The sequence below is a fragment of the Nocardioides sp. JCM 18998 genome, assembly GCF_055391535.1.
Window position 1 is genome coordinate 3336764 of record NZ_AP043886.1, and the last position, 55574, is coordinate 3392337.

A 55574-nucleotide genomic window follows, 5' to 3' on the forward strand; every position below is an offset into this window, starting at 1 on the left:
CCGTCGTGACCACGGTCAGCAGCCCGGAGAAGGCCGCGCTCGCGGCCGCTGCCGGCGCGCATCACGTCATCGACTACCGCCGCGACCCGGCCGAGGCGACGATCCGCGCGATCGCCCCCGACGGCGTCGATCTGATCGTCGAGGTCGCGCCCGCCGTCAACAACGACCTCGACCGGGCCGTGATCCGCAATGGCGGCACGATCGCGATCTATGCCAACAACGGTGGCGACGAGCTCACCATGCCGTTGCGGGCGACCTTCTCGCTCAATCTCCGCTACCAGTTCGTGCTGCTCTACAACGTCGCGCCCGCCCTGCTCGCCGCCGCCGCCGAGGACCTGACGGCCGCACTCGCCGCCGGGGCACTGGGCGTGGGCGAGGAGCACGGCCTGCCGCTCACGCACTACCCGCTGGAGGAGGCCGCCGAGGCGCACGACGCCGTGGAGCGCGGGGCCATCGGCAAAGTGCTGCTCGACCTGTGACGGACCGCCGCCCCGACCCGCAGGCGCGGTTCGGGGCGGCAGGTTCGTGCGGGCAGCGTCAGAAGCACATCGCCTGCGCTCCGACCAGGTGGCCGGTGATGCTGGCACCTGCGCCTGCACCGGTGCCCGCGTTGGCCACCGTCATGGTGACGACCAGCTGCTGCATCGGGTCGCCGTCGACCGACAGCTTCGGCGCGTGCTGGCTCACGGCGAACGTCGCCGGGTCGGGCGACAGATCGGCGCCGTCGATCTCGATACCGAGCGTCACCTGGGAGGACGCGGGACCGTCGAACGAGAAGTCGTCGTACTGCACCGGCACGCAGCCGTTGCCGCCGAACGTCCAGGTGAGCGTGACCGAGTCCCCGACGGCGACCTTGCATCCGGGGTCGGCCGGCTTGGGCGGCATCGTCTGGGCAGGGGTGGCTGCCTTCGAGTTCAGCTTCAGGTCGACGCCGTTCGAGCCGGCGGCGATGCCCGCGGTGCAGCCGGCGGCGGTGTTGGTATGCGTGGCCACCGCGAGCCCGTTGCCGGCGGCCGCCGGCATGGTCAGGTTCTGCCAGACCACGGCTTCGGTTTGGCCGCTGAGCTTCCCGTCGCTCGAGGTGGCCCGATAGCTGATGATGCCGCGGGTGGCGCTGGAGTCGGTGAACGACGCCTCGCCCGCGCTGTCGGTGGTGTAGGTGCCTGCCGCGATCCACGTGGACGCTCCGGGGTTCTGGCGCTCCACCTTGATCTGGAGGCCGGCGATCGGCGCGCCATCGCCCTCGGCCGCCGCGACGCCGACGGTGTAGGAGGTGTTGACGAAGATGTCATCGGCGTTGGTGCTCACGTCCACGAACAGCGACGGCGCGGCCGGAGGCGGCGTCACGGTGCCCGATCCGCCGGGCTGGTTGGTGGCCTCGGTGATGGTCATCCGGTCGACCTTGGAGACGTGGCCGGCGACCTTGGTGCGATAGGCGACCCGGCCGCTGGTGCGCTCGACGCGGTGGAACAGGATCTTCCCGGAAGCATGGCGGGACTTCCGGTGGGCGACGGTCTTCCAGGGCCCCTTGTCAGCCTTGCGCTGCAGGAGGACGGTGCCCTTGCGGTGGGGCATGACGGTGACCGCGAAGTGCTGTCCGGCCTTGACGGTCTTGGGGACAGCGAGGGTGGGGCGAGGACTCTTGGCCTCGGCTGCGCCGGTGGTGGCGACGAGTCCGGCACCGGCAGTGAGAACGACGACAGCGACCCCGGCGATGAGCTTCTGGAACACTTTGCCTCCCAGGTAAAATCGATCCTGCGTGACACGAGCGGCAGCCCTCTTCCGTAGGGCTGCCGCTCGTTTGGGTATCAGCTGACGGTGACGTTGCGGGCCTTGAGGAACGACACGTAGCTGCCGCTCGGGTCCCAGGTGCGGAACACGACGTTCTTGACCGACGCGGTCCCGGCCTTCCAGTTGTAGCCGCCGGTGGGCCGACGGACGGGGATCATGATGATCTGCTCGTCGCCCGTGCACTCCACGGCGTTGAGCGAGACGACGCCACTGGTCGCGGACTGGATGCCGCCCGCGGCGTTGACCTGCTGGACGGTCGCCGAGACGGACGCCGAGGTGGTGTCGGGCGAGCACACCACGGTGGCCCTGACGTTCATGATCAGCCCGGTGGCCGATCGGGTTGCCGTCTTCTCGATGCTGACTGCGGTGTTGTCCGCGTGGGCCGCGATGGTGGTGGCGGCCATGAGACCGGTGCTCGACGCTACGGCGACGAGTCCAGTGGCAAGAGTTCTCCTGAGCATGCCGTGCCTCCTAGAGGCTGAGGTGGCGGTGTCTCCGCCTAGTTCGCCATGCTGCTCTGGAATTGAGGTTTGACCATCGCCTATTCGGGGTAGCGAGCGCGCATTACCAGATTTTTGCTTTGGCCGGAAAGTCCCAATTCACCCCGGTCCAGACCGGGACCCTCGCCCGTCCGGAGTCGCTATTTGCGGGGTCGGGGTGGCCCCCGGGTACGGTGAGGCCTGTTCGACATCCTTTAACGACCCGTCCTGTGAGGCGGAGAAGGAGGTCCGGCTCGTGACCGAGCCCACCGACAACGCAGCGCCCCCGTCCGTGCCCACCGGCGAGGCAGATGGCCGTGTCGTCCTCGACGACGCCGACGTCGCCCGGGCGCTGACGCGCATCTCGCACGAGATCCTGGAGCGCAACAAGGGCGCCGAGGACCTCGTCCTGCTCGGCCTGCACACGCGGGGCGTGCCGCTCGCCAAGAGGATCGCCGGCCGGATCGCCGACGTCGAGGGCACCCCGGTGCCGACCGGCAGCCTCGACGTCACCATGTACCGCGACGACCTGCGCAGCCACCCGACCCGCGCCCCGCACAAGACCGAGCTGCCGCACGGTGGCATCGACGGTCGCATCGTCGTGCTCGTGGACGACGTGCTCTACAGCGGGCGCACGATCCGCGCCGCACTCGACGCGCTCTCCGACCTGGGTCGCCCGTCGGCGGTACGGCTCGCGGTCCTCGTCGATCGCGGCCACCGCGAGCTGCCGATCCGTGCCGACCACGTCGGCAAGAACCTGCCGACCGCCCGCAGCGAGAAGGTCCGCGTCCGGCTGGCCGAGACCGACGGCCTCGACGCCGTCACCATCTTCGGCACCGTCACGGGAGGCAACGAGTGAAGAAGCACCTGCTCTCCATCGACGATGTGACCGCCGACGACATCGCGGCGCTCTTCGAGACCGCCGCCGAGATGCACGACGTCCAGCGCCGCGAGGTCAAGAAGCTGCCCGCACTGCGCGGGCGTACGGTCATCAACCTGTTCTTCGAGGACTCGACCCGCACCCGCTCCTCCTTCGAGATCGCCGGCAAGTGGCTCTCGGCCGACGTGATCAACCTGTCCGCCAAGGGCTCCTCGACCTCCAAGGGCGAGTCGCTGCGCGACACCGTGCTCACGGTCACCGCGATGGGCATCGACGGCCTGGTCATGCGCCACTCCGCCTCCGGCGCCGCCCACCAGGTCGCGCAGTGGCTGGACATCCCGGTCATCAACGCCGGCGACGGCACCCACGAGCACCCGACCCAGGCGCTGCTCGACGCGTACACCCTCACCCGCCACCTCGACACGCTCGAGGGCAAGCACGTCGCGATCATCGGCGACCTGACCCACTCGCGGGTCTTCCGCTCCAACATCAAGTCGTTGACCAAGCTCGGCGCGACGGTCACGGTGGTGGCGCCGCCGACACTCATGCCGAGCGGCGCGGGCACCTGGTCGCAGCAGGCCGGGTTCGCCACCTCGTACGACCTCGACGGGGTGCTCGCCGGTGACCACGGGCCGGTCGACGCGGTGATGATGCTGCGGGTCCAGAAGGAGCGGATGAGCGGCGGCTTCTTCCCGACCGCTCGGGAGTACACCGTCGGCTACGGCCTGACCCGCACCCGGCTGGCGATGCTCCGGCCCGGCACACCGATCCTGCACCCGGGCCCGATGAACCGCGGCCTGGAGATCTCCCCGGATGCCGCCGACGCGGCCGACAGCCTGATCCTCGACCAGGTCAGCGCCGGCGTCGCCGTCCGCATGGCCGTGCTCTACCACCTTCTTGCCGGAGAGGAGGCCTGATGGTCTCGACGAGCTCGACCGCAGGGTCGCTGCTGATCAAGGGCGCCCGCATCCTGGGTGCCGACGCCGCCGACGTGCTCGTCGCGGACGGTGTCATCCGCGCCGTCGGTCGTGGCGCGAGCGAGGCGAACCCCGAGACCACCGAGGTCGTCGAGGCCGACGGACTGGTGCTGCTGCCCGGCCTCGTCGACCTGCACACCCACCTGCGCGAGCCGGGCCGCGAGGACGCCGAGACCGTGCTGACCGGATCGCTGGCCGCGGCGGCGGGCGGCTACACCGCAGTGCTCGCGATGGCCAACACCAACCCGGTCACCGACACGGCCGAGGCCGCCGAGCGGGTCCACGACCTCGGTCGGGCCGCGGGGATCGTCGACGTGCAGCCGGTCGGCGCGGTCACCAAGGGCCTCGAGGGTCACGAGCTGGCCGAGCTCGGCCTGATGGCACGCTCGCGTGCCCGCGTGCGGGTGTTCTCCGACGACGGCAAGTGCGTCGGCGACGCCCGCGTGATGCGTCGCGCGCTGGAGTACGTCAAGGCGTTCGGCGGCGTGATCAGCCAGCACAGCCAGGACCCGTCGCTGGCACCGCACGCCTCCTGCTGCCACGAGGGCCCGATTTCCGGAGAGCTCGGCCTGCCGGGCTGGCCCGGCGTCGCGGAGGAGGTCATCGTCGCCCGCGACGTGATGCTCGCCCGCCACACCGGCTCCCGCGTCCACGTCGCACACGTCTCCACCGCCGGCTCGGTCGAGGTGGTGCGGTGGGCCAAGGCCCAGGCGGAGCGGGACGGAACCTGGGCCGTCACCGCCGAGGTGACCCCGCACCACCTGCTGCTGACCACCGACCTGCTGCGCGGCTACGACCCGGTCTTCAAGGTCAACCCGCCGCTGCGTCCGCAGGAGGACGTCGAGGCGCTGCGCGCCGCCCTCGCCGACGGCACCATCGACGCGGTCGCCACCGACCACGCCCCGCACGCGCGGCACGACAAGGAGCACGCCTTCGTCGACGCCGCCTTCGGCATGCTCGGCCTGGAGACGGCGCTCTCCGTGGTCGCCACCGTGATGGGCGAGCAGATGGACTGGTCCCGGATCGCCGAGGTCATGTCGACCAACCCGGCGCGGATCGCCGGCCTCGAGGGCCACGGTCGCACGATCGCGGCGGGGGAGCCGGCCAACCTCGCGCTGGTCGACCCGGGCGCCTCCTACGTCGTCGACCGCGACGACTCGCTCTCGCTGAGCCGCAACAACCCGTGGCACGGGCGTACGGTCACCGGCCGGATCGTCGGGACCTGGCTGCGGGGGCGGCGCACCTTCGGCTGAGGCTGCTGGCTCATCGAGGTATGCAGCCGAACCCGCGCTTCCCGTGCGGAACTCACCGTGGGAAGTGCGGGTTCACTTGCATACCTTGCTCGACCTGCCCCGGTTGCTCCGCGGCGTAGCCTCGGCTCATGAGTGCGGATCCGTACTCCCTGGAGCGCTTCGTCGAGGCGCAGTCCGGCGGGGTCTACGAGCAGGCGTTGGACGAGCTGGGTGCCGGCGGCAAGCGGAGCCACTGGATGTGGTTCGTCTTCCCGCAGGTCGCGGGGCTCGGCTACTCGGCGACCTCCCAGCGCTACGCGATCGGCTCGCTCGCGGAGGCCCGCGCCTATCTCGAGCACCCGACCCTCGGCCCCCGGCTGAGGGCGTGCGCGAGCGCCGCGCGTGACTTCGCCGGTACGGCCGAGCAGCTTCTCGGGCCGATCGACGAGGAGAAGCTGCGCTCCTCGATGACCCTCTTCGAGTCCGCCTCGCCCGATGAGCCGCTCTTCGGCGAGGTGCTCGATCGCCACTACGGCGGCCTGCGCTGCCAGCACACGTTGCGGTTCGTGGCCGAGCACCCGTGATGGCTCATCGAGGTATGCAGGCGAATCGACGCTTCCCACGGTGAGTTCCGCACGGGAAGCGCGGGTCGGGCTGCATACCTCGACGAACCGTCAGAGCCCGACCGCCACCAGCACGACCCCGATCAGCGGGACCAGCCCCTGCTTGAGCGCGGCGGAGCGCTTGTCCGGACTGCCCAGGAAGAGCACGGCGCTGGCCGCGACCATCGACCCGGCACCCGCCAGGACGAGTGCGCCGCCCGCGGCGCGCTGCGAGCAGCAGATCAGGATCGTGCCGACGGCGACGACGATCGCCAGGAACAGGTTGTAGAAGCCCTGGTTGAACGCCAGCTCCCGGGTGGCCGCCGCCTCGTCGGCGGAGGTGCCGAAGACCCTGCGGGCCGCGCCCGTCCAGGCGAGCGACTCCAGCCAGAAGATGTAGACGTGGACGAGGGCGGCGAGACCGGTGAGGACGAGTCCCGCGATCAGCACGCGCTCACCCCGCCATCTTCTTCAGGATCCGGGCGAGGGTCAGCGGAGTGCGGGTGGTGAGCTCCTTGGAGTACGTCCGCTCGAGCCACTGCATCGCGTCGGGCGTGCCGGTGACGGTGGTGTCCGAGACTGTGCAGAGCGCACCGTCGACCACGCCGAGGACCTTGATCGCCATCCCCTCGGGCGGTTCCTCCGTGCGCTCGGCAGGATGCTTGAAGAACGACACCAGCTGATAGCTCTCCTTGCCGTGCGGCAGATCGCCGTACGGCAGCTTCTCCACCAGTGCTGCGAGCTGGGAGCGCGAGCGCACGATCGTGGTCGCCTTGAAGCCGCGCAGCTCCGGCCAGGCCGCCTCGATCCGGTCCCCGAGCGCGTCGGTGTCCTCGGCGTCCACGTCCGGATCGCCGGACGTGAAGACCACGTTGCCGCTGCTGATGACCGATCTCACGTCGCCGTACCCGAGCTCCTCCAGCACGCCTCGGAGTGACTCGTTCGACTTGCGCGGATCGCCCGGTCCGATGCCCCGGATCAGTGCCACGAAGGTGCCCATGCGGCCAACCTAGGGCACGGACAGGGATGCCGGACGGAGGTTGTCCGGCTGATAGGGTCGGGCTCGACCGAAAGTCCTTTAAAGAGCCGTCCCGTGAGGCGGAGAAGGAGGCCCGGGTGCCTGACATTTCTGCTGGCCGTGCCGCTGTTCCAGCCCTGCTCGTCCTCGAGGACGGGCGCACCTTCCATGGTGAGTCCTACGGCGCCGAGGGCGAGACCTTCGGCGAGGCCGTCTTCGCGACCGGCATGACCGGCTACCAGGAGACGCTGACCGATCCGTCCTACCACCGCCAGGTGGTCGTGCAGACGGCTCCCCACATCGGCAATACCGGTGTGAACGACGAGGACCCCGAGTCCCGCAGGATCTGGGTCGCCGGCTACGTCGTGCGCGACCCCGCCCGCGTCCCGAGCAACTGGCGCTCGCAGCGCAGCCTCGACGACGAGCTCGAGGCCCAGGGGATCGTCGGCATCTCCGGCATCGACACCCGCGCCCTGACCCGCCACCTGCGCGAGCGCGGCTCGATGCGGGTCGGCATCTCGACCACCACCCTCGACGCCGACGCGCTGCTGGCCAAGGTCACCGCGTCCGCCGAGATGGCCGGCGCGAACCTCTCCGAGGCCGTCTCCACCAGCGAGGCGTACGTCGTGCCCGCCCTCAACCTCAAGCCCGGCGAGAAGCCCCGCTTCGTGGTCGCGGCGCTCGACCTCGGCATCAAGGAGATGACCCCGCACCGGATGGCCGAGCGCGGCATCGAGGTGCACGTGCTGCCGGCCGACGCGACGATCGAGCAGGTCAACGCCGTCAGTGACAACGGGCCCGACGGCCTGTTCTTCTCCAACGGCCCCGGCGACCCGGCCGCGACGACCGGTCAGGTCGAGTTGCTCCAGGAGGCGCTGGCCCAGGGCACCCCCTACTTCGGGATCTGCTTCGGCAACCAGCTCTTCGGCCGCGCCCTCGGCTTCGGCACCTACAAGCTGAAGTACGGCCACCGCGGCATCAACCAGCCGGTCCAGGATCGCACCACCGGCAAGGTCGAGGTCACCGCCCACAACCACGGCTTCGCCGTGGACGCCCCGCTGGACCGCGACACCGAGACTCCGTACGGCATCGCCTCGGTCAGCCACGTCAACCTCAACGACGACTGCGTCGAGGGCCTCGAGCTGCGCGAGGGCGCGACCGGCTCGACCCCCGGCAGGCTCAAGGGCTTCTCCGTCCAGTACCACCCGGAGGCCGCGGCCGGCCCGCACGATGCCGCGTACCTCTTCGATCGTTTCGTTGCTCTGATGGACGGAGACCTCTGAGATGCCCAAGCGTGAAGACATCAAGTCGGTCCTCGTCATCGGCTCCGGCCCGATCGTCATCGGCCAGGCCTGCGAGTTCGACTACTCCGGCACCCAGGCGTGCCGGATCCTCAAGGAGGAGGGCCTCCGGGTCATCCTGATCAACTCCAACCCGGCCACGATCATGACCGACCCGGAGTTCGCCGACGCGACCTACGTCGAGCCGATCACCCCGGAGTTCGTCGAGAAGGTCATCGCCAAGGAGCGCCCCGACGCCATCCTGCCGACGCTCGGCGGCCAGACCGCGCTCAACGCGGCGATCGCCGCGCACGAGGGCGGCGTCCTGGAGAAGTACGGCGTCGAGATGATCGGCGCCTCCTTCGAGGCCATCCACCGCGGCGAGAATCGCGAGCTGTTCAACGACATCGTCCGCAAGGTCGGCGGCGAGGTCGCGCGGTCCTTCATCTGCCACTCGATGCCTGACGTCGAGGCTGCGGTCGAGTCCTTGGGCTTCCCGGTCGTCATCCGCCCCTCCTTCACCATGGGTGGCCTCGGCTCCGGGATCGCCTACGACCTCGAGGACCTGCACCGCATCGCCGGCGCCGGCCTCTCGGCCTCCCCGACCACCGAGGTCCTCATCGAGGAGTCCATCCTCGGCTGGAAGGAGTACGAGCTGGAGGTGATGCGCGACAAGAACGACAACGTCGTCATCATCTGCTCCATCGAGAACTTCGACCCGGTCGGCGTGCACACCGGTGACTCGATCACCGTCGCCCCGGCGATGACCCTGACCGACCGGGAGTACCAGCACCTGCGCGACCTGGCCATCGGCGTCATCCGCGAGGTCGGCGTCGACACCGGCGGCTGCAACATCCAGTACGCCGTCAACCCGGCCGACGGTCGCGTCATCGTGATCGAGATGAACCCCCGCGTGTCGCGCTCGAGCGCCCTCGCTTCCAAGGCGACCGGCTACCCGATCGCCAAGATCGCCGCGAAGGTCGCGATCGGCTACACCCTCGACGAGATCGAGAACGACATCACCGCCGGGCCGCAGGGCTCCACCGCGGCGAGCTTCGAGCCGACGCTCGACTACGTCGTGGTCAAGGTCCCGCGGTTCGCGTTCGAGAAGTTCCCGACCGCCGACTCGACGCTGACCACCCACATGAAGTCGGTCGGTGAGGCGATGTCGATCGGCCGCAACTTCACCGAGGCGCTCAACAAGGCGCTGCGCTCGATGGAGTCCAAGGGCTCGCAGTTCTCTTGGACCGGCGAGCCCGGCGGCCCCGCTGAGAAGGACGCGATCCTCGCCGACGTGAAGCGTCCGCACGACGGCCGCATCCAGAAGCTGATGCTCGCCATCCGCGCCGGCGCCACCCCCGAGGAGATCTTCAACGCCACCAAGATCGACCCCTGGTACGTCGACCAGCTCTTCCTGATCAACGAGGTGGCGCAGGAGGTCGCCGCGGCGGCCGAGCTCGATGCCGCGACGCTGCGGCTGGCCAAGCGTCACGGCCTGTCCGACGCCCAGATCGCCGCCATCCGCACTTCGACAAGCTCAGTGACCGTGACCGAGGCCGCGGTCCGCCAGGCCCGGTACGACCTGGGGATCCGGCCGGTCTACAAGACCGTCGACACCTGCGCCGCCGAGTTCGCGGCGAAGACGCCGTACTACTACTCCTCCTACGACGAGGAGACCGAGGTCGCCCCGCGCGAGCGCCCGGCGGTCATCATCCTCGGCTCCGGCCCGAACCGGATCGGGCAGGGCATCGAGTTCGACTACTCGTGCGTGCACGCCAGCCAGGAGCTGTCCAAGGCCGGCTACGACACGATCATGGTCAACTGCAACCCGGAGACGGTCTCGACCGACTACGACACCTCCGACCGGCTCTACTTCGAGCCGCTCACCCTCGAGGACGTCCTGGAGATCTACGAGGCGGAGAAGGCGGCCGGCCCGATCGCCGGCGTCATCGCCACCCTCGGCGGCCAGACCCCGCTGGGTCTCGCCCAGGGTCTGCAGGACGCCGGCGTCCCGATCGTCGGCACCTCGCCGGAGGCCATCGAGCTGGCCGAGGAGCGCGGCGCGTTCGGCAAGGTGCTCGCCGAGGCCGGCCTGGTCGCCCCGAAGCACGGCACCGCCGTCTCCTTCGAGGACGCCCGCGAGATCGCCCACGAGATCGGCTACCCGGTCCTGGTCCGCCCGTCGTACGTGCTGGGCGGTCGCGGCATGCAGATCGTCTACTCCGACGACGCGCTGGAGACCTACCTCGAGGCCGCGACCGAGCTGATCAGCGAGGACCGCCCGGTCCTCATCGACCGGTTCATCGACGATGCCGTCGAGATCGACGTCGACGCCCTGTACGACGGCACCGAGCTCTTCCTCGGCGGCGTCATGGAGCACATCGAGGAGGCCGGCATCCACTCCGGCGACTCCTCGTGCGCGCTGCCGCCGATCACGCTGGGGCGCGCCGAGATCAACCGGATCCGCACCGCCACCGAGGCGATCGCGAAGGGTGTCGGCGTCCGCGGCCTGATCAACATCCAGTTCGCGCTGGGCGCCGACGTGCTCTACGTCATCGAGGCCAACCCGCGCGCGTCCCGGACGGTCCCGTTCGTCTCCAAGGCGACCGGCACCTCCCTGGCCAAGGCCGCCTCCCGCGTGATGCTCGGCGAGTCCATCGCCTCGCTGCGGACGGCGGGCCTCCTGCCGGCCGAGGGCGACGGCGGCACCCTGCCGGCCGACGCCCCGATCGCGGTGAAGGAGGCCGTCCTCCCGTTCAACCGGTTCCGCACCAAGGAGGGTCAGTTCGTCGACACCGTGCTGGGCCCGGAGATGAAGTCGACCGGCGAGGTGATGGGCTTCGACGAGGACTTCGGCAAGGCCTTCGCCAAGGCGCAGGCGGGCTCGTTCGGGCCGCTGCCCACCTCCGGCAAGGTCTTCGTCTCGATCGCCAACCGTGACAAGCGGACGATGATCTTCCCGGCCCGTGTGCTGGCCGACTACGGCTTCGAGCTCCTGGCGACCCAGGGCACCGCCGAGGTGCTGCGTCGCAACGGCATCCCGTCGACCGTGGTCCGCAAGGCCTCCGACGGGATCGGGCCGGACGGGGAGAAGACCGTCGTCGGGATGATCCAGGACGGCGAGATCGACCTGATCGTCAACACGCCCAACGGCTCGGCGTCCGACGCCCGCCACGACGGCTACGACATCCGGGCCGCCGCGGTCCTCACCGGCACGCCGTGCATCACCACGGTCCAGGGCGCCGCTGCCGCGGTCCAGGGGATCGCGGCGCTGCGTGGAGAGGACATCGGCGTCCGGTCGCTGCAGGAGTGGGCGGCGATCACCCGCAAGGCGCGCTGATGGGCGCCTACCGGTTCCTCTTCGACCAGTTCCTGGTCAAGTCCGACCCGGAGCAGGCCCATCACCAGGCCTTCGCCGCCATCCGGGCGGCGGGGCCGGTGCTGGCGCGCCGGTCGTTCCCCGGCACGCCGGTGCAGGCGCTGGGGCTGACGTTCCCCAACGCGCTGGGTCTGGCCGCAGGCTTCGACAAGAACGGCGTCGGGATCGACGCCCTCGGCGGCCTGGGCTTCGGCCACGTCGAGATCGGCACGGTCACCGGCGAGGCCCAGTCCGGGAACCCACAGCCGCGCCTGTTCCGGCTGGTCAACGATCGCGCGGTCGTCAACCGGATGGGCTTCAACAACGACGGCGCCGAGGCGGTTGCTGCCCGGCTCAAGGCCCGCCTCGACAAGCGGGGATCGGGCGTCGGTGGTCGAGTAGCCGCCGCGGCACGAGGCGGCGTATCGAGCCCCGGACCGGTGCTCGGCATCAACATCGGCAAGACGAAGCTCGTCCCCGAGGGCGACCAGGCCGCGGTCGAGGCCGACTATGGCAAGTCGACCCGGCTGCTCGCGCCCTACGCCGACTACCTCGTGGTCAACGTCAGCTCGCCGAACACGCCCGGGCTGCGCACCCTGCAGGCGGTGGAGCGGCTGCGGCCGCTGCTGGAGCACGTACGGCGTACGGCCGACGAGGTCGCCACCCGGCGCGTCCCGCTCCTGGTGAAGATCGCCCCCGACCTCGCCGACGAGGACGTCCTCGCGGTGGCCGACATGGCCCTCGCGATGGGGCTCGACGGCATCGTCGCGACCAACACCACGATCTCGCGCGAGGGGCTGCGAGCCCACCCCGACGAGCTCGAGGAGATCGGCACGGGCGGCGTCTCCGGCGCACCGGTGAGGCCGCGGGCGCTGGAGGTCATCCGGATGCTGCGCGAGCGCGTCGGCTCCGAGCTGACCCTCATCGGAGTCGGCGGCATCAGCACGGTGGCGGACGCGGTCGAGCGGCTCGAGGCCGGTGCCGACCTGCTCCAGGGCTACACCGCCTTCATCTACGAGGGCCCGCTGTGGCCGCGCCGGATCGCCGCCGGGGTGTCCGCGTAGCGTCGGTGAGCGGTGTCACCGGACGTAGCGGTACCGCTCACCCAGCTGCTTGAGCTTCCGCTGCAGGTACGGCGCCAGCTCCGTGTCGATCAGCCGGCTGCGGTACGGGTCCAGGACGACGCCCGCCACGGACCGCTCGACGGACTCGACCAGTCGCAGCCGATCCACCGTCGGAGGATGACTCGCGTCGATGCTGCGGCGGTCGTTCTCAGCACGGCGCCGTGCGTTCGCGCGCTGCTCGGCGTCGTAGCCCGCCATCCGGGTCGCGATCGCCTCGCCGAGATCCGGCCGGGCCGGGTCGACGGCGGCACGATTGGCGACCACATCCACGGCCTCGCCCATCAGCGTCACCTCGAGGCAGCCGACCACCGCGTCGGTACCGGCCACGACGACCGAGGCGAGGTCGGCATAGAGCTCCTGGCGCCGCGACGCCGCAGAGTTCACCGCGTCCAGGAGACGGCTGTAGCCGATCACGAGGAGCCGCGGAGGCAGCATCAGCAGGCGCACCACGAACGGTGTGGAGTGCGCGAACACCTCGGAGCGGATCGGGTCCAGCAGCCCCTCCCAGCGGTGCAGGGTGAGGTACGCGCTCCCGACGTAGCGGACGTTGAGAAGGTCGCCGTGTGCGAGGTGCCCGAGCTCGTGGCCGAGCAGCGCCACACGCTCCTGCGGTCCGAGTGCCGTCCACAGCGGAGCGCCGAGGACGAGCTGGCGACCGCGCAACCCACGAGGCGCGACGAAGGCGTTGAGATCGGTGCACAGCCGGATCTCCTGGGGTGCGGGGGTGCCGAGCATCGTGGAGACCTCGCCGACCAGCGCGGTGAGGGCGGGTGCCTGGGCCGGAGTGACGAGGACGGTGCCCCGAGCCGCACGGCCCGAGAGGTGGGGCTTGGTCGTCCAGGCCACCGCGAGCAGGAACGCCGCCATCAGCCACTGCCACCAGCCCGCGCCCAGGAGCAGCAGCGCGACCCCGCCGAGAGCGAGCGCGATGCTGACCAGGTGGACCGGGGTGACCAGGAGCGCGGCGGCGACCTTCGCCAGCCACGTGCTTCGCCCGCTGCCGACCCGGGTCACCAGCCGCTTGTCCAGCGCCTCTGCGACGCGGGCGTCGAGGCGGCGGGTGAAGGAGTCGGGAACGCTCACGCGCCGATGCTAGGGAGGGCCCGCAGCGATGCCGAATCGATAGCGGCCACCGTCGCGGACCACCGGATGGGCCGGGCTGGACGGTGAGTGCGAACCGGTGCGGCGGAGGTCTCGGCTCGGTTCACGTCGGTAGCCGAGCCCCGCGGCGCCGGGTTGGCGGGAGAACGCGACCATCGGGGAGGATGACCCGCATGAGCACGTTCGGAGCACGCCTGCACGCCGCCGTCCAGGCCCGCGGCCCGCTGTGTGCGGGCATCGACCCGCATGCCTCGCTGTTGGCCGAGTGGGGACTCGACGACGACGTCGCCGGCTTGGAGCGCTTCGCGCTGACCGCCGTCGAGGGCCTCGCCCCGCACGTCTCGGTGATCAAGCCGCAGAGCGCGTTCTACGAGCGGTTCGGCTCGAAGGGCATCGCGGTGCTCGAGCGGGTCATCGCCGACGCCCGGGCCGCCGGTGCGCTGGTGCTGCTCGACGTGAAGCGCGGCGACATCGGCTCCACCTCGCAGGCCTACGCCGACGCCTACCTCGACCCCACCTCGCCCCTGGCCTCGGACGCCGTCACCGTCAGCCCGTACCTGGGCTTCGGCTCGCTGGCTCCGTTCATCGCCTCGGCGAGCCTGTACGACGCCGGCCTGTTCGTGCTCGGCCTCACCTCGAATGCCGAGGGCCCCGAGGTGCAGCGCTCGACCACCGACACCGGTGAGACGGTCGCGGAGCGGATGTTCGCCCACCTCGCCACCCTCAACGACGGCGCGCAGCCGTACGGCTCGTTCGGTGCGGTCGTGGGCGCGACCATCGGCGACGTGTCGAGGGACCTGCCCTCGGCGCTCGCCTCGGCGCTCGACTTCGGGGGCCCGATCCTGGCCCCCGGCTTCGGCGAGCAGGGTGGCACCGCGGCCGACGTCAAGCGCATCTTCGGTGATCTGCCGGTGCTGCCGTCGTCCTCGCGCGGCCTGCTGCGCCGGGGTCCGGACGTCGCGGCGCTGCGCGACGCAGCACTGGCCACCAACGCCGAGCTGCGCGGCTGAGCCGATGCTGGCTGGCAGGGTCCGGGTCGCCGCGACGGCCGCCATCCTGACCGCGGCGCTGTCCGCGTGCAGCGGGGCGGCGTCGGTCGACGACTACTGTGCCGCGGTCGCCTCGCACCGCGACGGCCTCTCGAAGGTCCTCGGTGACGGGGGAGCGCTGGCCCTGCTCGACGCGCTGCCGACGTTCCGCGACCTCCAGGCCACGGCGCCCTCCGACATCGCCGATGACTGGTCGACGGTGGTCGACCGGCTCGCCGCCCTGCAGGACGCGCTCAAGGCCGCCGGCGTCGACCCCGGCGACTACGACGCCGCCCATCCGCCGGCGTCGGTCACCGCCGCTCAGCGCCGGGCCATCAGCGACGCGGCCACGGCCGTCGGCAGCACGCGGACCGCGACCGCTCTCGACGCCGTGCAGCAGCAGTCCCGCGACGTCTGCCACACCCCGCTCACCCTCTGACCTCACGCCCCACCGGCATCGGGACGGACCTCCGTTGCCGCTCGCGCGCTGTTCTGACTAGATTGGCGCGGACTGCACCCGACAGTCGCGACCCACTCCCATCGAAGTAGGACTCTGTGGCACTTCCTCCGCTCACCCCCGAACAACGTCAGGCCGCGCTGGAGAAGGCCGCGGCCTCCCGTCGCGTCCGGGCCGAGGTGAAGAACCGGCTGAAGACCGGTGGGGCCGACATCATGGATGTCATCCAGGAGGGCCAGGTCAACGAGGTCGTCGGCCGGATGCGGGTCATCGACCTGCTCCAGGCGATGCCGGGTCTGGGCAAGGTGCGCGCGCACGCGATGATGGAGCGGGTCGGCATCGCCGAGAGCCGCCGCGTCGCGGGCCTCGGCACCAAGCAGATCACCGGTCTGGCCCAGGAGTTCGGCCGGCGTGTCTGAGCCCGCTCGACCGAGTCAGCAGCCCGGCTCCGCGCCCCAGCGACTGGTGGTCCTCGCCGGCCCCACCGCGGTCGGCAAGGGGACGGTGGCGGCGCAGATGCGTGCCGCGCATCCCGACGTGTGGATGTCGGTCTCCGCGACCACCCGCGCCCCGCGACCCGGTGAGGTCGACGGCGTGCACTACTGGTTCGTCTCCGACGAGGAGTTCGACCGGATGGTCGCCGAGGATGAGCTTCTCGAGTGGGCAACGGTGCACAAGGTCGCCCGCTACGGCACCCCGCGCAAGCCGGTGGAGGCCGCGCTCGCGTCGGGTCGCCCGGCGCTGCTCGAGATCGACCTCCAGGGCGCGCGCCAGGTGCGCGAGGCCGTCGAGCGCCAGCCCGGCCTCGACGCCGTCTTCGTCTTCCTCGCGCCCCCGTCGTGGGAGGAGCTCGTCCGGCGTCTCGTCGGCCGGGGGACCGAGACCGAGGCCGAGCGCGAGCGTCGATTGGAGACCGCGAAGGTCGAGCTGGCCGCCGAGGCCGAGTTCGATGTCACCATCGTCAACCGGGAAGTTCGTGAGGCTGCCGCCGAGTTGGTAGCCTTGATGACGCTCGGTGCTGGTAACAGCATCGACTCCGATCCGAAAACCAGTGAGGCTTAACGTGGCTGCTCCCGCAATCGACGCCCAGGGCGTGACCAACCCGTCGATCGATGACCTGCTCACGAAGACCGACAGCAAGTACAAGCTGGTTCTCTACAGCGCCAAGCGCGCTCGCCAGATCAACGCGTACTACTCCCAGCTCGGCGAGGGCCTGCTCGAGTACGTGGGCCCGCTCGTCGACACCCACGTGCAGGAGAAGCCGCTGTCGATCGCGCTGCGCGAGATCAACGACGACCTGCTCACCTGTGAGGACATCGACCCGGCCGAGGTGGCCGCCGAGGAGGCAGCTGCTCGCGCCGCCGCGAACGAAGACCCGTTCGCCGTCAGCGAGTGAGTCGATCCTGACCACGCACGACACGACGTCGGCCGCTTCCCCTGAGGGGAAGCGGCCGTCGGTCGTTCTCGCGGTCTCCGGCGGCATCGCTGCCTACAAGGCCGCCGAGCTGCTGCGCCGCTTCACCGAGCGCGGGTACGACGTCACCGTCGTCCCGACCGCCGCTGCCCTGGAGTTCGTCGGCGCCCCGACCTGGGAGGCGCTCTCCGGCAAGGCCGTCGCCACCGAGGTCTTCGAGAACATCACCGAGGTCCCGCACGTCCGCCTCGGCCAGGGGGCCGACCTGGTCGTCGTCGCCCCGGCGACTGCGAACACGCTGGCCCGCGCGGCCCACGGGCTCGCCGACGACCTGCTCACCAACGTGCTGCTCACCGCTCGCTGTCCGGTGGTCTTCGCCCCGGCGATGCACACCGAGATGTGGGAGCACCCCGCGACCGTCGACAACGTCGCGACCCTGCGCCGACGCGGCGCCGTCGTGATCGAGCCGGCCGAGGGCCGCCTCACCGGCAAGGACACCGGCAAGGGCCGGCTGCCCGATCCGGCCGAGATCTTCGAGCTCTGCGAGGCCGTCCTCGCCCGCGGCGGCGTGGCCGACCTCGCCGGCCGTACGCTCGTCGTCAGCGCCGGCGGCACCCGCGAGTACCTGGACCCGGTCCGCTTCCTCGGCAACCGCTCCAGCGGGCTGCAGGGCTACGCCATCGCGCGGGCCGCTGCCGCCCGGGGCGCCGAGGTGACGGTCGTGGCGGCCAACGTCGCCCTCGCCGACCCGGCCGGCGTGAAGGTCGTCCGGGTGGAGACGACCGCCGAGCTGCACGACGCGATGCTCGCCGCCGCACCGGGTGCCGATGCCGTCGTGATGGCGGCCGCCCCGGCGGACTTCCGCCCGACCAGCCACAGCAACGCCAAGATCAAGAAGGCCGCCGACGGCTCGGCGCCCACCATCGAGCTGGTCCAGAACGCCGACATCCTGGCCGAGCTGAGCCACCACCGCGCCCGCTCGGGTCAGGTCGTGGTCGGCTTCGCCGCCGAGACAGGCGACGCCACCGGCACCGTCCTGGAGCTGGCTCGGGCCAAGCTGGCCCGCAAGGGCTGCGACCTGCTCGTGGTCAACGACGTCAGCGGCGGCGCGGTCTTCGGCAGCCACGAGAACGAGGCCGTCGTGCTCGGCGCCGACGGCTCGGCGACCGAGGTCCCCCAGGGCGCGAAGAGCGCCCTGGCCCACATCATCGTTGATCACATCGCGGCACGCCTCTGATCGGTGCCGACGGCACCGATAGGCTTTTAACTGCACTCTTCCGATCCAGAAACGGAGCGCATATCGTGACCGGACGTCTTTTCACGTCGGAGTCGGTGACCGAGGGTCACCCGGACAAGATCGCCGACCAGATCAGCGACACCGTCCTCGACTACCTGCTCGAACACGACCCGAGGAGCCGGGTCGCGGTCGAGACGCTCCTGACCACGGGTCTCGTCGTGGTGGCGGGTGAGGTGACCACCGAGGCGTACGCGCCGGTGGCCCAGCTCGTCCGCGAGAAGATCCTCGAGATCGGCTACGACAGCTCCGACAAGGGCTTCGACGGCCGCTCCTGCGGCGTCCAGGTCGCGATCGGCGCCCAGTCGGCCGACATCGCCCAGGGCGTCGACACCGCCGAGGAGACCCGCGCCGAGGGCTCGATCGACGAGCTCGACAAGCAGGGCGCCGGTGACCAGGGCCTGATGTTCGGCTACGCCTGCGACGACACCCCGGAGCTGTTCCCGCTGCCGATCAAGATCGCGCAGACGCTGGCCGAGCGGCTCACCGAGGTCCGCAAGGACGGCACGCTGCCGTACCTGCGGCCCGACGGCAAGACCCAGGTCACCATCGAGTACGACGACGAGAACCGCGCCGTCCGCGTCGACACCGTCGTCCTCTCCACCCAGCACGCCGAGGAGATCAGCCAGGAGCAGATCGCCGCGGACGTGAAGGCCCACGTCATCGAGCCGGTCCTGGGGAGCTTCAAGACCTCGGTGCCGTTCGACGGCTACAAGCTGCACATCAACCCGACGGGCAAGTTCGTCGTCGGTGGCCCGATGGGCGATGCCGGCCTGACCGGTCGCAAGATCATCGTCGACACGTACGGCGGCATGGCCCGCCACGGCGGCGGCGCCTTCTCGGGCAAGGACCCGTCGAAGGTCGACCGCTCGGCCGCCTACGCGATGCGCTGGGTCGCCAAGAACATCGTCGCCGCCGGCCTGGCCCGTCGCGCCGAGGTCCAGGTCGCGTACGCGATCGGCAAGGCCGCCCCGGTGGGTGTCTTCGTCGAGACGTTCGGCACCGGCGTGCTGCCCGACGAGAAGATCCAGCAGGCGGTGCTCGAGGTCTTCGACCTGCGTCCGGCCGCCATCCTGCGTGACCTCGACCTGCTGCGCCCGATCTACGCCAAGACCGCTGCGTACGGTCACTTCGGCCGCGAGCTCCCGGAGTTCACCTGGGAGCGCACCGACCGCGCCGAGGCGCTCAAGGCCGCTGCCGGCATCTGAGTCGCTGACGCCAACAGGGCCGCACCCCATCGGGGTGCGGCCCTGTTCGCATGCCGGGGAGGACCGTGCCGAACGGCTCAGTGGCCCCGGTGGTGGTCGATGATCGGGGTGGCGAGTCCCCCAGAGCGGCGCAGCTGGCCGGTGCGGGCGATCTCGTCGGGGGCCGAGGGCCGGCCAAAGAAGAAGCCCTGCGCCTCCTGGCAGCCCGCCAGGGTGAGCAGGTCGCGCTGCTCGGGCGTCTCGATGCCCTCGGCGATCACGGCCAGACCGAAGGTCCGGCCGAGGGTGAGCACGGTCTGGATCAGCTCGATGGTCTGCTGCGGGCTGGTGCCGGTGAGGAACGACCGGTCGATCTTGAGCCGGTCGAAGGGGAACGAGCGCAGCACGTCGAGCGAGGAGTAGCCGACGCCGAAGTCGTCGAGCGCCAGGCCGACGCCCATCGCCTTCAGATCGGTCAGGGTGCGCAGCACCTGGTCGCGGTCGTTGAAGACGGCGGTCTCGGTCATCTCCAGCTCGAGCCGGGCGGGTGCCAGACCGGAGGAGGCGAGCGTCGCACGGACCGTCTCGACGAAGCCGGGATCGCACAGCTGCACCGCGGAGACGTTGACCGAGATCCGGTACGGCGGCTCCCAGCGGGCCGCCTCGTGGCAGGCCTCGTGCAGCACCCACGCCCCGATCGGGACGATCAGCCGGCTGTCCTCGGCGAGCGGGATGAACTCGGCGGGGGAGACCAGGCCGTGCTTCGGGTGCTGCCAGCGCACCAGTGCCTCGTACCCGAGGACGTCGCCCTTCGGCAGCGCGCTCTGGACCTGGTAGTGCAGCAGGAACTCGTCGCGGGCCAGCGCCTCGCGCAGGTCGGCGAGGAGGCCCTGACGGGTACGGGTGCGCTCGTCGATCACCGGGTCGTAGAGGCAGACCTTGCTGTACGAGTCGGCCTTGGCGCGGTACATCGCCAGATCGGCGTTGCTGATCAGGGCGGCCGCGTCGGTGGCATCCTCGGGGAAGATCGCGGCACCGATGCTCGCCTGCGGGCGGATCACGTCGGAGCCGATGTCGATGGGGGCCGATGACACGTCGAGGAGCTCGCGCAGGAAGACCTCGAGCTCCTCCTGGAGCGCCTCGCTCTCGAGGCGGTGCAGCGCGATGAACTCGTCCCCGCCCACCCGGGCGATGAAGGTCCCGGGCGCAGTGTCGACCAGGTTGCTCATCCGGAGGCCGAGCGTGCGCAGCACCTCGTCGCCGGCGGGGTGACCGCGCAGGTCGTTGATCTCCTTGAAGCCGTCGATGTCGATCACGGCCACCGAGAGCCGGCTGCGGCGGTGTCGGCTCTCGGCGATCTCGACCTGCAGCCGCTCGCTCAGGCTGGTGCGGTTGGGCAGGCCGGTGAGCGGGTCGTACAGCGCCAGCTTGCGGAACCGCTCGAGGGCGGCGGCGCGGGTGCTGCTGTCGATGATGTAGCCGACCATGCCGGCACCGATCGTGGCCAGCGCCATGATCGCGATCGCGACGGCGAGGACGGACTCGGAGTTGCGGTCGATGCTGGAGCCCATGGTCGTCATCACGCCGTGCGGCTGGGTGATGGAGAAGGCACCCATCCCGATGAAGTGCAGGGCCAGGATGGCCAGCGCGAAGAGCAGGGCCATCCGGTCGCTGCGTGGCCGCTCGGGGGTGGAGGCGCTGCCGATCCGCAGTGCGGTGCTGGCCAGCGCGATCCCCAGGACCACCGAGAGGACGGCGAGCGGCACGTTCCACCGCACGGGGGTGGAGGTCCGCATCGCGCTCATGCCCAGGTAGTGCATCGCGGCGATCGACAGGCCCACGATCCCGCCGCCCAGGGCCGGGCGGCCCCCGATGCTGGCCACGGTGAACCCCGCCGCGCTGCCGGTGACGGCGATGACCAGCGAGACCACGGTCGGCGCCCAGGCGATCTCGATGGGCATGTCGGCGTGGTAGCCGAGCATGGCGACGAAGTGGGTGCACCACACGGTCACGCCGCTCGAGACCGAGGTCAGCAGCAGCCAGTCGGCCCGCAGTCCGTCACCGCTGTTGGCCACCCGCTGGAAGAACCGCGACGTGGCCCAGGAGCCGGCGATGCACAGGATGGCCGCGAGGGCGACGAGCGTGGGGCTGTGCTCGGCCAGCAGGTGCGGGGTATGCATCGCATCGTTTGTCGGCGAACGATGGTTCGTCCTGAGACTTTCGTCCCGGGATTCTCGCGGATCGGACGAGTCCGCCAGCGCCGCCGATCAGGGCACGCGGTGGGTGACGATCGGGGCTGCGGTGCCCAGCCCGCGGCTGAGCTGACCGGTGCTGGCGATCTCCTCGGCCGTCGTCGGCCGGCCGAAGAAGAAGCCCTGGGCCTCCGGGCACCCGGCCAGTGCGAGCAGGTCGCGCTGCTCGCTGGTCTCGATGCCCTCGGCGATCACGGCCAGCCCGAAGGTCCGGCTGAAGGCGATGACCGTCCGGATCAGCTCGAGGGTCTGATGGGTGCTGGTCCCGGCGAGGAACGAGCGGTCGATCTTGAGCCGGTCGAAGGGGAACGAGCGCAGCACGTCGAGCGAGGAGTAGCCCACCCCGAAGTCGTCGAGCGCCAGACAGACGCCCATCGCCTTGAGCTCGGTGAGCGTCTGCAGCACCTGCTCGCGGTCGCTGAAGACCGCCGTCTCGGTCATCTCCAGCTCGAGCCGGCTGGGCGCCAGGCCCGAGGCGGCCAGAGCGTCGCGTACGGTCTCGACCAGGCCGGGCTGGGAGAGCTGGACCGCGGAGACGTTCACCGAGACGCGGTACGGGGGCTTCCAGCGGACCGCCTCGGCGCAGGCCTGGTGCAGCACCCAGGCGCCGATGGCGATGATCAGGCGGCTGTTCTCCGCCAGGGGGATGAACGTGTCCGGGGGGACGGAGCCGTGCTTCGGGTGCTGCCAGCGCAGCAGCGCCTCGTACCCGCGCACCTCGCCCTCCGGCACGGAGGCCTGGACCTGGTAGTGCAGGACGAGCTCCTCGCGGGCGATCGCCTGGCGCAGGTCGGCGACGAGGCTCTGCCGGGCGCGGGTGCGCTCGTCGACCTCGGAGTCGTAGCGGCAGCGCCGGTGCGGGTGCCGCTTGGCCCGGTGCGTCGCGAGATGGGCGTTGCGCACCAGCGACACCGAGTCCTCGGCGTCGACGGGGAAGACGGCGGTGCCCACGCTGGCCTCGGGATGGATCACGTGCTCCCCGACCTCGATCGGCGCGGACGACACGTCGAGCAGCTCGCGCAGGAAGGAGTCGAGCTCCTCCTGGAGATCCTCGCTGTCGAGCCGATGCAGGGCGGCGAACTCGTCGCCGCCGATGCGGGCGATGAACGTCCCGGGTGCGGAGTCGGCCAGGGCCCTCATCCGACGACCGATGATGCGCAGGACCTCGTCGCCCACCGGGTGGCCGTACAGGTCGTTGATCTCCTTGAAGTCGTCGATGTCGAAGATCGAGAGGGCCAGCAGGCCGTCGCGCTGGAGGCCGTAGGCGAGCTCGGACTCGATCTGCTCGTTCAGGCCGTCGCGGTTGGGCAGGCCCGTGAGGGTGTCGCGCAGCGCCATCCTGCGGTAGCGGGTGAGCTGGCTCTCGGCCGTGCTGTTGCGGACGGGCGCGGGTCGCAGGACGCGCATGATCGCCCACGTGCCGGCGATGCACAGCACGGCGATGACGACGACCAGCATGGCGGGGCTCTGCTGCGCCGCCACCTGCGTGGAGTCCGTCATTCCGCCTCTTCAACGTCGTTGCGACCGGGTTGCCGGCCACTGTGGAGGACGAACGCAGCCAACGGTCACCCTATCGGCAGGTGCCCCCAATTCAGGGTGTAGCGCGCCCGGTGTGGCGTGGTTCTCTGGAGCGCGGAGAGCGGTCGAACGGGCCGCTGTCGGCGCCCGCTGGTAGAACTGCCGCCATGACCGCGCCCGGGCACGACGCCGACCAGCTCCTCGAGCTGCCCGGCCTCGTCCGCGACCGGGTCGCCGAGGGCCGTGCGAAGGCGCGGGCGACCAAGCAGCGCAAGACCGCCGAGGCGGAGATCACCGACGTCGATCCTGTCGCGCAGGTGTTGCTCGACCTGCCGCTGGCCCACCTCGACCGACCGTTCGACTACAGCGTGCCGGCGGCGATGGCCGAGAGTGCGCAGCCGGGCGTACGGGTGAAGGTCCGCTTCGCCGGGCAGGACGTCGACGGCTACGTGATCGCGCGTGCCGCCGCGAGCGATCACCCGGGCGCGCTGGTGCCGCTGCGCCGGGTGGTGAGCGGTGAGCGGGTGCTGTCGCCGGCTGTCGCCGCGCTGACCGCCGCGGTGGCCGAGCGCTACGCCGGGACCCGCTCCGACGTGCTGCGCCTCGCGGTGCCGGCCCGACATGCGACGGCCGAAGGCGAGCGGTCCGCCTCGGCAACCGATCCGGCGCGATGGGACCCGGTCGCCGCCGAGCAGGCATGGGCGGGCCACGAGCCCGGCGCGGCCTTCCTGCGCCACCTCCACGACGGCGGTGGCCCGCGCTCGGTGTGGCACGCGGCCGCCGCCACCGACTGGCCGGCGCTGCTCGCCCAGGCCGCGGCGGCGACGCTCGCCGGAGGGCGGGGGAGCCTCCTGGTGGTGCCCGACCGCAAGGCCGTGGCCCGGGTCTCCGCCGCGCTCGAGCTGGTCCTCGGCGCGGGGCACCACGTCACGCTGACCGCGGATGCCGGCCCGGCGGAGCGCTACCGAGCCTTCCTCGCCGTCTCGCGCGGCGCCGCGAGGGTCGTCGTCGGCACCCGGGCGGCCGCCTTCGCGCCGGTGCACGACCTGGGCCTGGTCGCGCTGTGGGACGACGGCGACGACAACCTCGCGGAGCCGCGCGCGCCCTATCCGCACGCCCGGGAGGTGCTGCTGCTGCGGGCCGAGCACGAGGGCGCCGGCCTGCTGGTCGGTGGCTTCGCCCGGACCGTCGAGGCCGACCAGCTCCTGCGGACCGGCTGGGCCCACCCGATCGCGCCGACCCGTGCGTTCGCCCGCGACCGGGTGATCGCCGGTGTCACCGGAGCCACCGACTTCGACCTCGAGCGCGACCCCCTCGCCCGGGTCTCCCGGGTCCCGCGCGACGCCTTCGCCACCATCAAGGCGGCCCTCGAGACCGGTCCCGTGCTCGTGCAGACGCCGCGGCGCGGCTACGCCGCCGCACTCGCCTGCGACACATGCCGTACGTCCGCGCGCTGCCCGGCCTGCACGGGGCCGCTGCGGCTCAGCGGCCCGGTCACGCCGCCGGAGTGCGGCTGGTGCGGCGCCCAGGCCGAGGCCTGGGCGTGCCCGGCCTGTGGCGGGCGGGGCCTGCGTGCCCCGATCGTCGGGGAGGCGCGCACCGCCGAGGAGCTCGGCCGGGCGTTCCCGGGCGTACGGGTGGCCAGCTCGAGCGGCGAGCGTCTGGTCGAGCGGGTGGCCGCCCGGCCCGCGATCCTGGTCGCCACCCCGGGAGCCGAGCCACCCGCAGAGGGCGGGTATGCCGCCGTGCTGCTGCTCGACACCTGGCTGCTGTTGGGCCATCCCGGCCTGCGTACGGAGGAGGAGGCGCTGCGCCGCTGGAGCAACGCCGCCGGCCTGGTCGCACCGGGCGGTCGGGTGCTCCTCGTCGGCGACCCCGCGCACCCGACCACCCAGGCGATGGTGCGCTGGGACCAGCCCGGCTTCGCCGCCCGTGAGGCCGAGCAGCGCGCGCTCGCGCACCTGCCGCCGGCCTCGCGGCTCGCCTCCATCACCGGCTCTCCCGGCGCGCTCGCCGACGCCCGCACCCTGCTCGACCTGCCCGAGCATGCCGAGCTGCTCGGCCCGGTCCCGGTCGACGCCGGGTCGGGCGAGGCGGGCGCGGGCGACGAGGAGGAGCAGCAGCAGCGCCTGGTCGTACGCGTGCCGCGCGGGGAGGGCCTCGCCCTCTCCGCCGCGCTGGGGGAGCTGCAGCGGTTGCGTGCGGCCCGCCGGCTCGAGCCGGTGCGGATCCAGGTCGATCCGCCCGCCCTCTGACGACCGAGCCGCTCCAGCCCGCTGCGCGGCGGATCGACGGGGTTCCGGACGCCACGCGCGATGCTCGCCGGCCGCGCCCGCTCACCTAGACTCACCGGCATGGCCATCCAGCCCATCCGCCTCTTCGGCGACCCCGTTCTGCGCCGTCGCGCCGACGAGGTCGTCGACTTCGACAAGGAGCTGCGCAAGCTCGTCGAGGACCTCACCGACACCATGCTCGACGCCCCGGGAGCCGGCCTGGCCGCCCCGCAGATCGGCGTCGGCCTGCGGGTCTTCACCTGGAACGTGGACGGCGAGGTCGGTCACCTGATCAACCCGGACCTGAAGCTCTCCGAGGAGTGCCAGGACGGTGGTGAGGGCTGCCTGTCCCTGCCGGGCCTGACGTACGACACCCGGCGCGCGCTGCATGTCGTCGCGCACGGCTTCAACATGCACGGCGACGAGGTCACCATCGAGGGCTCCGAGCTGCTCGCCCGCGCGATCCAGCACGAGACCGACCACCTCGACGGGGTCCTCTTCATCGACCGGCTCGACGACGCCGCCCGCAAGGCGGCGATGCGCGAGATCCGTGATTCGGAGTGGTTCGGCCTAGCCCAGAAGGCGGGCCAGGCGCCGCAGGTCAAGGTCAGCCCGCACGCGATGTTCGGGACGGGGCGCTGACCTGATGCGTGTCGTCTTCGCCGGCACCCCCGAGGTCGCCGTCCCCTCGCTCGATGCGATCGCCGACAGCCAGCACGAGCTGGTCGGCGTCGTCACCCGGCCCGACGCCCCCGCCGGTCGCGGCCGCAAGCTGGTCGCCTCCCCGGTGGCGCTGCGCGCCGAGGAGCTCGGCGTACCGGTGCTCAAGCCCGACCACCCGCGCGACCCGGAGTTCCAGGAGCAGCTGCGGCAGCTCGCTCCCGACGTGTGCCCGGTGGTCGCGTACGGTGCCCTGCTGCCGCAGAGCGCGCTCGACATCCCCGAGCACGGCTGGGTCAACCTGCACTTCTCCCTGCTCCCGTCCTACCGTGGCGCCGCGCCGGTCCAGCGGGCCATCTGGGAGGGCGAGGAGATCACCGGTGCGACGACGTTCCGCATCGTCAAGGAGCTCGACGCGGGCCCGACCTTCGGCCTGATGACCCAGCTGATCCGACCCGAGGACACCGCCGGCACCCTGCTGGCCAAGCTCGCCGAGGGCGGCGCCGGCCTGCTCGTCGCCACGCTCGACGGCCTCGCCGACGGCTCGCTGGTCGCCCGCGAGCAGCCCGGCGAGGGCATCACGTACGCCGCCAAGATCAACCCCGAGGACGCGCAGCTCACCTGGAGCCACCCCGCCGCCGGCATCGAGCGCCAGATCCGCGCCTGCACGCCCGCGCCCGGCGCCTGGACCCTGCTCGACGGCGAGCGGTTCAAGCTCGGCCCGGTGACGCTCACCGAGGAGAAGCTCGAGCCCGGCACCCTCGAGGTCCGCAAGAACGACGTCCTCGTCGGCACCGGCACCGTCGCGGTCCGGCTCGGGCTGGTCAAGGCGTTCGGGAAGAAGGAGATGGCGGCCGCCGACTGGGCGCGCGGAGCGCGGGTGGAGTCCGGTGTCCGGTTCGACGGGTAACTACCGCTCCCGCCGGCAGGGCCGGTCGGGTGGCCGGCCCGGCGCACCGCCCAAGGCGAGCCGCGCCCCGATCGACCCGGCGCGACTGGCCGCGTTCGAGGTGCTCAAGGCGGTCCGCGTCGACGACGCGTACGCCAACCTCGCGCTCCCGCACGTGCTCGGCCGGCTCGGCCTGAGCGGGCGTGACGCCGCGTTCGCCACCGAGCTCGCCTCGGGCACGCTGCGCGGGCTCGGCACCTATGACGCGGTGCTGGCCGCCTGCATCGACCGGCCGCTGGCCAAGGTCGAGGCGAAGGTCCTCGACGCGCTGCGCCTCGGCACCCACCAGATCCTCGCGATGCGGGTCCCGGCCCACGCGGCCATCGCGACCACCGTCGACCTGGTGAAGTCCAAGGTCGGCCCCGGTGCCGGCGGCTTCGCCAACGCCGTGCTGCGCAAGGTCGCCGCCAAGCCGCTCGCCGAGTGGACCGCCGACATGCCACTGCCCGCCCGCACGTCCCACCCGGCGTGGGTCGTCGAGCTGCTGGATGCTGCGCTGCGCGCCCCGGCCGGCTCCGCGGGTGGCGCGCCCGACGATGCCACCGGACCGTCCGCCGAGCTCGAGGCGCTCCTCGCCGCCGACAACGACGCCCCGCGCGTCACCCTGGTGGCCCGCCCCGGGCGGGCGGCGCGCGAGGAGCTGCTGGAGGCCGACGGCAGTGCACCGACCCGGTTCTCTCCGTACGGCGTCACGCTCGCCGGCGGCTCTCCGGTCGGCATCCCCGCCGTCGCCGAAGGTCGCGCCGGAGTCCAGGACGAGGGCTCCCAGCTGGTCGCACTGGCCCTGTCGGATGCTCAGCTCGACGGCCGCACGGCCTCCGGTGAGGGGGAGCGCTGGCTCGACCTGTGCGCCGGGCCCGGCGGCAAGGCGGCCCTGCTCGATGCGATCGCCGTCCAGGCGGGAGCCACCCTGATCGGCAACGAGCGCCAGCCGCACCGCGCCGGCCTGGTCCGCGCGAACGGCGTCGGCAACGTCGTCGCCGCCGACGGCGTCCGCCCACCTTTCCGATCCGGCACCTTCGACCGGGTCCTGGTCGACGCGCCGTGCTCGGGCCTGGGCGCGCTGCGCCGTCGCCCGGAGGCGCGCTGGCGTCGCAAGCCGGCCGACGTCACCGAGCTGGTGCCGCTGCAGGAGGAGCTGCTCCGCTCGGCGCTCGACCTGGTCCGCCCGGGTGGCGTGGTGGTGTACGCGACCTGCAGCCCGATGCTCGCCGAGACCCGCGGCGTCGTGGAGGCCGTGCTGGCCGAGGACCCGACCATCACGCTGGAGCCGGCCACCGGAACGGGGGCGGGCATCGGGGACGCCGCCGGCCCGCTGCCCGACACGGTCCAGCTCTGGCCCCACCGGCACGGTACCGACGCGATGTTCATCGCCGTGCTGCGCCGGGCCGCGACCGACCACGAGGGCGCCGCGTGAACCACTACCTGACGTTCCTGGTCTTCGCGATCCTGATCGCGCTCGCGCCGGGGCCGGACACCTTCATCACGCTGCGGGTGACCGTCGCGGGCGGCAAGCACCGCGGACTGTGGACGGTGGCCGGCATCATCAGTGCCAACGTCGTGCTGGGCGTCCTCGCCGCGACCGGTCTCGGCGCGGTGATCACCAACGCGCACAACGTCTTCCTGTGCTTGCGCGTCGTCGGCGTCGCCTACCTGGCGTGGCTCGGCCTCCAGGCGGTACTCGGCGCGCTCCGCGGCGGTGGCGACGGCTGGCAGGCGTCCGGCGCCGGACGGCTGGCGCCGCACCACGCGATGCGACAGGGCTTCATCTCGACCTTCACCAACCCGAAGGCGCTGGCGTTCTACCTCGCCGTGCTGCCGCCGTTCGTCGGCAGCCACCCCAGTATCGGCGAGCTGATGGCGTACGCCCTCACGCTCGCGGTGCTCGGCGCGATCTACCTCGTCTCCATCACGCTGGTCGCCGACAAGGCGATGACGTTCATCAAGCGCGACGGCGTCCGGCGGGCCATCGACGGCACCGTCGGCGTGATCATGCTCGGCTTCGCGGGTGCGCTGGCGATCGACAACTGAGTCGTGAGTGTCAGCGCACGCCCTGGCGTGCGCTGACACTCACAGATTGCGGCCTGTGGATGGCCGCCGACGCCGAGTCGCACACTGCGCGACGCTGAGGGCATGACCGAGACCTCGTGGCGAGACATCGCGCTCAGGCAGTGCGGTCTCATCACGCGCGCCCAGCTGGCGTCGGTCGGCGTCCGGCGCAGCGGTGTCGCCCATCGGATCTCCGCGGAGCGCTGGCAGCTGCTCTCCCCGACGGTGGTCGCGACGACGACCGGAGTCCTGACCCGGACCCAGCGCCAGTGGCACGCCGTCCTGCACGCCGGCGAGAACGCACTGGTGGGCGGCGTCACGGCGGCGGAGGACGCCGGACTCCGGAACTGGTCGCGCGAGCTCCTGACCGTCTACGTCCCCTACATCAACGACGTGCCCACGCCGCTCCCCGGCGTCGCCTTCGTGCGGAGCAGGCGCGAGCTGCACGCCATGCGGGCGCGGGATGTGGCGCCACCCGCGATGCGCCTCGAGCCGTCGATCCTCCTCTTCGCAGCGGCGGACCGGTCCGAGCGCACGGCGCAGGGCGTGCTGGCGGCCGCCGTCCAACAGCAGCTCACCACTCCGGCCGCCCTGCTCGAGTGGATCGATCGGCTGAGCCCACTTCGCCGGGCACAGGTCCTGCGCCGCGCGCTGCAGGAGATCGCCGGCGGCGCGCAGTCCCTCGCCGAGCTCGACATCCGCCGGTTCTGTCGCCGTCATGGCTTCCCGGCGCCGCGACGGCAGGTGAGGCGACGCGACGCCTCGGGCAGGATCCGCTTCACCGACTGCGAGTGGGACCTGCCGGGCGGCGGCGTCGCGGTCCTGGAGGTCGACGGCTCGTTCCACATGGACGTGGAGCACTGGGAGGACGACATCGTCCGGCAGCGCGCGCTGGCGTCCGAACATCGGATCGTCATCCGCTGCACCGCTCGAGAGCTGCGGGACGACGACACTCAGCTGGCGCTGGACCTGAGGCGGCTGGGGATCCCTCGTGTCGGGTCGTGAGTGTCAGCGCACGCCTTGGCGTGCGCTGGCACTCACGAGCCGGGTCACTTCCAGGTCAGCGAGGACCCGAGGGCCTGGATGTCGGCGACCGTGGTGCCCCGACCGCTCTGGATGGTGACGAAGACGCCGTCGTGGACCGGGCTCGTCCAGGTCCCAGGGTCGTTCTTCTCGCCCTGCATCCACGTCGCGTAGTCGCTCGCCTTGCGCCACACGATGTCGGCTACGGCGCCGCTCGGCCCCTCGAGAGACTGCTTGTCGTCGCCGACCGCGCCGACCTGCTTCCAGCCGGCCAGGTGGATGACCACGTCCTGGCCCTGGTAGACCGGCTGGATCAATGGGTTGTCCGCGGCCAGAGCCCATGTCAGGCCCTGGTAGCCGTCGGTCTGCGGGTCCTGGAAGCCGTTGCTCCAGAAGTCGTTGATCGCAGCGGCAGGTCCCGTCAGCACGATCGCGAAGCCGGTGCCGCCACCGGCGATCGATGAGCTGCCCTGGATGGCGTACTGCGAAGGCAGGACACACTCCGGATTGCCGCCGATCGGATCGGCCTTGCCGGCGGTGCACGCGACGACCGTGCCGGTGACCCGGTTGCCGAACGTGAACGTCTGTCCAGCCTGCAGGGGCTGTTGCGCCGATCCGCCGGCGATCGCGGTGACATCGGCGGGTCCGCTCGTGGCGGGTGCCACCTCGGTCGCGGAGTCACTGCCCGCCTGGCCGGCCACGATCGCGCCCGCAGACGCGATCGCGGCCACGGCCAGGCCGGCTCCCGCGAAGGAGATCCGTCGACGGCGCTGAAGCCGCTGCCCATCCCGGATCGCACCGGCCAGGAGCCGGTCGACATCGGGACGCGCGCCGTCGACGGAAGCATGCATCAAGGTGTTGAGGTCGTTCATCACAAGATCCCTTCGAGATCGCGCACGAGCGGCCGGAGCCGGTCGATGGCGCGTTTGGCACGGGTACGGACGGCGGTCTCGGTGAGCCCGAGATCGTGCGCCGTCTCGGTGATGGAACGGTCCTCCCAGTAGCGCGCGACCAGCACGGCCCGGTCGGTCGGCGACAGCTGCGCGAGCGCAGCCAGCAGGTCGACACGGGTGCTGGGATCGGCATCGCTCATCCGGTCGTCAGGGCGATCGGCGAGCGTCTCGGTCAGGTCGGTGGTGCGGCCGGGCTGCTCGCCCGTACGTCGCAACCGCCGGTGGGAGAGGAACGTGTTCATCAAGATGGTGCGGGTATAGCCGACCGGGTTACCGGCACGACTCACCTTCCTCCAGTTGGCGAAGGCGCGCGCATACGTCGTCTGCGTGAGGTCCTCCGCCAGGTGGTGGTCTCCGGTGAGCAGCAGCGCGGTGCGGTGGAGCTGCGCACTCGTCGTCTGCACGAACGAGGCGAACTCCTCGGCCATCACTGCTCCTCTCTCGACGCCCACACCCACTCTGACTCCTCGCGCCGCGGTGCGTGTGACACCCGGACGGAGGATTTCTTCGGCCGTAGTCTGACGTCGTGCCGTCGAAGTCGCCGTTTGTCGAGATCGAGGTGGACGACCGCGTCATCAGGGTGAGCAACCCGGACCGGATCTACTTCCCCGCGATCAACGCGACCAAGCACGACCTGGTCGACTACTACCTCGCGGTGGGCCCGGGCATCGTCAACGCGCTGTACGAGCGTCCGTGCATGCTGCACCGCTTCCCGAAGGGCGTGCTGGGCGAGCCGGACGAGAAGGTCCACCAGAAGCGGATCCCATCGGGCGCGCCGGACTGGGTGGAGACCGTGGAGCTCTTCTTCCCGCGCTGGAAGCGCACCGCCGACGAGCTCTGCGTGACCGAGCTCGGCTCGGTCATCTGGGCGGTCCAGATGTCGACGGTGGAGTTCCACCCCTGGAACACGCGCAGGACAGTCGTCGAGTCACCCGACGAGTGGCGGATCGACCTCGACCCCGGGCCGGCGTGCGACTACGCCCGCATCCGCCGGGTCGCGCACGTCGTCCACGAGGTCCTCGACGATCTCGGCGCGGTCGGCTACCCGAAGACCTCGGGCAGCAAAGGGATCCACATCTATGTCCGGATCAAGCCCGAGCACGGCTTCCAGGACGTACGCCGCGCGGCCCTCGCGTTCGCCCGCGAGGTCGAGCGCCGCGCACCGTCCGAGGTGACCACGGCCTGGTGGAAGAAGGACCGGGACCCCGGCGCCGTGTTCGTGGACTACAACCAGAACACCCGCGACCACACCATCGCCAGCGCCTACTCCGTACGAGGCCTCCCGGACGCCCGGGTCTCCACCCCGATCCGCTGGGACGAGGTCGACGAGGCCGACCCGCGCGACTTCACGATCCTGACCGTGCCCAAGCGCTTCGCCGCCCTCGGCGACCTGCACGCCGAGATCGACGACCACGTCTTCGACATCACGCCGCTCCTGGAGTGGGCCGACCGCGACCAGCGCGACGACCGCGATGAGCGCGCGGAGCGCTCCGACGGCTGATCCTGCGAGGATCCCACCCATGGCATCGGCAGTGGAGCAGCGCGCGGCGTTGAGGGAGGCACTCGTGCGGCAGACCCACGTCCGGATCGAACGCAGGCCGAAGGGCGCGGACCGGATCGACGGCTTCGTGGTCGCTCTCGGGACGAAGTGGGCGCTCCTCCAGGCGACCAGAGACGGTGGCTACTTCGACGGCTACATCGCCTTCCGCGTCGCCGGCGTGAAGAGGATCCGTACGGCTAGGTCCTTCGAAGGCGCCTTCGCCCGAACTCTGACCGAATGGCCGCCGACCAGCCCCGACGGGATCGATCTCGCTGGTACGAAGCGCGTGGTCCGCTCTCTCGCCGGGCAGGCTCCAATCCTCGGAGTGGAGCAGGAGGGATGGTGGCCAGGCCGCCAATGGATCGGCGCGGTCGTCGGCTTCCGGGCAGGGCTTCTCGGCCTCCGCCAGGTCAAGCCCGACGCGACGTGGCGCAAACGTGCAACGGCGTTCAAGCTGAACCGGATCACCAAGATCGAGGTCGCCCGGGGCTACCACGTCGCGCTGGCCCGGACGGCCGGCGATCCACCCGCGAGCGCGGTGTAGGGAGCGACAGCTGCCGGAATGTCCACTGAAGTCCGTCCGAGCTGTTGCGTCTCCGCGTGGCGGGCGCGCGGACATTCGACTTCGGTGGACTCCGCGGTAGGCCCCGCCCTCGCGGCGTCTGACGCGTCCGACGTGCGGGAACGGCTGCGGAGCGACCATCCTGGGGCGCCAGACTGGGCGCACGCATGATGCCGCTCTTCGCCCGGTGACCCTCGAGGGCGCTCACGTGCGGCTGGAGCCGCTCGGCGCCCAGCATCGCGACGGTCTCGTCGAGGCGGTCAGCGACGGCTGGCCGGCGGCCAGGACGCGCCTCCTCGAGCGCGCCGGAGCGCAGGCCGCGAGCTAACCCCTCGGAATGACGGTCAGCACCCGCTCGACGTGATTGCGGAACTCCCGCATGAAGTTGCCCAGGAACTCTGCCGTGGCTTCGTCTGTCACCTCGCCATCCTCGGTGATCAGCCCCGGCGTGAGGTGGATGTAGGCCTCGGGGGCGGTCATCTGGCGGGCGTTGCAGAAGCTGAGCACCGCGCGCAGCGACTGCTGGCCGACGGCCGTGCCGATGGCGCCGGGGGAGGCACCGATGACGGCCGCCGGGACGTGGTCGAAGGAGTTCGTTCCCCACGGCCGCGAAGCCCAGTCGATCGCGTTCTTCAGCGCGCCGGGGATGGAGCGGTTGTACTCGGGGGTGACGAACATGATCGCGTCGGAGCGGCGGATCGCGTCCTTGAGTGCGGTCGGCTCCGGCGGGTACGCCGCATCGAAGTCGGGGCTGTAGAGCGGCAGGCTGCCGATGGGGATCTCGGTGAACTGGAGATCGTCCGGGGCGAGCCGGATCAGCGCCCTGCTGAGCACGCGGTTGATCGAGGTGGAGGAGAGGCTCCCGATGAAGTAGCCGACCTGGTAGGCCATGTCACGCTCCTAGGAAGAGGGGGTAGGACCCACTCTCGTTCGCCCGGAGCGCCCCGACAACCGTCGTCCGGGCTACTCCGTGGGAGCAGGGGAGCCGGCGCCGCGGGCACGACGGCACGGTCGCGGGCGCACCCCGAGGAAGGCGCAGGTCGCGACCACCGTGGCGAGCGCGATCAGGATCATTGACGAGGAGCCGAGCACGGCGCCCCACGGGAACGACCACGGCGGGCCGACGGCGTCGACGTTCCGCAGCCGGTCCAGGAAGAGCGTGGCGAACGGAACACCGACGACCAGCAGCCCGAGGGCGATGGAGCGCAGGATGCTCCCGAACCGCTTGAGCACGTGGACGACCCCGACGGCGCCTGCTGCGATCGTGGCGTTGAGGGACAGGAACCAGAGAACGAAGAGGGTCGACTCCAGCGCCGGGGGAGCGCCCAGGTCAACCGTCCCCGAACTGCCCGTGCCGGAGGCGGACGGGAGGAGGGTCTCGCGCAGGACATGGTGGTCGTGCACGGCTGAGTAGAGGCCACCGGCTCCGACGGCGATGGTCAGGAGTGCCCAGACGCCGACGCAGACCAGGCAGATGACCGCCAGGTCTCGGGGTGCTGTCCTCGGCGCGCTCATGGGCCGCATCCTCACCCGCCCGCCAGGAACGATCCAAAGTCCGACCACGCCCGACGCACTAGGCTCACGGGCCGTGACGTCTCACATGCAGATCACCCCGAGCATCCTCAACGCCGACTTCGCGAACCTGGCCGGTGAGATCGCCCGGATCCCGAGCGCGGACTGGGTGCACGTGGACGTGATGGACAACCACTTCGTGCCGAACCTGACGTTCGGGCCGACGATGGTCGAGGCGCTGGCCCGGGCGACCGAGATCCCGCTCGACGCGCACCTGATGATCGCCGACGCCGATCGCTGGGCCCCGGCCTACGCCGAGGCCGGCGCGCGCAGCGTCACCTTCCACGTCGAGGCGGCCGCGGCGCCCGTACGGCTCGCGCGCGAGATCCGCAAGCAGGGTGCTCGCGCCTCCATGGCGCTCAAACCGGCCACGCCGATCGAGCCCTACGAGGACATGCTGGCCGAGCTCGACATGGTGCTGATCATGACCGTGGAGCCGGGCTTCGGCGGGCAGAGGTTCCTCGATCTGTGCCTGCCCAAGATCCGCCGAGCCCGCGCCATGATGGAGCGGCACGGCGTGGAGACCTGGCTCCAGGTCGACGGCGGCGTGAGCCTGGAGACGATCGAGCGCTGCGCCGAGGCCGGTGCCGACGTCTTCGTCGCCGGCTCGGCCGTCTACTCCGCCGCGGACCCGGACGCGATGGTCACCGCGCTGCGTGAGACGGCGGCGAGGGCGGCGGCTTCCCGCACTGCGTGAGACACCCTGATTGTCGAGTGGCGCGGTGTGCTTCAATGGCATCACACGAGTGAACAACTCGCGTGCTCTGGGGGCGGTGAAAATCCGCACCGGCGGTGATCGACGAGAGTCGGAAGTCCGCGACCCGGCCGCAGCCAGCGTCCGGTTGACCAGGTGCCCGATGCGAAGCATCTTCGCGTCGTAGTCCTGGACCGACGGTCAAAGTCCGGATGGAAAGAGGCACGCAGTCACCGCTCGCCCCGAACGCCCGACGTGGCCGGAGGTGTCGAGCCGTGATCCGCCCCGGAGTCCGCGTCAGGACATGAGGGGCGAGACCGTGCCACACAGGGCAACACCGGGCGAGATCGATGCGATGCGTCGCGCGCTCGAGCTGGCCGCTCTCGGCCCGTTCAGCCCCAACCCGCGCGTCGGGTGCGTGCTGCTGGCCGACGACGGCACCACCGTCGCCGAGGGCCATCACCGCGGCGCCGGCACCGCCCACGCGGAGGCCGACGCGCTCCACCGTGCCGGCGAGGCGGCCCGGGGCACGACGGCGGTCGTCACCCTCGAGCCTTGCAACCACACCGGGCGGACCGGCCCGTGCGCGCAGCGCCTGGTCGAGGCGGGCGTACGCCGTGTGGTCTTCGCCCAGCCCGACCCCAACCCGCTCGCCACCGGGGGAGCCGAGACCCTCCGCGCCGCCGGCATCGAGGTCGTCTCCGGCGTCCTGGAGACCGAGTCGCGGGCGCTCAACCGGGTCTGGTCGCGCTCGCTGGAGCTGGGGCGCCCGTTCGTCACCTGGAAGCTCGCCGCCACGCTCGACGGCCGCAGCGCCGCCGCGGACGGCACCTCGCGCTGGATCAGCTCGACAGCGGCCCGCGAGGACGCCCACCGCCTGCGCGCGGAGGTCGACACGATGCTGGTCGGCACCAACACGGTCGTCCTCGACGACCCGCTGCTGACCGTCCGCGACGCCGACGGGACGCCCGTGGGGCGACAGCCGTTGCGCGCGGTGATGGGGCTGCGCGACCTGCCCGCCACCAGCAGGGTCCTGGACCCGGAGCTCGCCGCGGACGCGTCCACCGTCCTGCTCCGCACCCACGACCCGCGCGCCGCCCTCGACCAGCTGTGGGTCCTGGAGCGTCGCCACGTCCTTCTCGAGGGCGGCCCCACGCTCGCCGCCGCCTTCGTGCGGGCCGGCCTGATCGACGAGATCGTCGCGTACGTCGCGCCCGTCCTTCTCGGTGCCGGCCGCAACGCGGTCGGCGACCTCGGAATCACCAGCATCGGCGATGCGTTGCGACCCCGCGTCACCGACATCACCGTCCTCCCGGCAGCGCCCGGCGAGGAGCCCAACGTCCGGATCACCCTTGTTCCGGCACCGCGCCCGACCGCTACAGAGGAGAGCAGCTGATGTTCACCGGAATCGTCGAGGAGCTCGGCACCATCGCCGGGATCGAGGACCAGGGGGACGCCATCCGCCTCACGGTCAACGCCGCCACCGTGCTGGAGGACGCCGCGCTCGGCGACTCGATCGCCGTCAACGGCTGCTGCCTCACCGTCGCCACCCGGGATGGCGCCACGTGGACCGCCGATGTCATGCAGGAGACCCTCGACAAGACCTCGCTGCGCGGCATCGCCGTGGGCGACGTGGTCAACCTCGAGCGCGCCGTCACCCCGCAGACCCGCCTCGGCGGGCACATCGTCCAGGGCCACGTCGACGGCGTCGGCGAGATCCTCGCCCGCACCCCGTCCGAGCACTGGGAGGTCGTCGAGGTCTCCCTGCCCGAGCACCTGAGCCGCTACCTCGTCGACAAGGGCTCGATCACCGTGGACGGCGTCAGCCTCACGGTCGTCGAGGCCAAGGACACGAGCTTCACGGTGAGCCTCATCCCCGAGACCCTCGCCCGCACCACCCTCGGCCGCCGTCAGGTCGGCGACCGGGTCAACCTCGAGGCCGACATCCTCGCCAAGCACGTCGAGAAGCTGCTTCAGTCAGGAGTCATCCAGTGAGCGACCAGAACACCGAGCCCGCCACCGCGCCGCTGCACGGGGCGGCCCAGCACGGGGGAGTCCGCCTTGACCCCGTCGAGCGCGCCATCGCCGACATCGCCGCAGGCAAGGCCGTGGTCGTCGTCGACGACGAGGGCCGCGAGAACGAGGGCGACATCATCTTCGCCGCCGCCAAGGCGACCCCGGAGCTGATGGCGTTCACCATCCGGCACTCGTCCGGCGTGATCTGCGTGCCGATGCCCGGTGACATGCTCGACCGGCTCGAGATCCCCCTGATGACCCCGCACAACCGGGACAAGCTCCGTACGGCGTACACCATCTCGGTCGACGCCCGCGACGGCGTCTCGACCGGCATCTCGGCGGCCGACCGCGCCCACACCGCACGCGTGCTCGCCGACTCCGCCACCGAGCCGTGGGAGCTGACCCGTCCGGGCCACGTCTTCCCGCTGCGCTACCGCGAGGGCGGCGTCCTGGTGCGCCGTGGCCACACCGAGGCCGCCGTCGACCTGGCGATGCTCGCCGGGCTGACCCCGGCCGGCGTCCTGGTCGAGGTCGTCAACGACGACGGCACCATGAAGCGCGCCACCGAGCTGCGCACCTTCGCCGACGAGCACGGCCTGGCGATGATCTCGATCGAGGACCTGGTCCGCTACCGCCGCCGCGTCGAGGTGCTGGTCGAGCGCAAGGCCGAGACCAAGCTGCCGACCAAGTACGGAGACTTCACCGCCTACGGCTACACCGTGAAGACCGACGGCTCCGAGCACGTCGCGCTGGTCTACGGCGACGTATCGGGTGAGGAGCCGGTGCTGACCCGGGTCCACTCGGAGTGCCTGACCGGCGACGTCTTCGGCTCGCAGCGCTGCGACTGCGGTCCCCAGCTCGACGAGGCGATGCGCTCGATCGTCGAGGAGGGTCGCGGCGTGGTGGTCTACCTGCGCGGGCACGAGGGCCGGGGGATCGGCCTGGTCGCCAAGCTGCAGGCCTACCAGCTGCAGGACGGCGGCCGCGACACCGTGGACGCCAACCTCGACCTGGGGCTGCCCGCCGACGCTCGTCACTACGGCGCCGCCACCCAGGTGCTGCGCGACCTCGGCGTCACCAACGTCCGGCTGATGACCAACAACCCGGACAAGGTCAGCAACCTCGAGGACTACGGCATCGCCGTCGCCGAGCGGGTCGCGCTGACGCCCCACCCCAACGACCACAACATCAACTACCTGCTGACCAAGCGCGACCGGATGGGTCACGTCCTGCCCGGTCTCGAGGCGCTCAGCACCCACCAGAAGATCGAGGAGCAGGACGCATGACCGAGCGGAGCGAGGGAATCATCCAACACAGCGCGGCATGTGTCTCATGCGCGCACGGAGCACTGCGACACCAGGACCAGGGAGTACGCGCATGAGCGGTCACGGAGCACCCACCACCGAGGCGTTCGACGCCCACGACCTGCGCGTCGCGGTGGTCGCGGCGAGCTGGCACGAGGTCGTCATGAACGGACTCATCGAGGGCGCCCAGCGAGCGCTGGCCGATCACAAGGTCGAAGCCCCGGTGATCGTCCGGGCGCCGGGCACCTTCGAGCTGCCGGTCGTCGCCGACGCCCTTGCCAAGGAGGGCTACGACGCCGTCATCGCGCTCGGCGTCGTCATCCGCGGCGGCACGCCGCACTTCGACTACGTCTGCTCCGCTGCCACCGACGGCCTCAACCGGGTCGCCCTGGACCACGGCGTGCCGATCGGCTTCGGCGTCCTGACCTGCGACGACGAGCAGCAGGCCCTCGACCGCGCCGGCCTGGAGGGCTCCGCGGAGGACAAGGGGTACGAGGCCACGGCGGCCGCCCTCGCCACCGCCCAGACCCTCAAGCAGGTCCGCAGCCACCTGCTGGGCTGACCACGGGGCTAGTCGGGCGGACGGAGGAGCCGGCGGGTGTCGTCGGCGAGCCGGACCGTACGGCGGGTGGCGTCGAGGTGGGCGAGCAACGGCAGCGCGACGCGTCGGCTGGTGTCGAGCGCCTGGCGGGCCTGACTGGTCGTGAACGGCTGCGGCAGCGTCGCGAGCCGGGCGAGCGCCGCGTCGGCCGCGTCCGGCAGCAGCACCACGCCGGGTGCCAGGCGAAGCGCCAGCCCGGTCCGGTGCAGCGCCCCGAGCGCGCCGTCGTCGACACCGGCGACGGCGAGCTCGTCGGCGGTCGGGGCGGCGAACGGCCGGCCGGCGAGCAGCAGCGTGACCCGGGCGAGCGCGTCGGCCAGGCGCGGCGACAGGGCAGCGCTCGCACCGGCCTTGCGGATCCGGCCGGCGACGTACTCCACGGGGTCGGCCACCAGCGCCTCGGCGAGGCCGGCATCCGGTAGCCCGAGCGTGTGCGCCGCGGCCGCGGCGCTCAACCCCTCGTGGCCCGCGGCGTCGGTCGCCTCGACCAGGGCGGCCCGCAGCCGCGTCGCCTCCGTGGGCGAGAGGACCCAGCCGGCGGCCTCCAGTGCGCCCTCAGGGGTGCCGCCGGCGAGTCCGAGCCGGTCGAGCGTCGCCCGGCGGATCCGTCCGCGCATCGCGACGTATGCCGCGGTCGTGCCGTCCAGCGTGGCCAGCGCCTGCGCGCGTGCTCGCGCGGCACCCCGTCGCCGCAGCTCGGGCGGGTCGGGATCGAGGACCCGGACGCCCCAGATCCGGCGGTCGCCCGGGTCCCGCAGGACAGCCCGGTCACCGGCCCTGAGCGGGAGGGGCGCGTCGAGCACCAGCCGGCCGTACCCGCCGTCCAGCGGCCGGGCGTGCACCGACATGGTCGTGGACCCGAGGTGCAGCTGTGGCCGATCGGGGACGACGCCCTCGCCGATCAGCGCGACGTCGACCGTCCTCGTGATCGGGTAGGCGGCAGCGCTCAGCAGCGGCGTGCCCCGCCCGACCGACTCCGGTGCTCTCCCGCCCAGGTCGAGCGCCACCCGGGCCGGGCCCGCCATCGCGGCACGGGACACCCCGAGCGCCTCGAGGCCACGGACCCGGACCTGCTCGCCCGCGAGGGTGAAGAGGGTGTCGCCGACCGCGATCGTGCCGGCCGGAAGGGTCCCGGTGACGACCGTGCCCGCGCCGCGGATGTGGAAGCGGCGATCGACCCACAGCCGCACCGGGGTGTCGGCCGGGGGCGTGGGAACGCCGCCGAGCAGCTCATCGAGGCGCGCCCGGAGCTCGTCGACTCCGGTGCCGGTGACGGCGCTGACGGTGACGACGGGCGACCCGGCCATGGTCGTACGGGCGACCTCCGCGACCGCCCGGGCCGCGGCGGGCGCCGGGTCGGCGAGGTCGGAGCGGGTGATCACGATGAGCCCGTGCTCAACTCCGAGCGCGTCGAGCGCGGCCAGGTGCTCGCCGGCCTGCGGCATCCAGGGATCGTCCGCCGCGACCACCAGCATCGCGACCGGGACCGGCCCCACACCGCTGAGCATGGTGGTCAGGAACCGCTCGTGTCCCGGCACGTCGACGAACGCCACCTCCCCGGCGCCGGGCAGCGAGGTCCAGGCGTAGCCCAGCTCGATGGTGAGCCCGCGGCGGCGTTCCTCCTCGAGACGATCGGGGTCGGTGCCGGTGAGTGCTCGTACGAGGGTCGACTTGCCGTGGTCCACGTGGCCGGCCGTGGCGACGACATGCATCAGCGCTCCCGCAGCATCGACACCGCGTCCCGGATCCGCTCGTCCTGGTCGGCGGGAACGGCCAGCAGGTCGAGCAGCAGCCGGCCGTCCTGGACCCGGCCCACCACCGGCGTCGGACCGGTGCGCAGCGGCACGGCGAGCGACGCGGGCAGCGCCACCGCGGCGCTCGGGATCGGCACGCCGGGCGCGCCGCCGCCTCCGACCCGGCCCTCGCTCGCGACGGCCTCGGCGCCGACGGCCTCGGCCAGCCGGCGGGCACGGGTCATCAGTTCCCCGGGCCGGCTGGCCAGCGCCGTGGCGACCGGCGGCTCGGGGCCGGCCAGGGTAGCCTCCAGCGCGGCCAGGGTGAGCTTGTCGACCCGCATCGCCCGGGCCAGCGGGTCACGCCGGAGGCGCTCGACCAGATCGCCGGCGCCGAGGAGGAGGCCGCACTGCGGGCCGCCGAGCAGCTTGTCGCCCGAGGCGGTCACCAGGCTGGCGCCTGCCTGGAGCACCGTCGTGGCGTCCGGCTCGTCGGGCAGGCGAGGATGCGGCTCGAGCAGCCCGGAGCCGATGTCGACCACGAGGGGGACACCCCGCGCCCCGCACAGCGTGGCGAGGTCGCAGATCGCGACCGAGGAGGTGAAGCCCTCGACCCGGAAGTTCGAAGGGTGCACCTTCAGCACGAAGCCGGTCTGCGCGCCGATGGCCCGCTCGTAGTCGGCATCCCGGACCCGGTTGGTGGTGCCCACCTCACGCAGCCTGGCGCCGACCGACTCCAGCAGCTCCGGGATCCGGAACCCGTCGCCGATCTCGACGAGCTCGCCGCGGGCGATCACGATCTCCCGTCCCCGCGCCAGCACCGAGGCGGCCAGAGCGAGCGCCGCGGCGCCGTTGTTCACCACATGGGTGCCGCCGGCGTCCGGCACCCGGCCGGCGAGTGCGGCCAGGGCGGCCGCGCCCCGCCGGCTACGACGGCCCGACGCCAGATCGAGCTCGACATCGGTCGCGCCCGCCGCCCGTCGTACGGCCTCGACGGCGGCGTCCGACAGCGGCGCCCGGCCCAGGTTGGTGTGCACGACGACGCCGGTCGCGTTGATGACGGGCCGCAGGGACGATGCCGAGGGCGGGAGCATGTCGAGGACCGCCGCGACGACGTCCTCGGGTGCGATCCGCCCGGCACGGCACTCCGCGAGCGCCGCCGTGACGGCCGCCTTCACGGTGGCGCGCCCCAGACTCCCGAGAGCCGGCGTGAGCTCGGGGCTGGCCAGCACCGTGTCGGTGCGTGGCGTACGACGGCGCGGGTCGTCGGACACCGGACCTCCCGGGGTGTGCGAGGAGGGGGTCGGCCGAGGCCGCCCCCGTGGTGCTCCGACGCTAGCGAACCGGCCGCCTCAGTGGCCGGCGGGCTCGCGGGCGGACGAGCCGGCCGAGCTGGCGTCGCCGTACAGGAAGTAGTAGCCGCCGGCCACGAACACCCCGGCCCCGACGGCGTTGCCGAGGAACGCGAAGACCAGATTGAGCACGGTGTCGCCGAACGTCAACCCGCCGGGGGCGTCGACCATCAACGCTGCCGGCAGGAAGAACATGTTGGCCACGACGTGGTCGAAGCCCAGCGCGACGAAGGCCATGATCGGCGGCACGATCGCCAGGATCTTGCCGCTGACCGAGACAGCCGCCAGGGCGCACCAGACGGCCAGGCAGACCAGCCAGTTGCAGCCGATCGCCCGGACGAACTGCTCCCAATGCGTCTCGGTGACGCCCTTGCCGGCGGCGATGGTGCCGAGTCTGATCCAGTTGGGGGAGTCCTTGGCGAAGAGGCCGGACTGGTCGGCGAGCAGCCAGGCGACGAAGACGGATCCGACGAGGTTGCCGATGGCGACCCAGAGCCAGTTGAGCGCGAGCCGGGCCAGGCTGACGCGGCCCGCCAGGGCGGCCATCGGGACCAGCATCATGTTGCCGGTGAGCAGATCGGCTCCGCCGATCACGACGAGGATCAGGCCGAGGCTGAACGTCACGCCGGTGACGATGGTGATGATCCCGCCCCAGGTCTTCGGGTCGAGTCCGGCCGAGGCGCTGATCGCGACCAGGGCGCCGAAGGCGATGTAGGCGCCGGCCAGGAACCCGGCGACGAGCGCCTTGGCAGGCGTCGCGCCCGCCTTGGTCTCGCCCGAGGCGATGGCGAGCTGGGTGACTTGCTGAGGTGTGTTGAACGACATGGGTCTCTCCGATCGGAGTGCGAGCGCGTCGTCAGCGGTGGGCGCGTCACCTGCGCGGTTCCCCACCCGGCGACGGTTCATCCGCGGCCGGCGATTTGGCCGGACCGGTGACGCCCTGCCTACTCTCGTAGGGTCCTGGGACCCCCTGGGGCGACCGCCGTGCGACGCCGAGTCCTGTCCCGCCGGTGCGTGACACCAAGCTCATCGGGCAGGAGCGGGGAACCCAGGTTCCACGGGTCCACGGACCCTCGGGGTGAAGTCGCACTGCGTGCGGCCGGGCACACTGCGCCCGAATCCGACAGCTAACTCCGCAGGCGCGCAGGAGAATCGTCATGCGCATGCGCACCATGCTGTCCGCGGCCGTCCTCTCGGTCGCCACCATCGCCCCGGTCGTCGCGATCGCCGGGCCGAGCCACGCGGTCAAGACCCACACCTGGGAGCGGCTCGCCCAGTGCGAGTCCAGCGGCCGCTGGCACATCAACACCGGCAACGGCTACTACGGCGGGCTGCAGATCAGCCCGAGCACCTGGCGGGCCAACGGCGGCGGTCGCTTCGCGGCCCTGCCGCACCAGGCCTCGAAGCGCCAGCAGATCAAGGTCGCGGAGCGGATCAGGCACAGCCAGGGCTGGGGCGCCTGGCCCGCGTGCTCGGCCCGCATCGGCGTGCGCTGAGCGCACCCCTCCAGCGCGTACGGGCGGCCGCACCTCTCTCGGGGTGGCCGCCCGTACGTCGTCGTGCACGCTGGCGGAGGCGGACGGGAATCGAACCCGCCTGACCGAGATGCTCGGCCACTACGGTTTTGAGGACCGCGCCCGGCACCAGCCGAGGAACGCCTCCGAGAGCAATCTAGTGCGACGACCCGCGCGGTCGTGCGCGCACCGCACCCGGTCCGGCCCGGGACCCTGGTCTCGACGCGGGGCATGTGGTTACCTGGCTGACGTGACGGCGTTCCTCGGATGGCCCCTGTTGCGGCAGCTGACCGGTCCCGACCGGCTCGGTCGTGGTGCGGCCGCGCAGTCGCGGCGCAGCCAGGGCCTCGAGCCCCGCATCGCCGACGCCGACCGTGCCGTCGACTCGGTGTGTCCCTACTGCGCCGTCGGCTGCGCGCAGAAGGTCTACGTCAAGGACGACCGGGTCATCCAGATCGAGGGCAACCCGGCCAGCCCGGTCTCCCGCGGGCGGCTGTGCCCCAAGGGCAGCGCCAGCAAGCAGCTCGTCACCAGCGCCTCGCGCGTCACGAAGGTCCGCTACCGCCGCCCCTACGGCACCGAGTGGGAGGACCTCGACCGCGACACCGCGATCGACATGATCGCCCGACGCGTGATCAAGACCCGCAAGCAGTTCTGGGAGTGGGACGACCCCGAGGGGCGCCGTACGCGCCGCACGCTCGGGATCGCCAGCCTCGGCGGTGCAGCTCTCGACAATGAGGAGAACTACCTCATGAAGAAGCTGTACACCGCGATGGGCGCCATCCAGATCGAGAACCAGGCCCGTATTTGACACTCCTCCACGGTTCCCGGTCTGGGGACCTCGTTCGGCCGGGGTGGGGCCACCACCTACCTGCAGGATCTGCAGAACGCTGACCTGATCGTCATCCAGGGCTCCAACATGGCCGAGGCCCACCCCGTGGGCTTCCAGTGGGTGGTGGAGGCGAAGAAGCGCGGCGCCCGGGTGATCCACGTCGACCCGCGCTTCACCCGCACCTCCGCGCTCGCGGATCAGCACGTCCCGATCCGGGCCGGCTCCGACATCGTGTTCCTCGGCGCCCTGGTCAACCACATCGTCAGCAACGAGCTGGACTTCCGCGACTACGTCGTCGCGTACACCAACGCGGCCGCGATCATCGACGAGCGCTTCCAGGACACCGAGGACCTCGACGGCCTCTTCTCCGGCTGGGATCCCGAGGAGGGGCACTACGACCCCGCGACCTGGGCGTATGCGCCGCGTCCCGGCACCGACGACGAGCCGGCCGGGCAGAGCGCGGAGGGCGCGGCCAGCGACGCGTCCACGTCGGGGGAGCACCACCGCGAGTCGCACGAGATGGCGGTCTCGGAGACGCACGGCTCGGGCGGCCCGCCCGTCGACCACAAGCCGGCGCGGGACGAGACACTGCAGCACCCGAACTGCGTGTACCAGATCCTCAAGCGGCACTACGCCCGCTACACCCCGGAGATGGTGCAGGAGGTCTGCGGCATCGGGCCGGAGGACTTCGGGCGGGTCGCCGACGCCCTGGTCGCCAACTCGGGTCGGGAGCGGACGGCCGCGTTCTGCTACGCCGTCGGCTGGACCCAGCACAGCACCGGTGCCCAGATGATCCGGACGGCCGCGATCCTGCAGTTGCTGCTCGGCAACATCGGCCGTCCCGGCGGTGGCGTGATGGCGCTGCGCGGACACGCCAGCATCCAGGGCGCCAGTGACATCCCGACGCTGTTCAACATCCTGCCCGGCTACATCGCGATGCCGCACGCGGCACTGCACCACGACCTCGACAGCCTGCTGTCGGGGCAGGAGGGCAAGGCCGGGTTCTGGGGCAACGTACGCAACTACACCGTCAGCCTGCTGAAGTCGTGGTGGGGCGAGGCGGCCACGGCCGAGAACGACTATTGCTTCGACTACCTGCCCAAGCTCACCGGCGATCACTCCACCTACGCCAGTGTGAAGCTGATGATCGACGGCGGCTGCAAGGGCTACTTCCTCGTCGGTCAGAACCCGGCCGTCGGCAGCGCGAACGGCAAGATGCAGCGGATGGGCCTGGCCAACCTCGACTGGCTCGTCGTGCGCGACATGCAGATGATCGAGTCGGCCACCTTCTGGAAGGACGGGCCCGAGATCGAGACCGGCGAGCTCGAGACCGACAAGATCGGCACCGAGGTCTTCTTCCTCCCGGCCGCCTCGCACGTGGAGAAGTCCGGCTCGTTCACCCAGACCCAGCGGATGCTGCAGTGGCGCGACAAGGCCGTGCCGCCGCCGGGCGACGCGATGAGCGACCTGCACTTCTACTATCTGCTCGGCAAGCGGATCAAGGAGCTATTGGGCGCCGACGCCACCGAGGCCGCCGACGAGATGAACCGTCCGCTGCTCGATCTCACCTGGGACTACCCGCTCGACGACGAGGGTGAGATCGACGCCGAGGCGGTGCTGCGTGAGATCAACGGCACCGACGCCGACGGCAAGGCGCTGTCGTCCTACACCCAGCTCAAGCCGGACGGCTCGACCCGCTGCGGCACCTGGATCTACTGCGGCGTGTACGCCGACGAGGTGAACCAGGCACGCCGGCGCAAGCCGCACTGGGAGCAGGACCAGACCGCCGCGGAGTGGGGTTGGGCATGGCCGGCCAATCGGCGCATCCTCTACAACCGCGCCTCGGCCGCGCCCGACGGCACGCCGTGGAGCGAGCGCAAGAAGCTGGTCTGGTGGGACGAGGAGGCCGGGAAGTGGACCGGCTCCGACGTCCCGGACTTCATCGCCGACCGGCGGCCCGACTACGTCCCGCCGGAGGGGGCGAAGGGACCGGACGCGATCGGTGGGACCGATCCGTTCATCATGCAGACCGACGGGAAGGGCTGGCTCTTCGCGCCGCTCGGCCTGGCCGACGGGCCGCTGCCGACGCACTTCGAGCCGGCCGAGTCGCCGGTGCGCAACGCGCTGTACGGCCAGCAGAGCAACCCGGTGAGCAAGTGGGTGGCCGACGACACCAACCCGCTCAACCCCAACTTCAGCGACGTGTTCCCGTACGTCTACACGTCCTACCGGCTCACCGAGCACCACACCGCGGGCGCGATGAGCCGCACGCTGCCGTACCTGACCGAGCTCCAGCCCGAGCCGTTCTGCGAGGTCTCGCCGCGGCTGGCCGCAGAGCGCGGGCTGACCCACGGTGACTGGGTCACCATCGTCACCTCGCGCGCCGCGATCGAGGCGCGGGTGCTGGTCACCGACCGGCTGCGCTCGCTGAGGGTCGGCGACCAGTGGGTCGAGCAGGTGGGCCTGCCGTATCACTGGGGACCCAACGGACTCGTTCCCGGCGACTCGCCGAACGACCTGGTCGGGGTCACCACCGACCCCAACGTCTACATCCAGGACAAGGTGGGCACCTGCGACATCAGGCCCGGACGGCGCCCGCGCGGACCGGACCTCATCGCCTTCGTGGCGGACTACCGTCACCGTGCCGGCATCGGCACCACGCACGCGCCCGGGCGGGTCCTGGGCGAGGAGGGCGACGCGGCTCCCGCCGACGGCCGCACCGAGACCGAGGAGGAGACATGACCTTCACTCCCGCATCGCTGTTCGGCGGGTCGATCTTCGGACCGCTCGACGACGTCCAGTCCGACGCCGGCTACGGCGAGGATCATCCGCCGCGGATGGGCTTCTTCACCGACACCTCGATCTGCATCGGCTGCAAGGCCTGCGAGGTGGCGTGCAAGGAGTGGAACATGGTGCCCGACGACGGGTTCCTGCTCACCGGCATGTCGTACGACAACACCCAGAGCCTCAACGCGAGCACCTGGCGCCACGTCGCCTTCATCGAGAAGCCGACCGCGCCTGCGGTCGACCTGGGCATGCCGGCGATGTCGCCGCCCGGCTTCGAGACCGGCACCACCGAGCTGCGCTGGCTGATGTCCTCGGATGTGTGCAAGCACTGCACCCACGCCGGCTGCCTCGACAACTGTCCCACCGGGGCGCTGTTCCGCACGGAGTTCGGCACGGTCGTCGTGCAACCCGACATCTGCAACGGCTGCGGCTACTGCGTCCCCTCGTGCCCGTACGGCGTCATCGACGTGCGCCACGACGACGGCCGGGCCTGGAAGTGCACGATGTGCTACGACCGGCTCAAGGTCGGCGAGACCCCGATGTGCGCGAAGGCATGCCCCACCGAGTCGATCCAGTTCGGTGAGCTCAGCGAGCTGCGCGAGCGCGCCGATCGGCGGGTGGAGGAGCTCCACGCCCAGGGCGTCGACGTCGCGCGCCTGTACGGCCACGACCCGGAGGACGGGGTCGGCGGCGACGGGGCGTTCTTCCTGCTGCTCGATGAGCCGGAGGTGTACGGCCTGCCGCCGGACCCGGTCGTCACCACCCGCGACCTGGGCTCCATCTGGAAGCACGTCGGCATGGCCGCGGCCGGGATGATCGGACTCGGGATCGCCTCGTTCCTCGGGAGGCGCACGTGAGCGGTGGATCGCGCCGAGGCGGTCGCGGCGCAGGCCGGGGAGGTCGCGGCGAGGAGGCGATGGTGCCGCAGGCCGAGTTCGAGTCCTATTACGGCCGCCCGGTCATCAAGGCGCCGGTCTGGAAGTCACCGGACGTCCCGCTCTACCTCTTCCTCGGCGGCATGGCCGGTGGTTCGGCGCTGCTCGCCGAGGGCGCGGCCGCGACCGGCCGCCCGGGCCTGGAGCGGGTGGCCAGGCTCGCCGCCGCGTCGGGGGCGATGGGCGGCACCGTCTTCCTGATCCACGATCTCGGCCGCCCCGAGCGGTTCCTGCACATGCTGCGGGTGTTCAAGCCGACCTCGGCGCTCTCGGTCGGCACCTACATCCTGTCCGGGTTCGCCACCGCCGCCGGTGGCGCCGCTGCCCTCGAGGTCACCGGGTGGCTGCCGCGGCTCAAGCGCGTCGCCGGAGCGGGTGCCGCTGCGCTGGGGCCACCGCTCGCCACCTACACCGCGGCGCTGCTCGCGAACACCGCGGTCCCGATCTGGCACGAGGGGCACCAGGAGCTGCCGTTCGTCTTCGGCGGCTCCGGCGCCGCTGCCGCCGGGGGAGTCGCTCTGGTGTTCGCGCCCGCGCCCGAGCACGGCCCGGCCGCCCGGATGGCGCTCGCCGGCGGCACGGTCGAGCTCATCGCCACCGAGCTGATGGAGCGGCGCCTGGCCGCCGTCCCGGGGCAGAGCCTGGTCGAGCCCTACCACGAGGGCCGCCCGGCGGCCCTGCTGCGTGGAGCGAAGGGACTCACCCTCGCCGGGCACCTGCTCAACCTCCTCGGCATCCGCTGGCCGCGGCTGCGTCGCCTGGCCGGGGTCTCCTACGTCGCGGGCTCGGTCGCGCTGCGCTTCGGCGTCTTCGAGGGCGGTCTGGCCTCGGCCAACGACCCCAAGTACACGGTCGGTCCGCAGAAGGCGCGGGTCCAGGCCCGCACCACGGCGCCCGAGTAGCGAGCGCCGGCGTCTCGGTGGTCGAGGAGCGAGCGCCGGCGATCTCGGTGGTCGAGGAGCGAGCGCCGGCGATCTCGGTGGTCGAGGAGCGAGCGCCGGCGATCTCGGTGGTCGAGGAGCGAGCGCCGGCGATCTCGGAGGTCGAGGAGCGAGCGCCGGCGAGCGTATCGAGACCCGTATCGAGACCCGCATCGAGACCCTTGACCCGCGCGGCAGACTGACGACGTGACCGCCGTCTCGGATCCCGCCGCCTCGCCGACCATCCGTCTGACGCAGTACGCCGCGGGTGGTGGGTGTGCCTGCAAGGTGCCGCCGGGCGAGCTCGAGCGGGTGCTGGGTGGACTCACCCCGGCGCGGGCCGACGACCTCCTGGTCGGGGTGGAGAACGGCGACGACGCGGCCGTGGTACGCCTCGAGACGCTGCCGGGTGGACAGAGCCGAGCGATCGTGATGACGACCGACTTCTTCACCCCGGTCGTCGACGACGCCTACGACTGGGGCCGGATCGCGGCCGCCAACGCGCTCAGCGACGTCTACGCCATGGGCGGCGAGCCGCTCGTCGCTGTCAACCTACTGGCCTGGCCGCGCGACCGGATCCCGTTCGAGCTGGCCGCCGAGGTGCTGCGCGGAGGCGCCGAGGTGGCGGCTGCCGCTGGCTGTCATCTCGCCGGTGGGCACAGCATCGACGACCCCGAGCCGAAGTACGGCCTGGCCGTCACCGGCATCGCCGATCCCGAGCGGCTGCTGCGCAACGACGCCGGCCTGGCCGGTTTGCCGCTCACCCTCACCAAGCCGATCGGGCTCGGCGTGCTCAACAACCGGCACAAGAGCACCGGTGAGGTCTTCCCCGAGGCGATCGCGACGATGACGACCCTCAACCGCGATGCCTCCCGGCAGGCCTTGGCCGCGGGCGCGCAGGCCGCGACCGACGTCACCGGCTTCGGCCTGCTCGGCCACCTCTACAAGCTCGCCCGGGCGAGCGGCGTCGGCGCGGTGCTCGACGCCGCGGCGGTGCCGTACCTCGACGGAGCCCGTGCGGCGTACGCCGCCGGCTTCGTCCCGGGCGGCAGCCGCCGCAACCTCGAGTGGGTACGTCCGCACGTCGACGCCGGGCCGGGCATCGACGAGGACGAGCTGGTGCTGCTCGCCGACGCCCAGACCTCCGGCGGCCTGCTGGTGGTGGGCGAGGTGCCCGGCTACCCGGTCGTCGGCGAGCTGGTCGACCGCGGCGATGCGGTCGTCACGGTCCGCTGACGCGCGTGCCGCTCGGGTCTAGGGTCGGAGCGTGCGCTTCCTGCTGAACGTGATCTGGCTGGTCCTCTGCGGCTTCTGGATGTTCCTGGCGTACGTCCTCTGCGGGGTCATCTGCTGCCTCCTGGTCATCACCATCCCGTTCGGGCTGGCCGCGTTCCGGATCGGGGTCTTCGCGCTGTGGCCCTTCGGTCGGACAATCGTGCTGCGGCCCGATGCCGGTGCGCCCTCGGTGATCGGCAACATCATCTGGTTCGTCTTCGCGGGGCTGTGGCTCGCGATCGCCCACCTGTGCACCGGCATCGCGCTGTGCATCACGATCATCGGCATCCCGCTGGGTCTGGCGAACTTCAAGCTCGTCCCGGTCTGCCTGATGCCGCTCGGACGCGTGATCGTGCCGGTGGACGTGGCCCGGCGGATGTACGCGGACCAGAGCGTCCCGACGTTCTGAGTCCACATTCCTGGGGCGTGCGCGGCACCCCGCGCCGTACCGCCTAGGCTTGGCTCCCGTGAAGACGTTCGAGGAGCTGTGGGACGAGCTCAGCGAGAAGGCGCGCACGCGCCCCGAGGGCTCCGGTACGACCAAGCTGCTCGAGGGTGGCCCTCATGCGATCGGCAAGAAGCTGGTCGAGGAGGCCGCCGAGTCGTGGATGGCCGCCGAGCATGAGGGCAAGGACGCGGCCGCGCTGGAGATCAGCCAGCTGCTCTACCACGCCCAGGTCATGATGCTGGCCACCGGCCTGACCCTCGACGACGTCTACGCCCACCTCTGAGGACGAATCCCATGAGTGACTACCTGCGCATCGCGGTGCCGAACAAGGGCGCCCTGTCCGAGGCCGCCTCGAACATGCTCCGCGAGGCCGGCTACCGCCAGCGCGAGGACGCCAAGCGGCTGAGCCTGATCGACGACGACAACGGCGTCGAGTTCTTCTACCTGCGTCCGCGCGACATCGCGCTCTACGTCGGCGAGGGCACCCTCGACGTCGGCATCACCGGCCGCGACCTGCTGGCCGACTCCGGCGCGAAGGCCGAGGAGGTGCTCCAGCTCGGCTTCGGTCGCAGCCGGTTCCGCTTCGCCGGCCCCGCCGGCCGCTTCAGCAGCCTCGCCGACCTGGCCGGCAAGCGGATCGCGACCTCCTACACCGGCGTCGTCCAGGCGTTCCTCGAGGAGAACGGCATCGAGGCGAGCGTGACTCGCCTCGACGGCGCGGTCGAGTCCTCGATCCAGCTCGGCGTCGCCGACGTGATCGCCGACGTCGTCGAGACCGGGACCAGCCTGCGGGCCGCCGGCCTGGAGGCCTTCGGCGAGCCGATCCTGGAGTCCGAGGCCGTCGTGATCGCCGGCACGAAGGGCAACGACAACGCGACGTACGAGACCTTCAAGCGTCGCATCGAGGGCGTCATGATCGCGCGTCGCTACGTGATGATGGACTACGACATCCGCGCCCAGGACGTCTCGGCCGCGACCGAGCTCGCCCCGGGCCTCGAGGGCCCGACGGTCAGCCCGCTGCACCGCGAGGGCTGGGTCGCCGTCCGCGTGATGGTGCCGCGAGACGGCTCGCAGAAGCTGATGGACGACCTGTACGCCATCGGCGCCCGGGCGATCCTGCTCACCGACATCCATGCCTGCCGACTCTGAGACCGTCCCGGCGCTGCCGCGGACCTGGCGTCCGTTCGGCGTCCGGGCGATGGGTCTGGTGCTGGTCATCGCGCTGTACGGGCTGTGCGGCTTCATGTGGTTCGCGTTCGACGACGAGACCCGCGCGAAGTTCACCACCTTCCAGCGCGGGACGCTGCTCTTCTTCGCCCTGCTGATCCTCGCGGTCGTGCACGCCCTCACGCGCTCCCGCATCGAGGCGCGCACCGACGGGCTCGTGGTGGTCAACGGCTACCGCCGCCGCGACCTGGCCTGGGAGCAGGTCCTCGCGGTGCACATGCCCGCGGGTGCTCCCTGGGTCACGCTCGACCTGGCCGACGGCACCTCGATCCCCGCGATGGGCATCCAGGCCTCCGACGGCGGCACGGCGAAGCGAGCGGTACGCGACCTGCGCGCGCTCGTCACCGCTCCACATCCGGGCTGAGCCGGCGACCCACCAGGATCGGGTCGCCGCGCGATCGGTTCGTGGAGCCACTGCGGCGTGGGGCGGGCGACGGACGGTCGCGCCGAGGGGCTCGTCGCCCGACGACGCACGACGCAACCACGACGCAAGCCGTCGTCGGGTGTGTCCCCTCGGCGTACCGGCTGCCGCCCAGTCCCGCGCCCAGTCCCGCGCAGCGGGCCGGGCGCGTGGCTCAGCGCGCCCGGATGCCCCAGGCGCCGGAGAACGACTCGCCCGGGGCCAGCACGATCACGTCCTCACCGGAGTTGAACGCGTCCACCGGGGCGGTCATCGGCTCGATCGCGATGGACACTCGGGCGGGGGTGCGGTTGTCGGCGGTGTAGACCATCAGCCACGGGTGCTGGGCGTCCTGCCACAGCTCGACGGCCCGGCTCTCGCCGTCGGCGGTGACGGCGGAGAGGGTGACGGTGGCGATGCCGTCGGCGTCGCGCGCGAGGTCGGCGAAGCAGGTGTCCAGGCCGATCCCATCCAGCGAGCGGCCACCGCGGAAGTCGTAGACGGTGCCCTCGACCGGCTCGCTGCCACTGGGCAGCTGGCGGTCGTCGGCGAGCACCCGGGCGGCGGCGGGGGAGTCGAGCGTCCAGGCATCGACGGTCCCGCCGGTGTCGAGGGTGAAGTACGGGTGCGCGCCCGAGGCGAACGGCGCATTCGAGGCGGCGAGGTTGGTGGCGTTCTGGGTGACGCTCAGGCCGTCCTCCCCGAGCTCGTAGACGACGCCGAGGTCGAGCGTCCACGGGTAGCCGCTCTGGGCCATCAGCCGCAGGCCGAGCTCGATGCGCGACTCGGTGTGGGACACGACGTGCCAGGTGGCCCAGCGGACCAGGCCGTGGATCGCGTTGTGGGTGTGCGGCTCGCTCAGCGCGAGCTGCGCCTCGGTGCCCTCGAACGTGTAGCGGCCGTCGCGGATCCGGTTGGGCCACGGCATCAGGAGCTGTCCGCGGCAGGCGCCGGGGATCTCGTGCTCCTCGAAGCCGTCGATGACCCGACGGCCGTCCTTGGTCAGCAGGCGCAGCGTCGCGCCCGACTCGGTGATGATGGCGGCGTAGCCGGCCGCCTTGATCTCGTACTGCTCACCAGTGGGGGCAACCATGCGGCCCACGCTATCGAACCGCGCCCCAGGTCACCTCGGCGGTCTCGCGGGTCCGCTCGCGCTCGAAGTGCTCGCGCTGATCGCGCTCCCACGCCGCGATGTACGGCTCCACGGCCGCGCCGTCGCGGGTGCGCCAGCGGGCCAGCCGGACCTCGGCGGCGACCTCGACCCAGACCAGCAGCGTCCGGAGGGCGGCGTACGGAGACAGGCCGGCGCCGACCCCCTCCACGACGAGCAGCTCCACCGGCTCCACGGTGACGGTCTCGGCATAGCCTCCGGCGTGCCAGTCGTAGCGGCGATACGTGCCGGCCAGACCGCGGGCCAGAGGGAGCAGCAGGGTGTCGAGCTGCTCGTGCAGGCGCGGCAGGCCGCCCCAGCCGTCGTACAGGTCGTCGAGGTGGACGACCGTCGCCGGGGTCAGGGCAGCGACCTCGGCTGCGAGGGTGGTCTTGCCGGAGCCGGCCGGTCCGTCGAGGCAGAGCAGTCGCCCGGCACCGAGCGTGGGTGGGCGGGAACCCAGTAGGGCGAGCAGGTCAGAAGGCGAGTCCATGACCCCGGTAGGTGGTCGCCGCCTCGACGATCCGATCGCCGCTGACGAGGTAGGCGGTCGGCGTGTGCTCGAAGAGCTCGCCGGACTTCGCGTGCCGGAACCAGACCAGGTCGCCGATCCGGAGCCGCTCGGCCGCCTCGCCGCGCAGCGGGGTCTGCACCTCGCCCGCACCCTCGAGGTCGGTCAGCGCCAGCCCGGCGGGCGCCCACGGGACCGGCAACCGGTCGGGCCCCGCAGCGCCGGATGCCGACAGGCCACCGCCGTGCACGGTGACCAGGTCGGGGGTGGGCCGGCGGGTCACCGGCACGCCGAAGTAGGCGGCCGGACGCGGCGAGAACGCGCGGTAGTGGTCGAACAGCCCGGGAACGAACAGCCCGGACCCGGCGGTCACCTCGGTGACGGTCGGGTCGCCCGAGGAGGTCTCCAAGGAGCCGGATCCGCCGGCGTTCCAGAACTCCAGCCCCGAGGGACCGAGCAGCTCGTGCAGCCCCGCGGCGATGCTCGCGCGACGCTCCGCGAGCTGGGCGACCGAGAGCGCCTTGACCCGGCGTACCGCGAAGGAGCGGGCGGCCTTCCCAGGGACCTCGTCGGCCAGGCCGGCGACCTGGCCCTCGTAGGTCATCACCCCGACCAGCCGGAACCCCGGCCGGCCCACGATGGCGCGGGCGAGGTCGAGGACGGCGGCGGGGGACAGCAGGGGGGAGCGCTTGGGGCCCAGGTGCCGGCCGGCGACCTGCAGGCCGGCGTCGACGTCGATCGCCACCCGGACGGGGACGGCCTTGGAGGACCGGACCGAGTCGATCACGTCGAGATGGTCGATCGAGTCGACCATCAGGGTGATCTTCGAGGCAGCCGACGGCGAGCCCACCAGCCGGGTCAGCGCCCAACGGTCGACCGTCGGGTAGGCGACCACGACGTCCTCGCTGACGCCGTTGTCGACGAGCCACAGCGCCTCGGCGAGGGTGTAGCCGAGCACGCCGGCGAACCCCGGCGCCGCAAGGGCACGCGCGATGATGGCCGGGACCCGCAGCGACTTGGAGGCGACCCGGATCGGGGTGCCACCGGCGCGCCGGGCCAGGTCGGCGGCGTTGGCGTCGAAGGCGTCCAGGTCGATCACCATCGTCGGGGTCGCCAGCGGTCGCTCGTACGCGGCGACGGCGGCGTTGAGCCGCGCCCAGAGCCGGTTGCGCTCCGCCGCGGAGGCAGGCCCGCTCACGAGATGCCGTGCTTCTTGAGGATCGCCTGGATGTCGTCGAGGTCGTCGTCGCCCAGACCCAGGTCGGCCCCTGCGGGCGCCTTGCCCTTGACCGGTCGCGCCGT

The 55574-nt window shown here is 71.7% G+C and carries 55 protein-coding genes, 1 tRNA gene, 1 pseudogene and 2 riboswitches (2 of these 59 running past the window's edge); of the genes and pseudogenes, 38 read left to right on the forward strand and 19 right to left on the reverse strand.

The annotated features are described in order from the left end of the window. Positions 1 to 479 carry the end of an NADPH:quinone reductase gene (locus ACZ5L9_RS15730; RefSeq protein ID WP_464529202.1) on the forward strand. 535 nt of this gene lie to the left of the window's left edge, so the window shows 479 of its 1014 coding nt (coding positions 536-1014); its start codon lies beyond the left edge, outside the window; it ends in the stop codon at positions 477 to 479. 58 nt (positions 480 to 537) lie between these two features. Here ACZ5L9_RS15730 and ACZ5L9_RS15735 read toward each other — a convergent pair whose 3' ends face one another. Both ACZ5L9_RS15735 and ACZ5L9_RS15740 read right to left on the reverse strand, forming a co-directional pair. Further along, positions 538 to 1731 carry a hypothetical protein gene (locus tag ACZ5L9_RS15735; protein ID WP_464529204.1) on the reverse strand — a complete coding sequence of 398 codons (1194 nt, stop codon included), beginning with the start codon at positions 1729 to 1731 and terminating at the stop codon, positions 538 to 540. Between the two features lie 77 nt (positions 1732 to 1808). Next, a complete protein-coding gene (locus tag ACZ5L9_RS15740; protein ID WP_464529206.1) occupies positions 1809 to 2195 on the reverse strand; it encodes a hypothetical protein in 387 nt (128 codons plus the stop codon). 367 nt (positions 2196 to 2562) lie between these two features. Between ACZ5L9_RS15740 and pyrR the strand changes: the two genes are divergently transcribed. The 4 genes from pyrR to ACZ5L9_RS15760 all read left to right on the forward strand — a co-directional run bounded on the left by pyrR (position 2563) and on the right by ACZ5L9_RS15760 (position 5943). Then, on the forward strand, positions 2563 to 3129 hold the full coding sequence (gene pyrR, locus ACZ5L9_RS15745; RefSeq protein ID WP_464536883.1) for a bifunctional pyr operon transcriptional regulator/uracil phosphoribosyltransferase PyrR: 567 nt from the start codon (positions 2563 to 2565) through the stop codon (positions 3127 to 3129). Then, entirely contained in the window at positions 3126 to 4067 is a 942-nt protein-coding gene (locus tag ACZ5L9_RS15750; RefSeq protein WP_464529208.1) for an aspartate carbamoyltransferase catalytic subunit, read from the forward strand. Before pyrR ends, ACZ5L9_RS15750 begins: the two co-directional genes overlap by 4 nt. Further along, complete coding sequence (locus ACZ5L9_RS15755) at positions 4067 to 5380, forward strand: dihydroorotase (protein WP_464529211.1); 1314 nt, start codon at positions 4067 to 4069, stop codon at positions 5378 to 5380. The genes ACZ5L9_RS15750 and ACZ5L9_RS15755 overlap by 1 nt, the downstream gene beginning before the upstream one ends. A 128-nt stretch (positions 5381 to 5508) precedes the next feature. Further along, positions 5509 to 5943, forward strand: coding sequence for a DUF1810 domain-containing protein (locus ACZ5L9_RS15760; RefSeq protein ID WP_464529213.1), 435 nt, complete (start codon positions 5509 to 5511; stop codon positions 5941 to 5943). Between the two features lie 90 nt (positions 5944 to 6033). Here ACZ5L9_RS15760 and ACZ5L9_RS15765 read toward each other — a convergent pair whose 3' ends face one another. After that, the gene (locus ACZ5L9_RS15765) at positions 6034 to 6411 is read right to left on the reverse strand and encodes a DUF1304 domain-containing protein (RefSeq protein ID WP_464529215.1); all 378 of its coding nucleotides are present in this window, start codon (positions 6409 to 6411) and stop codon (positions 6034 to 6036) included. Positions 6412 to 6415: 4 nt separating this feature from the next. After that, on the reverse strand, positions 6416 to 6961 hold the full coding sequence (locus ACZ5L9_RS15770) for a DUF1697 domain-containing protein (RefSeq protein WP_464529217.1): 546 nt from the start codon (positions 6959 to 6961) through the stop codon (positions 6416 to 6418). A 116-nt stretch (positions 6962 to 7077) separates the two neighbouring features. On the opposite strand from ACZ5L9_RS15770, the gene carA reads away from it, so the two are divergent. Genes carA through ACZ5L9_RS15785 form a run of 3 tightly spaced genes read left to right on the forward strand, consistent with a single transcriptional unit; the run spans position 7078 to position 12681 of the window. Further along, the gene (gene carA, locus ACZ5L9_RS15775; RefSeq protein ID WP_464529219.1) at positions 7078 to 8262 is read left to right on the forward strand and encodes a glutamine-hydrolyzing carbamoyl-phosphate synthase small subunit; all 1185 of its coding nucleotides are present in this window, start codon (positions 7078 to 7080) and stop codon (positions 8260 to 8262) included. Between the two features lies 1 nt (position 8263). Then, the gene (carB, locus tag ACZ5L9_RS15780; protein ID WP_464529221.1) at positions 8264 to 11599 is read left to right on the forward strand and encodes a carbamoyl-phosphate synthase large subunit; all 3336 of its coding nucleotides are present in this window, start codon (positions 8264 to 8266) and stop codon (positions 11597 to 11599) included. Next, complete coding sequence (locus ACZ5L9_RS15785; RefSeq protein ID WP_464529223.1) at positions 11599 to 12681, forward strand: quinone-dependent dihydroorotate dehydrogenase; 1083 nt, start codon at positions 11599 to 11601, stop codon at positions 12679 to 12681. The genes carB and ACZ5L9_RS15785 overlap by 1 nt, the downstream gene beginning before the upstream one ends. A gap of 15 nt (positions 12682 to 12696) precedes the next feature. On the opposite strand, the gene ACZ5L9_RS15790 is transcribed toward ACZ5L9_RS15785, so the two are convergent. Beyond that, complete coding sequence (locus ACZ5L9_RS15790; protein ID WP_464529225.1) at positions 12697 to 13824, reverse strand: M48 family metallopeptidase; 1128 nt, start codon at positions 13822 to 13824, stop codon at positions 12697 to 12699. A gap of 191 nt (positions 13825 to 14015) precedes the next feature. Between ACZ5L9_RS15790 and pyrF the strand changes: the two genes are divergently transcribed. The 7 genes from pyrF (at position 14016) to metK (ending at position 19243) form a co-directional block, all read left to right on the forward strand. Continuing rightward, positions 14016 to 14852 carry an orotidine-5'-phosphate decarboxylase gene (pyrF, locus tag ACZ5L9_RS15795; protein WP_464529228.1) on the forward strand — a complete coding sequence of 279 codons (837 nt, stop codon included), beginning with the start codon at positions 14016 to 14018 and terminating at the stop codon, positions 14850 to 14852. A gap of 4 nt (positions 14853 to 14856) precedes the next feature. Continuing rightward, complete coding sequence (locus tag ACZ5L9_RS15800) at positions 14857 to 15309, forward strand: hypothetical protein (protein ID WP_464529231.1); 453 nt, start codon at positions 14857 to 14859, stop codon at positions 15307 to 15309. Positions 15310 to 15425: 116 nt separating this feature from the next. Beyond that, entirely contained in the window at positions 15426 to 15746 is a 321-nt protein-coding gene (gene mihF, locus ACZ5L9_RS15805) for an integration host factor, actinobacterial type (RefSeq protein ID WP_464529233.1), read from the forward strand. Further along, a complete protein-coding gene (gene gmk / locus ACZ5L9_RS15810) occupies positions 15739 to 16389 on the forward strand; it encodes a guanylate kinase (protein WP_464529235.1) in 651 nt (216 codons plus the stop codon). Before mihF ends, gmk begins: the two co-directional genes overlap by 8 nt. Before the next feature lies 1 nt (position 16390). Beyond that, positions 16391 to 16723, forward strand: a complete 333-nt coding sequence (gene rpoZ, locus ACZ5L9_RS15815) for a DNA-directed RNA polymerase subunit omega (RefSeq protein ID WP_464529239.1) — start codon at positions 16391 to 16393, stop codon at positions 16721 to 16723. Positions 16724 to 16727: 4 nt separating this feature from the next. Then, positions 16728 to 17978 (forward strand): bifunctional phosphopantothenoylcysteine decarboxylase/phosphopantothenate--cysteine ligase CoaBC, encoded by a 1251-nt coding sequence (gene coaBC, locus ACZ5L9_RS15820; RefSeq protein WP_464536885.1) that lies wholly within the window; start codon positions 16728 to 16730, stop codon positions 17976 to 17978. Between the two features lie 65 nt (positions 17979 to 18043). After that, the gene (gene metK, locus ACZ5L9_RS15825; RefSeq protein WP_464529243.1) at positions 18044 to 19243 is read left to right on the forward strand and encodes a methionine adenosyltransferase; all 1200 of its coding nucleotides are present in this window, start codon (positions 18044 to 18046) and stop codon (positions 19241 to 19243) included. A gap of 77 nt (positions 19244 to 19320) precedes the next feature. On the opposite strand, the gene ACZ5L9_RS15830 is transcribed toward metK, so the two are convergent. Next, complete coding sequence (locus tag ACZ5L9_RS15830; RefSeq protein WP_464529246.1) at positions 19321 to 21402, reverse strand: putative bifunctional diguanylate cyclase/phosphodiesterase; 2082 nt, start codon at positions 21400 to 21402, stop codon at positions 19321 to 19323. 87 nt (positions 21403 to 21489) lie between these two features. Next, entirely contained in the window at positions 21490 to 22974 is a 1485-nt protein-coding gene (locus tag ACZ5L9_RS15835) for a putative bifunctional diguanylate cyclase/phosphodiesterase (RefSeq protein ID WP_464529248.1), read from the reverse strand. A 185-nt stretch (positions 22975 to 23159) separates the two neighbouring features. Here ACZ5L9_RS15835 and ACZ5L9_RS15840 point away from each other — a divergent pair, with 185 nt between their 5' ends. The 6 genes from ACZ5L9_RS15840 to ACZ5L9_RS15865 all read left to right on the forward strand — a co-directional run bounded on the left by ACZ5L9_RS15840 (position 23160) and on the right by ACZ5L9_RS15865 (position 29928). Continuing rightward, a complete protein-coding gene (locus ACZ5L9_RS15840; RefSeq protein ID WP_464529251.1) occupies positions 23160 to 25247 on the forward strand; it encodes a primosomal protein N' in 2088 nt (695 codons plus the stop codon). A 99-nt stretch (positions 25248 to 25346) separates the two neighbouring features. Continuing rightward, positions 25347 to 25907 (forward strand): peptide deformylase, encoded by a 561-nt coding sequence (def, locus tag ACZ5L9_RS15845; protein ID WP_464529254.1) that lies wholly within the window; start codon positions 25347 to 25349, stop codon positions 25905 to 25907. Positions 25908 to 25911: 4 nt separating this feature from the next. Next, the gene (gene fmt, locus ACZ5L9_RS15850; protein WP_464529256.1) at positions 25912 to 26835 is read left to right on the forward strand and encodes a methionyl-tRNA formyltransferase; all 924 of its coding nucleotides are present in this window, start codon (positions 25912 to 25914) and stop codon (positions 26833 to 26835) included. Continuing rightward, positions 26816 to 28291, forward strand: a complete 1476-nt coding sequence (locus ACZ5L9_RS15855) for an RsmB/NOP family class I SAM-dependent RNA methyltransferase (RefSeq protein ID WP_464529258.1) — start codon at positions 26816 to 26818, stop codon at positions 28289 to 28291. Before fmt ends, ACZ5L9_RS15855 begins: the two co-directional genes overlap by 20 nt. Continuing rightward, positions 28288 to 28905: a LysE family translocator gene (locus ACZ5L9_RS15860; protein ID WP_464529260.1), complete on the forward strand. Its 618-nt coding sequence runs from the start codon at positions 28288 to 28290 to the stop codon at positions 28903 to 28905. Before ACZ5L9_RS15855 ends, ACZ5L9_RS15860 begins: the two co-directional genes overlap by 4 nt. Before the next feature lie 102 nt (positions 28906 to 29007). After that, positions 29008 to 29928, forward strand: a complete 921-nt coding sequence (locus ACZ5L9_RS15865) for a hypothetical protein (protein ID WP_464529262.1) — start codon at positions 29008 to 29010, stop codon at positions 29926 to 29928. A gap of 44 nt (positions 29929 to 29972) precedes the next feature. Here ACZ5L9_RS15865 and ACZ5L9_RS15870 read toward each other — a convergent pair whose 3' ends face one another. Together ACZ5L9_RS15870 and ACZ5L9_RS15875 are read right to left on the reverse strand one after the other, a co-directional pair. Continuing rightward, complete coding sequence (locus tag ACZ5L9_RS15870) at positions 29973 to 30818, reverse strand: hypothetical protein (RefSeq protein ID WP_464529264.1); 846 nt, start codon at positions 30816 to 30818, stop codon at positions 29973 to 29975. Continuing rightward, positions 30818 to 31327: a SigE family RNA polymerase sigma factor gene (locus ACZ5L9_RS15875; RefSeq protein WP_464529266.1), complete on the reverse strand. Its 510-nt coding sequence runs from the start codon at positions 31325 to 31327 to the stop codon at positions 30818 to 30820. The genes ACZ5L9_RS15870 and ACZ5L9_RS15875 overlap by 1 nt, the downstream gene beginning before the upstream one ends. Positions 31328 to 31425: 98 nt before the next feature. Between ACZ5L9_RS15875 and ligD the strand changes: the two genes are divergently transcribed. Together ligD and ACZ5L9_RS15885 are read left to right on the forward strand one after the other, a co-directional pair. Continuing rightward, the gene (gene ligD, locus ACZ5L9_RS15880; RefSeq protein WP_464529269.1) at positions 31426 to 32400 is read left to right on the forward strand and encodes a non-homologous end-joining DNA ligase; all 975 of its coding nucleotides are present in this window, start codon (positions 31426 to 31428) and stop codon (positions 32398 to 32400) included. A gap of 19 nt (positions 32401 to 32419) precedes the next feature. Beyond that, complete coding sequence (locus ACZ5L9_RS15885; protein ID WP_464529271.1) at positions 32420 to 32983, forward strand: hypothetical protein; 564 nt, start codon at positions 32420 to 32422, stop codon at positions 32981 to 32983. A gap of 342 nt (positions 32984 to 33325) precedes the next feature. On the opposite strand, the gene ACZ5L9_RS15890 is transcribed toward ACZ5L9_RS15885, so the two are convergent. Both ACZ5L9_RS15890 and ACZ5L9_RS15895 read right to left on the reverse strand, forming a co-directional pair. Then, entirely contained in the window at positions 33326 to 33892 is a 567-nt protein-coding gene (locus tag ACZ5L9_RS15890) for an NADPH-dependent FMN reductase (protein WP_464529273.1), read from the reverse strand. A gap of 72 nt (positions 33893 to 33964) precedes the next feature. Then, the gene (locus tag ACZ5L9_RS15895) at positions 33965 to 34516 is read right to left on the reverse strand and encodes a hypothetical protein (RefSeq protein WP_464529275.1); all 552 of its coding nucleotides are present in this window, start codon (positions 34514 to 34516) and stop codon (positions 33965 to 33967) included. Between the two features lie 85 nt (positions 34517 to 34601). On the opposite strand from ACZ5L9_RS15895, the gene rpe reads away from it, so the two are divergent. The 5 genes from rpe (at position 34602) to ribH (ending at position 39149) form a co-directional block, all read left to right on the forward strand. After that, positions 34602 to 35270, forward strand: coding sequence for a ribulose-phosphate 3-epimerase (rpe, locus tag ACZ5L9_RS15900; protein WP_464536887.1), 669 nt, complete (start codon positions 34602 to 34604; stop codon positions 35268 to 35270). 58 nt (positions 35271 to 35328) lie between these two features. Then, positions 35329 to 35497: riboswitch (FMN riboswitch) on the forward strand. Positions 35498 to 35586: 89 nt separating this feature from the next. Then, positions 35587 to 36663: a bifunctional diaminohydroxyphosphoribosylaminopyrimidine deaminase/5-amino-6-(5-phosphoribosylamino)uracil reductase RibD gene (ribD, locus tag ACZ5L9_RS15905; protein WP_464529277.1), complete on the forward strand. Its 1077-nt coding sequence runs from the start codon at positions 35587 to 35589 to the stop codon at positions 36661 to 36663. Beyond that, positions 36663 to 37262: a riboflavin synthase gene (locus ACZ5L9_RS15910; protein ID WP_464529279.1), complete on the forward strand. Its 600-nt coding sequence runs from the start codon at positions 36663 to 36665 to the stop codon at positions 37260 to 37262. The genes ribD and ACZ5L9_RS15910 overlap by 1 nt, the downstream gene beginning before the upstream one ends. A gap of 32 nt (positions 37263 to 37294) precedes the next feature. Further along, on the forward strand, positions 37295 to 38569 hold the full coding sequence (locus tag ACZ5L9_RS15915) for a bifunctional 3,4-dihydroxy-2-butanone-4-phosphate synthase/GTP cyclohydrolase II (protein ID WP_464536889.1): 1275 nt from the start codon (positions 37295 to 37297) through the stop codon (positions 38567 to 38569). Between the two features lie 91 nt (positions 38570 to 38660). Continuing rightward, positions 38661 to 39149, forward strand: coding sequence for a 6,7-dimethyl-8-ribityllumazine synthase (gene ribH / locus ACZ5L9_RS15920; protein WP_464529281.1), 489 nt, complete (start codon positions 38661 to 38663; stop codon positions 39147 to 39149). 8 nt (positions 39150 to 39157) lie between these two features. Here the strand turns inward: ribH and selB are convergent, their stop codons facing one another. The 3 genes from selB to ACZ5L9_RS15935 form a co-directional block, all read right to left on the reverse strand. After that, positions 39158 to 40900 (reverse strand): selenocysteine-specific translation elongation factor, encoded by a 1743-nt coding sequence (gene selB, locus ACZ5L9_RS15925; protein WP_464529284.1) that lies wholly within the window; start codon positions 40898 to 40900, stop codon positions 39158 to 39160. After that, positions 40900 to 42195: an L-seryl-tRNA(Sec) selenium transferase gene (gene selA / locus ACZ5L9_RS15930; RefSeq protein ID WP_464529286.1), complete on the reverse strand. Its 1296-nt coding sequence runs from the start codon at positions 42193 to 42195 to the stop codon at positions 40900 to 40902. The genes selB and selA overlap by 1 nt, the downstream gene beginning before the upstream one ends. Positions 42196 to 42273: 78 nt before the next feature. Then, on the reverse strand, positions 42274 to 43098 hold the full coding sequence (locus ACZ5L9_RS15935) for a formate/nitrite transporter family protein (protein WP_464529289.1): 825 nt from the start codon (positions 43096 to 43098) through the stop codon (positions 42274 to 42276). A 183-nt stretch (positions 43099 to 43281) separates the two neighbouring features. Then, positions 43282 to 43430: riboswitch (cyclic di-AMP (ydaO/yuaA leader) on the forward strand. Between ACZ5L9_RS15935 and ACZ5L9_RS15940 the strand changes: the two genes are divergently transcribed. Then, positions 43431 to 43769: a transglycosylase family protein gene (locus ACZ5L9_RS15940; protein WP_464529291.1), complete on the forward strand. Its 339-nt coding sequence runs from the start codon at positions 43431 to 43433 to the stop codon at positions 43767 to 43769. Positions 43770 to 43840: 71 nt separating this feature from the next. Here the strand turns inward: ACZ5L9_RS15940 and ACZ5L9_RS15945 are convergent. Next, positions 43841 to 43935, reverse strand: a tRNA-Sec gene (locus tag ACZ5L9_RS15945). 102 nt (positions 43936 to 44037) lie between these two features. On the opposite strand from ACZ5L9_RS15945, the gene ACZ5L9_RS15950 reads away from it, so the two are divergent. The 9 genes and pseudogenes from ACZ5L9_RS15950 (at position 44038) to ACZ5L9_RS15990 (ending at position 52575) form a co-directional block, all read left to right on the forward strand. Beyond that, the gene (locus ACZ5L9_RS15950; protein ID WP_464529293.1) at positions 44038 to 44598 is read left to right on the forward strand and encodes a hypothetical protein; all 561 of its coding nucleotides are present in this window, start codon (positions 44038 to 44040) and stop codon (positions 44596 to 44598) included. 12 nt (positions 44599 to 44610) lie between these two features. Next, positions 44611 to 47361 (forward strand): annotated as a pseudogene (gene fdh / locus ACZ5L9_RS15955) (formate dehydrogenase); the annotation flags it as partial. Next, positions 47358 to 48263, forward strand: a complete 906-nt coding sequence (locus tag ACZ5L9_RS15960) for a 4Fe-4S dicluster domain-containing protein (RefSeq protein ID WP_464529295.1) — start codon at positions 47358 to 47360, stop codon at positions 48261 to 48263. The pseudogene fdh and the gene ACZ5L9_RS15960, both read left to right, overlap by 4 nt. Further along, positions 48260 to 49243 carry an NrfD/PsrC family molybdoenzyme membrane anchor subunit gene (nrfD, locus tag ACZ5L9_RS15965; protein ID WP_464529298.1) on the forward strand — a complete coding sequence of 328 codons (984 nt, stop codon included), beginning with the start codon at positions 48260 to 48262 and terminating at the stop codon, positions 49241 to 49243. The genes ACZ5L9_RS15960 and nrfD overlap by 4 nt, the downstream gene beginning before the upstream one ends. A gap of 261 nt (positions 49244 to 49504) precedes the next feature. Then, the gene (gene selD / locus ACZ5L9_RS15970) at positions 49505 to 50497 is read left to right on the forward strand and encodes a selenide, water dikinase SelD (protein ID WP_464536891.1); all 993 of its coding nucleotides are present in this window, start codon (positions 49505 to 49507) and stop codon (positions 50495 to 50497) included. A gap of 31 nt (positions 50498 to 50528) precedes the next feature. After that, on the forward strand, positions 50529 to 50945 hold the full coding sequence (locus ACZ5L9_RS15975) for a YccF domain-containing protein (RefSeq protein ID WP_464529300.1): 417 nt from the start codon (positions 50529 to 50531) through the stop codon (positions 50943 to 50945). Between the two features lie 58 nt (positions 50946 to 51003). After that, positions 51004 to 51267: a phosphoribosyl-ATP diphosphatase gene (locus tag ACZ5L9_RS15980; RefSeq protein ID WP_464529302.1), complete on the forward strand. Its 264-nt coding sequence runs from the start codon at positions 51004 to 51006 to the stop codon at positions 51265 to 51267. Between the two features lie 11 nt (positions 51268 to 51278). Continuing rightward, complete coding sequence (gene hisG / locus ACZ5L9_RS15985; protein ID WP_464529304.1) at positions 51279 to 52133, forward strand: ATP phosphoribosyltransferase; 855 nt, start codon at positions 51279 to 51281, stop codon at positions 52131 to 52133. Then, positions 52117 to 52575, forward strand: coding sequence for a PH domain-containing protein (locus ACZ5L9_RS15990; RefSeq protein WP_464529306.1), 459 nt, complete (start codon positions 52117 to 52119; stop codon positions 52573 to 52575). The genes hisG and ACZ5L9_RS15990 overlap by 17 nt, the downstream gene beginning before the upstream one ends. A 211-nt stretch (positions 52576 to 52786) precedes the next feature. Here ACZ5L9_RS15990 and ACZ5L9_RS15995 read toward each other — a convergent pair whose 3' ends face one another. The 4 genes in view from ACZ5L9_RS15995 to ACZ5L9_RS16010 are tightly spaced (at most 10 nt apart) and all read right to left on the reverse strand, a layout consistent with a single transcriptional unit that may run on beyond the window. Further along, positions 52787 to 53704: an aldose 1-epimerase family protein gene (locus tag ACZ5L9_RS15995; protein ID WP_464529308.1), complete on the reverse strand. Its 918-nt coding sequence runs from the start codon at positions 53702 to 53704 to the stop codon at positions 52787 to 52789. A 10-nt stretch (positions 53705 to 53714) separates the two neighbouring features. Next, entirely contained in the window at positions 53715 to 54254 is a 540-nt protein-coding gene (locus tag ACZ5L9_RS16000) for a uridine kinase family protein (RefSeq protein WP_464529310.1), read from the reverse strand. Beyond that, positions 54238 to 55470 carry an amino acid deaminase/aldolase gene (locus tag ACZ5L9_RS16005; protein ID WP_464529312.1) on the reverse strand — a complete coding sequence of 411 codons (1233 nt, stop codon included), beginning with the start codon at positions 55468 to 55470 and terminating at the stop codon, positions 54238 to 54240. The genes ACZ5L9_RS16000 and ACZ5L9_RS16005 overlap by 17 nt, the downstream gene beginning before the upstream one ends. Continuing rightward, positions 55467 to 55574, reverse strand: the final stretch of a protein-coding gene (locus ACZ5L9_RS16010) for a hypothetical protein (protein ID WP_464529314.1). The gene runs 324 nt beyond the window's last position; only the last 108 of its 432 coding nucleotides appear in the window; its start codon lies off the right edge, out of view; the stop codon is at positions 55467 to 55469. Before ACZ5L9_RS16010 ends, ACZ5L9_RS16005 begins: the two co-directional genes overlap by 4 nt.

Bases quoted from the DNA above. Each gene is read 5' to 3' on its own strand.
- hisG (WP_464529304.1), top strand. From the start codon at position 51,279: ATGAGTGACTACCTGCGCATCGCGGTGCCGAACAAGGGCGCCCTGTCC.
- rpe (WP_464536887.1), top strand. From the start codon at position 34,602: ATGCAGATCACCCCGAGCATCCTCAACGCCGACTTCGCGAACCTGGCC.
- ACZ5L9_RS15760 (WP_464529213.1), top strand. From the start codon at position 5,509: ATGAGTGCGGATCCGTACTCCCTGGAGCGCTTCGTCGAGGCGCAGTCC.
- pyrF (WP_464529228.1), top strand. From the start codon at position 14,016: ATGAGCACGTTCGGAGCACGCCTGCACGCCGCCGTCCAGGCCCGCGGC.
- ACZ5L9_RS15940 (WP_464529291.1), top strand. From the start codon at position 43,431: ATGCGCATGCGCACCATGCTGTCCGCGGCCGTCCTCTCGGTCGCCACC.
- ACZ5L9_RS15770 (WP_464529217.1), bottom strand. From the start codon at position 6,961: ATGGGCACCTTCGTGGCACTGATCCGGGGCATCGGACCGGGCGATCCG.
- ACZ5L9_RS15835 (WP_464529248.1), bottom strand. From the start codon at position 22,974: ATGACGGACTCCACGCAGGTGGCGGCGCAGCAGAGCCCCGCCATGCTG.
- selB (WP_464529284.1), bottom strand. From the start codon at position 40,900: ATGCATGTCGTCGCCACGGCCGGCCACGTGGACCACGGCAAGTCGACC.
- ACZ5L9_RS15895 (WP_464529275.1), bottom strand. From the start codon at position 34,516: ATGAGCGCGCCGAGGACAGCACCCCGAGACCTGGCGGTCATCTGCCTG.
- ACZ5L9_RS15840 (WP_464529251.1), top strand. From the start codon at position 23,160: ATGACCGCGCCCGGGCACGACGCCGACCAGCTCCTCGAGCTGCCCGGC.
- ACZ5L9_RS16000 (WP_464529310.1), bottom strand. From the start codon at position 54,254: ATGGACTCGCCTTCTGACCTGCTCGCCCTACTGGGTTCCCGCCCACCC.
- ACZ5L9_RS15740 (WP_464529206.1), bottom strand. From the start codon at position 2,195: ATGGCCGCCACCACCATCGCGGCCCACGCGGACAACACCGCAGTCAGC.
- ACZ5L9_RS15785 (WP_464529223.1), top strand. From the start codon at position 11,599: ATGGGCGCCTACCGGTTCCTCTTCGACCAGTTCCTGGTCAAGTCCGAC.
- fmt (WP_464529256.1), top strand. From the start codon at position 25,912: ATGCGTGTCGTCTTCGCCGGCACCCCCGAGGTCGCCGTCCCCTCGCTC.
- ACZ5L9_RS15885 (WP_464529271.1), top strand. From the start codon at position 32,420: ATGGCATCGGCAGTGGAGCAGCGCGCGGCGTTGAGGGAGGCACTCGTG.
- ACZ5L9_RS15910 (WP_464529279.1), top strand. From the start codon at position 36,663: ATGTTCACCGGAATCGTCGAGGAGCTCGGCACCATCGCCGGGATCGAG.
- carB (WP_464529221.1), top strand. From the start codon at position 8,264: ATGCCCAAGCGTGAAGACATCAAGTCGGTCCTCGTCATCGGCTCCGGC.
- ACZ5L9_RS15755 (WP_464529211.1), top strand. From the start codon at position 4,067: ATGGTCTCGACGAGCTCGACCGCAGGGTCGCTGCTGATCAAGGGCGCC.
- ACZ5L9_RS15800 (WP_464529231.1), top strand. From the start codon at position 14,857: ATGCTGGCTGGCAGGGTCCGGGTCGCCGCGACGGCCGCCATCCTGACC.
- ACZ5L9_RS15935 (WP_464529289.1), bottom strand. From the start codon at position 43,098: ATGTCGTTCAACACACCTCAGCAAGTCACCCAGCTCGCCATCGCCTCG.
- ACZ5L9_RS15830 (WP_464529246.1), bottom strand. From the start codon at position 21,402: ATGCATACCCCGCACCTGCTGGCCGAGCACAGCCCCACGCTCGTCGCC.
- ACZ5L9_RS15870 (WP_464529264.1), bottom strand. From the start codon at position 30,818: ATGAACGACCTCAACACCTTGATGCATGCTTCCGTCGACGGCGCGCGT.
- ACZ5L9_RS15990 (WP_464529306.1), top strand. From the start codon at position 52,117: ATGCCTGCCGACTCTGAGACCGTCCCGGCGCTGCCGCGGACCTGGCGT.
- def (WP_464529254.1), top strand. From the start codon at position 25,347: ATGGCCATCCAGCCCATCCGCCTCTTCGGCGACCCCGTTCTGCGCCGT.
- ribH (WP_464529281.1), top strand. From the start codon at position 38,661: ATGAGCGGTCACGGAGCACCCACCACCGAGGCGTTCGACGCCCACGAC.
- ACZ5L9_RS15890 (WP_464529273.1), bottom strand. From the start codon at position 33,892: ATGGCCTACCAGGTCGGCTACTTCATCGGGAGCCTCTCCTCCACCTCG.
- ACZ5L9_RS15995 (WP_464529308.1), bottom strand. From the start codon at position 53,704: ATGGTTGCCCCCACTGGTGAGCAGTACGAGATCAAGGCGGCCGGCTAC.
- ACZ5L9_RS15865 (WP_464529262.1), top strand. From the start codon at position 29,008: ATGACCGAGACCTCGTGGCGAGACATCGCGCTCAGGCAGTGCGGTCTC.
- ACZ5L9_RS15875 (WP_464529266.1), bottom strand. From the start codon at position 31,327: ATGGCCGAGGAGTTCGCCTCGTTCGTGCAGACGACGAGTGCGCAGCTC.
- ACZ5L9_RS15960 (WP_464529295.1), top strand. From the start codon at position 47,358: ATGACCTTCACTCCCGCATCGCTGTTCGGCGGGTCGATCTTCGGACCG.